Raw genomic sequence first — 56759 nt, 5'->3', positions numbered from 1 at the left:
GATCAGCACCAGCATCTGAGCCACCGCCACAATCATCAACAGACCTGCATCCATGGCAAGCGCAGACAGATTGGCAGCGCTCAACATGCGGATATTCAGGATCGAGATCGGGACGACCACGGCGGCCATCGCAGCGACTAGCCCGAGTTCCCGATGGCCGAATATGCGCTGAAGAAGACCTTTGCCCCTCGGCTTTGGCGCCACGCCGTGATGATGGGCCGGCGTCGCGACGATCTCGCCACCGACCTTTTTCACGATCGCGTCGGTCGCAGCGCCGATGACCTTCTCCTGCGTCGCCTCATCGCGGCTGAATTCGGCCATGACGTGGCCTTCCCGCAGGACGATCATCCGATCGGCCATTCCCAGAAGCTCCGGAAGTTCGGATGAGATCAGGATGATCGCCATGCCCTGGCTCGCGAGATCCGACATCATCGCGTGCACGTCAGCTTTGGTCTGTACGTCGATGCCCTGCGTCGGCTCGTCGAGGATGAGCACGCGCGGCTTCGTCGCCAGCCACTTTGCGAGGACCACCTTTTGCTGGTTTCCTCCCGAAAGCGAACTTACCGGTTGATCGTAGGAGCTGAAGCGCAGACGGAGTCGATCAAGAAAGCGTGCCGTCATGCCGATCTCTTTGGTCCGCGACATCAGACCGCTGCGCGTTGCCTCGTCCAAGACAGTCAGCGATGCGTTGTTCAGGATCGAAAAATCCATGACCAGGCTCTGGCCGATCCGGTCTTCTGAGACATAGGCAATGCCGCGATCCATCGCCTCCTGCGGCGACCCGAGGCTGACTGCAACGCCATCGAGCGTGATGTTGCCTGCAGTCGACCGGTCGATACCGAACAATACGCGGGCGATCTCCGTGCGCCCGCTGCCGACCAACCCACCGAAGCCGAGAATTTCACCCGCGCGCAGCTGAAAGGACACATTCTCGAATGAGCCCTCGCGGGAAAGCCCACTGACCTCGAGCACGACTTTCCCAGGCGTCGTCGCATGGCGCGGATATAGGCCGTCAAGCGGACGGCCTACCATCATTTGCACGGCGCGCTCTCGCGACAAGTCCGTAGCGCGTTCCGTTCCGACAAGCCGTCCGTCACGCAGGACCGCTATGCGGTCGGCTACATGATAGATCTCATCCATTCGGTGGCCGACGAACATCATCCCGACGCCGTGGCCCCGCAAATCGTCGACAACGGTAAAAAGCCGCTCGACTTCTCTTTGCGACAGCGCTGCCGTTGGCTCGTCCATGATGAGGACCCGGGCATCCAGCGAAAGTGCGCGGGCAACTTCGACCAGTTGCTGTTCCGATGTCCGCAATCTGGCCAGCGGCTGCGCAACGTCCACATCGAGGCCAACCAGCCTCAGCAAGCGCTCGGCCTCCGACCGCATATGGGTATAATCGATCTTCCAGCTGGCGCCGGTCTGGCCAATGAAGAGATTTTCCGCGATCGAAAGATCTGGGAAAAGGCCGGGATGCTGGTGCATGACAGCTACGCCTGCCCGCTGCGCCTCGAGCGGCGAAGAAAACCGCACGGGTTGGCCGCCGATTATGATCGCGCCTCCGTCCGGCCGGTGGACGCCTGCAATCAGCTTGACGCAGGTGCTTTTGCCAGCGCCGTTTTCACCAAGCAGCGCCAACACCTCACCGGCGCGTATATCTATGCTGACGTCGGCCACCGCGACTGTTCCACCGAATATTTTCGTAACGCCCTCAAGCGAGGCCACGATCTGTCCGGTCGGTGAAATAGATGCGGCAGTCGAGTGAGTGGAGGACACCTCAAGCATGACCGACACCAGGCGATGCGACGCTCTTCGAGCCAGCTATATATTCAACAAGTGCCATGCTTTCCTCGCCTCTATCACGCCGGCCTAGGTCGCCAACTCCTCTTGGCGCATTTATTAAAGCAATTTACTATAATCTATCTTGCAGTCCGTCAAGCCGGGTTTTATGATCGCTTTGACAAACGCGACGTCACGGCTAGAAGGCTTACATCGCAGGCTGTATGTCCTGTGGAGCAGCAGTCCAGCGTGACGAAGGCATCGGGGGATATCTTCGTCAACTGATCGAGGGATAAGGGCGCATGGCAGGAAAAGGCAGCAACTCCGTTCAACTGCGCCACTACAACGAGCGCGTGGTGCTCGACGCTGTCCGGCGCTTTGGAGAAGCGTCAAAGGCAGAGATCGCAAGATTTGCCCATCTGACGCCGCCGGCCGTTGCCGGGATCGTCGAAGCACTGGCTGAGGCCGGCTACCTCATCGAAAATGGAAAGCGTTTCGGCGGGAAGGGTCAGCCTTCCGCCATGTACGGCCTGGCCAAGGACGGCGCTTTCTCCATTGGCCTGCACATTGGCAGGCGGGCGATGGACGCTATCCTGATTGACTTTACGGGCGAAATGCGGGCATTCGAGACCCACGAGTATGACCATCCGGACCCTGACAATATCCGCCGCCTTGGAGACGAGGCCATTGGCCGGTTCAAGGCGCAGCTAGGCGCCCCTCACAAGACGCGCCTGATCGGCATCGGTATCTCGGCGCCGTACTTCATTGGCGGATGGGACGAAGAGCTGGGCTTCCCGAGCGACGTGCAACTGGCGTGGCGGAATTTTAATCTGCGCTCTTATTTTGCCGATACCCAGAACCTTGCCGTCATGATCGAGAACGACGCGTCTGCAGCGGCCGTCGCCGAGCTCGTCTATGGGCTTGGAAAGCAATATTCCGACTTCCTGCATATCTCGCTCAGCACCTTTGTGGGCGGCGGTCTCGTTCTTGACGGAACCCTACAGACCGGTCCGAACGGGAACACTGCGGCCTACGGTCCCTTCCCAGTCACCCATTCGACCCTCGCCTCCGTGCCAAAGCCTGAAGGGAAATTCGAAGTACTGCTTCACAGGGCATCGATCTATACGCTGGTTCATCATCTGAGAACCAACGGATTTCCGATCACGCGGGTCCGCGATCTCGACCCAATGCCCGCCCAAGCGCGCCATCTCGTGTCCGAGTGGCAGGACGATTGCGCCGACGCCTTGGCGCAAGCGATCATCGGCAGCATTGCGCTGGTGGATCTGGAGGCCGTGGTCATCGACGGCCTCCTCCCCCCTGCACTGCTTTCGGATACGGTCGATCGCGTGCGCAAATGCTTTACCGAGATGGTTCCGCCGGGGCTCATTCCGCCGGCGATCATTGCCGGCGCACTCGGCGCCCGTGCTTCGGCGCTCGGAGCAAGCATCCTGCCGATCTATTCGATGTTCGGGCCGGATACGGGCGTGTTGATGAAAAAGGGCAACGACAAGAAGCCGCTCATGATCGGCTCCGAACCCGACCGGAAGCGAGGGTTCTAGAGCCGTTGATCGTTTCAAGGAAACGCCTCACTGCTCTAGCTGTTTGTCTTGACGCAATTCCTAGGGGAAACCGCTTCGCACTTTTCCTGTTGGGGTCGTCTTGCACGGCATTTTGCAAGCATTTTTTTTAAAGATCAATCCGGCCGGCACTGTGGTCTGTGCTGGAGAAAGAACGATGTGGGTGCCAAGTATATGATTTCGCGGCGTCTAGTGAGGGTTTGCCGGAAGCAGGGTCGTCTTCGCGGTCGACACACGGTCGCCGCATGATGGGGCTTCGCAGGTCAAGTGGAATTGCTCTAAACCCCGCGTCGATTTCCCCAGAGCATGACATGAAGCTGCGGCAGAACGCGGGCTTCGAACCATTTCGTCTCGACGACTTTGTCGATCAGCCATTGCATCCGGTCCATCAGCCCGTCGATATCGACGAAATCATCCTCGACGCTGGGAGATGGTGGTGTGTGGTTGCCGGGCTGGAGATAGACCGGGAAATCGGGGTAGCGGGCCGCAGCCTCGCGCGCGTAGGCAAAATCCAGGTCGTCGAAGACGACGATCTTCAGCACGGTCTGCGGCTTGCCGGCCGCCCGCTCCAGACAGTCGTCGACACTTTGCCAATCGGTGTCCATGCCGCTCGACGGCGGCTTTGGGCTAAGCACCAGCACGTCAAGATCCGCGAACCAATCCTTGGCGATCGACCCCTGCGTCTCTAGTGCAAACCGATAGCCCTCCTCGTGCCCCCGCGCTATCAGAGCCCCCAATGGCTGGATCGCCGGATTGCCGCCGGAAAGCGAGACCATCAACGGCGTGTCGCCTGAGAGGGTCTTGACCTCGTGCCACACCTCCTCAGTCGACATCGTCTTCCACTCGTCGCGATATTGGCTGTCGACCGCGTGCAGGCTATCGCACCAGGAACACCGGAAGTCGCAACCGCCAGTCCTCACAAAGACGGTAGGCAGGCCGATGAGCACGCCCTCACCCTGGATCGTCGGTCCGAAGATCTCGCTGACGCGGATTTCGACAGGCTTCACGCGGGTCACGGCCGGTACTCCGCCCAGGTCTTCGCCGTTTCGCTCACGCGCACGGCCGAGGTCTCCGCAAGCCGCGCCTTGCACCAGTCGTAGAAGTGCTTCGCCAGGCACTCCGCCGTCACCTGGTCATGATCCAGCACTTCGTTCAGATGGCGGTGATCGAAGCTGGCGTCGATGTAGTCCTTCAACGGTGCAAGCTCATGGTAATCGCGCACGAAGCCATGTTCATTCAGCTCGGCCGATGAAAGCTCCACCTCGACGATATAGTTATGACCATGCAGCCGCGCGCATTGATGATCCGCCGGCAGGGCCTTCAACTGATGCGAGGCGGAAAAATGAAATTCCTTGGTAATCCGGTACATTACTTGATCTCCTCGGCGCAGAAGCTTCCTGTCACGGCCACCCAGAAATGCGGATCCTCGTAGTCGGTAGGGTCGTCGATGCCTGCCAGGTGAAAAGCCTCACGCCGCTCGACGCATGTGCCGCAGCGGCCACATTGGCGCGCGCCGCCCTTGTAGCAGGACCAGGTCTCGGCAAATGGCGTGTCGTGCTTTGCACCGTCGGCGACGATATCGGCCTTGGAGATGTTCACGTATGGGGCGTAGAGCGTGACATTCGCGTAGCCGTCCAGCGCCTGGTTCTGCATCGATTGGAATGCGTCGATGAATGCGGGACGGCAATCCGGATAGATGAAGTGATCTCCGCCGTGGACGGCAGTCGCCACCGCATCGGCCTTCTGGGCCGCCGCAAGACCAAAGGCGATGGCAAGCATGATCGCGTTGCGGTTCGGCACGACGGTGATTTTCATGCTCTCTTCGGCATAATGGCCGTCCGGCACGTCGATATCATCCGTCAGTGCCGAGCCGCCGAGGTGACGGCCGATCTCGCTGATGTCGATGATCTGATGCGGAACGTTGAGGCGAGCGGCGCAGGCAGCGGCGAAATCCAGTTCCTTGCGATGCCTCTGGCCATAGTCGAAGGAGAGAAGCCCGACGAGATCGTGCTCCGCTGCGACCTTGTGCGCAAGCGAAACGGAGTCCAATCCGCCGGAGCAGATGACGATGATTTTCATGATTGGTGTCCTGTTTTGACCGGGTAGGCTGCGACCGGAGTTTTACCTGCGCGCTCTTTAGGCCAAACGAGACGGTTTGGAAAGACGATGTGCGAAGCAAGGCCCGCCGAGACAAGAAGAGACCGCTCCCGGGATGCCGTGTTGCACACCAGTCAAAGGTCAGCTTGTCGGACCCGGTATTGACAGACCGATGGGGCCAATTGAGCGGGATCAAGGAAGAAGTCGAAAGTATCAACGCCTAGCGGTCAATAGTTTTTTTTGTAATGAAATTATATGCAATTGCTGACTTTTGATGCCGGCTCCGCTACAGGTGGCAACATCGGTGTAGCCGTGCCACAGCGGAATCATATGGCAGACCAGACGCTTGCAAAATACTTGAACGAGTTGCGCATCCTGACGATGCTTCGAATGCAGGGGCCTGCAAGCCGTGCCGACATCGCTCGCCGCCTGGCGCTGACGCCTGCGACGATCACCCGGTTGATTTCCAACCTCGCCCAAAAGGAACTGGTGAGCGAGGTTCGAGATGGCATTTCCAACCCCGCCGCGCGCGAGCCTGGAAGGCCGGGAGTGAGTGTCGCCATCAGCCCGAATGGCGCCTATTTTCTCGGAGCGGAGATCGGGGTCGGCGTTCTCAGATTTTCACTGATCGACCTCACCGCCACCGTTGTCCATTCTACCGAAATTCTGGTCGCCAAGACCATCTCCCCTGTCGAGGCGGTCAAAGCGATCGTCGACCATCTGACGATGCTTGAGCATGATATCCGGTTTTGCAAGCGCATCCGCGGCGCCGGCGTCACAGTGCCGGGGCTGGTGACCTCCGAGGGCTTCATCCTCAACCTGCCGATCCTCGGCTGGCGCGACGTCAATCTTCGCGAAATGCTTGGTTCGTCGCTCAGCCTGCCGTGTTTTGTCGAGAATAATGCCAATGCGGCCGCCTTCGGCTCCGTCTACACCCAGCCTTCGCTTCCGAGCATCTGCACCATATTTCTAAAGCTCGGGACAGGATGCGGCGGTGCTGCGATCGTCAACGGCCGGCTGTTGCGCGGTGCAAACGGGACCGCTGGAGAATTCGGCCATTTGCGCATGACCGAGCACGGACCCCACTGCAGCTGCGGCCAGGACGGCTGCCTCGAAAGCTGGGTCAATCTTGGGGCCTTGGCGCGCGCCTATCATGGCAGGGACGATCTCCAGGACCCGGAATACGCGGCCCTCCCGGCTGCCGTCGTTGCTGCTGCGGAAAACGGCGATGCGGCAGCTGGCGCCGCGATGGATCATATCGTCCATTACCTCGGTCTCGGCATCGTTTCGCTGGTCAACATCTTCAATCCAACGACCATCATGCTCGGCGGCGTCATGCGGCCAGTCCTTGAAAAACGCCTTGAGGCCATCCAATCGCGCGTCGCCGAAATGATCGTCCCTGGCACGACAGTTCCGGACGTTCGGCTCTCGTTGCTGGGTACCTTCGAATGCGCCACAGGCGCCGCCACGATCGCCCACCATCACGCTTTCGACATCTCGACGGTTGAGCTTTCGGAGCCGGTGCTCAGGCCCTAGGTGAGCCGAAAGGTCGCAGATCCTGGCTTGACGGTATTTTATTTCTTTACTAAAGATATTAACAAGGCGACCTCAAACACTTCGAGTCTACATAGGAAGATTTCATGTCTAACGAAGCACGTCGTCTGAAGGTCGGCATCCTCGGTTGTGGTCCGATATCGCAAGCCGCCCATTTCGAAAGTGCGGCGAAAGCGAGCAATGCCGAGCTATATGCAATCTGCGACGTCGCCGATGATTTGCGCGCTCGCATGGCGGCAACGCATGCGCCCGAGAAATCCTTTTCCGATTATGACGAGATGCTTGCCGATCCCATGGTCGACGCCGTGGTGATCGCGACCTCCGATGCCTTCCATGTGGCTGCGGCCATTGCCGCGCTGAAAGCCGGGAAACATGTGCTCTGCGAGAAGCCCGTCGGCGTCTCGGTGGAAGAGGTCGGGACCTTGAAACATGCGATCGAGACCAGCAGAAAGGTTTTTCAGGTCGGCCACATGAAGCGCTTCGACGCAGGCTTGCAAAGTGCGAAGGCCTTCATCGACACCGAGATGGGAGAGCTATTGGCGCTGAAAGCCTGGTACTGCGATTCCACACACCGTTACCAGGTGACCGACGCAGTCCAGCCGTTGATGGTCAGGAGCAGCAACGCCCGAAAGCCCGCCGGCGACCCGAAGGCCGATCTTGAGCGCTACTTCATGCTCGCACATGGCAGCCACCTGCTCGACACGGCGCGTTATTTTGCCGGCGAGATCGTCGAAGTCGAGGCACGCCTGCGCCACCGCTTCGGCGCCTATTGCTGGTTCGTCGATGTCGCCTTTGCAAGCGGCGCATTAGGTCATCTTGATTTGACCGTGGCAGTGCGCATGGACTGGCATGAGGGCTTCCAGATCTACGGCGAGAATGGCAGCGTCCTTGGCAAGACGTATAATCCCTGGCTCTACAAGACGAGCGAGGTCGATATCTTCCACGAAAAGTCGGGCGAAACGACACGGGTTCTGGGAGCGGACGGGCACTTCTATCGCCGGCAGCTGGAAGGTTTTGCCGACACGATCCTCAACGGAGCCAGAATGATCGGTGCCGATATCAACGACGGCCTGGCATCGGTCCGCGGCATGGTCGCGATCGCGCAGTCAGTGCGCTCGGGCAAGGCCGTCAGACTGGCCGACGTTTCCGGAGCGGTGTGATGAAGCTCGGGATATTTGCCAAGACATTTTCGGGCCCATCGCCGCTCGAAGTGCTGCAGGCTGCGGCCGCTAGCGGCTACGCATGCGTGCAATACAACATGGCGTGCTCCGGGATGAGCCCGCTTCCGCCGCATATCGAGCCCGCGGCCGCTGATTCCGTTAGGCATGCATCGCTCAAGACTGGAGTGGAAATCGCTGCGGTTTCGGCAACCTACAACATGATCCACCCGGACTTTGCGACGAGAAAGGCCGGGCGGCAAAGTTTCGAAGCGATAGCCTCCGCGGCCGGCCGCATCGGGACAAAGCTGCTGACGGTCTGCACGGGCAGTCTGGATGCCGAGGACCAGTGGCGCCACCATCCGGACAACCAGGGCGATGCTGCATGGCGCGAAATGATCAACGAGTTCCAGATCCTAGTCGAGATTGCCGAGAGGCATGACATTCTCATTGGAGTCGAGCCGGAACTGGCCAATGTCGTCAACTCCGCGCAGCGAGCACGAGACCTGATCGACACAATCGGCAGCGATCGCATTCGTATCGTCTTCGACCCGGCCAACCTCTTCGAGGAGGTCACACCTGGAGAGCGGCGTGCGATCATCTCGGAGGCGGCCACTCTGTTAGGCGACCGCATCGAGATCGCACATGCCAAGGACAGGAACGCCGACGGCAGCTTTGCAACGGCCGGCAAGGGGGTGATAGACTACCCGCATTATATCGTTGCGTTGCGCAGCGTCGGGTTCCGTGGCGAGCTTGTCGCCCATGGCCTCAGCGCCGAGGAAGCTCCGGGCGTCGCGGCATTCCTGAATGGGGTTATTGGAGCAGCCGCGCCGTGAACCTGACGCACTACTTTAGAGCAGGCCTGAACTTCTCTGTTCACGAAAGCGGAAGCGGCGAGCCGATGGTGTTCCAGCACGGCCTTTGCGGCGACGCGAAACAGCCCGCAGCGGTTTTCCCCGATGATATCGGCTGGCATTGCCTGACGCTTGAATGCCGTGGTCACGGCAGTTCGGATATTGGCCCGCACGGGAATTTGTCGATTGCAACATTTGCCGACGATCTGGCGGCCCTGATCGAAGAGCGGCAGATCACGCCTGTTATCGGCGGCATATCGATGGGCGCGGCAATCGCGCTTCGCCTGGCCGTAACCCGGCCGGAACTGGTGCAGGCCCTTGTGCTGGCAAGGCCTGCCTGGCTCGACACGCCAAACCCTAGCAACATGCAGCCGAATGCGATCGTCGGGCAGCTCCTTCATGATTTCTTGGCGGACGAGGCACGATTCCGCTTCGAAGCATCCGATGTCGCGAGGACGCTGGCGATGGAAGCCCCCGATAACCTTGCATCGCTCCGAGGGTTTTTTGGCCGCCGACCCCTATCCGATACTGCCGAGCTCCTTTGCAGGATCTCGAGCGATGGGCCCGGCGTTTCCATGGAGCAGATTAGATCGATTGGAGTGCCGACGCTTGTCATCGGCCATGCACGAGACTTCGTCCATCCGATTTCATATGCGAGGACCTTGGCGGAATGGATTTCCAACGCCAGGTTTGTCGAAATCACGCCGAAGGCCGACAGTCCTCAACAATACCAGAACGATTTCCGCGCAGCCCTTGCGACATTCCTGGAGGAACTTTGAAATGCACCCTGAGGCTCATTGGCTCAATGCTCTGCCGACCGACCGGCTGCTTGCCGAAATGTCGCTCTGGTCCGCGGAGCTCGGACATCTGGTCGATGAAATTGAGCGCGTCGATGCGCTGACCGATATCTATCACATCGATGTCGCCGATGGTCACTTCTCGCCGGCGCTACTCTTCTTCCCCGACCTCGTTGCAATCTGCCGAAAATCGACCAAGAAGCCGCTGCATGTGCATCTGATGGTGTCTGACGCCATTCTTCAGGACCAGATCAAGCAATTTGCCGATGCCGGCGCGGATCTGATCAGCATCCATGCTGAGAACAGTAAAATCGAGGAATGCCTTTCTCTGATCGAAGATCTTGGATTGATCTCAGGCATTGTATTGCAGTTGCATACCCCCGTCGCGGCGGTAGCGCCCTACCTTGATCGCATCAGCGTGCTTACTTTGCTTGGCACCCGGATCGGCATCAAGGGCCAGGGGCTGGACGAACAGGCCGGGCCTCGCCTGCGCGAGGCAAAGTCGCTGATCGCGGCTAAGGCGGCCAACAAGCGCATCCTCCTGGCCGCCGATGGCGGAATTCGCGAACATACCGTTCCGGGATTGCGGCGCGCCGGCGCGGAAACGATCGTGATGGGGTCGCTCGCATTCAACGCCGACCACTTCGAAAAGCGAATGGTATGGGTCAGGGCCCAACCCGAAGAGGCGTGATCCATGGGCGACCGGCTGTCTATCGGCTTCGATCTGGGTGGCACGCAGGTTCGCGCCGCACTCGTGGCGGGCGGTGGCGTTCGGAGGCGAGCGGCGGTCCTGACCGATGTTGCCGGCGGCCCCAACTCCGTCGTCGGGCAGTTCCGCGCGTTGGCCGCGAAGATATGTGAAGGCATCGACTTTGATCATATTGGAGCGATCGGCATTGCCGCACCCGGCCCGATGGATACGGAAACCGGCGTTGTCGACCACATCCCGACGCTTCCGGGATGGAATGAGTTTCCTCTCCGCCAACGGCTTGCCGAGGAGTTCCAGCGCCCAACGATCGTTGAAAATGATGGCATTGCAGCCGCCTACGGCGAATGGAAACATGGGGCCGGGAAAGGCCTTGATCACCTCGTCTATGTCACCGTCAGCACCGGCATCGGCGGCGGGGTGGTTGTTGACGGTCGGTTGATGCATGGGCGGCGCGGCATGGCCGGACATGTCGGACATTTCCAAATTGCTCCGGATGGCCCCGTCTGCTCCTGCGGCGCCGTCGGTTGCTTCGAGGCGTTTGCCGCTGGCACGGCGCTTGGCAAACGCGCCCACATGGCCGCTACCGGCGATCCATCGGGCTACCTCGGCTCAAAAGCGTCTTCCGAAAAAATCGTGTCACGCCACGTTGTCGACGGCGCACGACTTCATGATGCCGAATGTCTCGCTTTGTTGCGAGAGGAGGCGGAATATCTCGGCGTCGGCTTTACCGGGCTGATTCATCTGTTCAGTCCTCAGCGCCTGATCATGGGCGGTGGTGTTGCCAAGGCGTTCGACCTGATGAGCGACGATATTCATGCCGTCATCAGACGCAACGCGATGGCACCGTTCAAGGATATTCCGGTCGTGGTTGCGGCGTTGGGCGACGATTGCGGTCTCGTCGGGGCCGCCGCCTTGGCATTGGCCGCTGTCGAACCCACAGACCGATAGTGGCGGCGGCCGTCAGCTCCATCTCAGGGCTGCAGTGTGAACTGGCGCGTCCCAAAGCGCAATTTGCTCGTCATTGAGAAGAGCAAGAGTTATGGAAATGCCTTGCATGTCGAGCGAAGTGACGAAAGTTCCAACGAGCGATCGCGCAATCTTTATATCTGCTGCCTCGAACATGCGCCTTGCAAGGCCGTACATCAGGTAGAGCTCCGCCGGCGGCGTGCCACCCAGTCCATTGACGAGCAGCAAGCCTTGCGCTGTACGGTTGGGCCCGCAAGCAGCGAGGATCTCGTCGCACATTTCGCGCGCGGCGGCTGCTGCTCCGGAATAGACCTGCCGCGAGCGGCCCGGTTCTCCATGTATGCCCACGCCAACTTCCATCTCGTCGGGGCCGAGCGAAAAAATTGGCCGGCGCAATTCCGGCACGCTCGCCCCTCGAAGCGCGACGCCCATTGTGAATATGCGCTCCGGCAACTCCGACCCCAGGGAATGGAGAGCGGCAAGCGGCATGCCGCGTTCGGCCGCCGCTCCGATCAGCTTCTCGGTTACGACTGTGCCTGCAACGCCGCGTTTGCCGCTTCTGTTGGAGAGACTGCTGGCTATGTCGTCGCCGACGAACAGCATTTCGACACGATGTCGTTCTCTGGCAGCTTCCGCGGCCATCTCAAAGTTCATGATGTCGCCATCATAGTTCTTGACGATCAGCAGGCAGCCGCCGCCGGTGTCCGTCGTCTCGATGGCGGCAAGGATCTGGTCGGGCGTCGGCGACGTGAATATGTGGCCGGTGCAGGCCGCGTCCAGCATGCCGTGCCCAATGAAACCAACATGCAGCGGTTCGTGCCCCGCTCCGCCTCCCGATATTAGGGCCGGCTTTCCTGCCCTGAGAGAACGACGAGCAATGCATTTGCGTTGCGGGCAAAAGGTGAGAATATCTTCATGAGCCGCGACAAACCCTTCCAGGCTCTCGGCGACCATGGTGTCGGCCATGTTCATGAATTTCTTCATATCTCCTCCGACATCGATTCTAATCTCGCAAACTCATTCCAGTCTACTCTCCACCCTCTGAAAGCCGGGCAATCCTAAGGATAAACTCCTCCAGCGCCTCATCAAATATTCGATTTTTCTTATCACTGCCAAAATCGGGCACCGTCAACGATAGCTGCCGGGAGCCATCCCTTGCGGCCAAGTCCGGCAACCTTCCCGGATGGGCAAGTTGATAGGCCTTCAAAAAGTGCTCTTGCTCCGTCGGGCTAAAGTGGCAGACCTTGAAAATGGTCGGAAGATGTCGGGCCGGCAAAGGAGTGGAATAGGTCGGGCTTGTGATCTGCGTTACAAAGCTACGGTGCTTTCCCAGCGCATCGGCGAGCCGCTGCCGCGTTCCGGACGGGCGCATATCGATGATGCCGGCCAGGATAATCTTGTAATCGACAATCGTCGATTCAGCAGGGTCTCGCGCCATCTTAATTTGCCGTCCTTCGGGGATTTGCGGTCAGCGCTCTTATTGCTGATTTCACCGCCATCAGGCCCGACGGCGTGACGGAAAAATGGCGCAGCCCGCAGTCAAGCAGGGTTGGAAGGCATTGCGGATCGCTTGCCATGTCGCCGCAGATGCCCACGGGCAGGCCCGTCGAAACGATGCTCGCCACGCTGGCGGCAATCAGCCGAAATATCGCAGGGGTCGCCGCCGCATGCAGACCAGCCACGGCAGGATTGTCGCGCGCTGCTGCCGCGAGATATTGCCCGAGATCGTTGGTACCGAAGGAAAAGAATTCGACCTGCCGGAAGGTCTCGAGCATCAGTGCGGCAGCAGGCACCTCGACCATCATTCCCAACGGCGGCACGCGGTGATGCTTGCCGGCGGCCGAAAGAAGGTCAGCCTCTTCTTGAATGATTGTCGCAGTCTCTTCAACCTCGGCCGGTATCGTCACCATCGGCAACATCACCCGCAATTGTCCAAAGGGAGCTGCACGCAGCAGCGCCCGGGCCTGCACCCTTAAGATCTCGGGCTTGGACAACAGCAGGCGTATGCCTCGCAGGCCGAGAAAAGAACCGTGCTCACCGGCGATCGTCGGAAAGGCCTTGTCACCACCAAGGTCGAATAGTCTGATGGTAACTGCCCGCCCGTCCGCCCATTCCATGATGCGGCGGTAGGCTGCGAACTGTTCGTCCTCGTTGAAGATGTCGGATGGGCTCGACAGCAGAAACTCGGTCCGCAACAATCCGACGCCCGCAGTTGTCGCCGGGTCGATGTGGTCAAGTTCCGAAAGCGCGCTGATGTTGACCGAGACCTCGACGGAAATTCCATCAGCCGTTTCAACGCGACCGTTGTCCGGATACTGGCCTGGATCAGCCCCATGTTCGGCTCGTGGAAGGTGTGATACGTTCGCGGGAATGTCGGCGGATTGCGGATCGATGATCACGCTGCCGGTGCCGCCATCGACAAGAAGGATCGGCTCTGCTCCAAGCTCGATCGGGCCGGTTCCAGTTACCATCGGGACATTTCGGGCTCGGGCCAAGGCGGCGACGTGGCTGGCAGTACTGCCATTGAACAGCACAATGCCCCCGCCCTTGCTCCAATCATGGGCAAGGAACAGGCTCGGCTCGATATCGCGGCTGACATAGATCGATCCGACAGGAAACGTGCGCGTCGGCCTACCCATCATGATGTCGAGAACGTGGTTTTTCATGTCGATGACATCGACTGCGCGTGCGCCGAGCAATTCATCATCCGATCCCTGAAAATCGGCAATGAAGCTGTCCATCGTGCCAATCCAGGCGATGGCAGCATCTACTCCTTTCCGGATGCGCTCGGCCGCCATGTCAAACAGCGTCGGATCGCGCAGCATCTCGATCTGAAAATCAAGTATCGCAGCGTCCTTCGAAGGCGCTGCGTCAGCCAGCGACTGGATGGTGGAGATCGCCGCGCTGATTGCCCGTGCAAGCGCCTCGACGCCAAGGCCATCGGCCTGTCCTGCAACATCGTTCTCCTTGCGTAGCACGAGAACTGCCGGGCCGATGACTATCCCCGCTGAAGCGCCGAGACCAGAAATCCGATGCGATTCCGTCATGGCTGATCCTCATCGAAGTTACGCTCGATCAGATGCCGCAGAGCCGCCACCGCTTCGCCTCCCCGGTTTCCCTCCGCGCGTATCTTGAGTATCGAACCCTTGCGTATCTTTGCGCCGATGATCTTGACGATACTCTTGCCATTGAGCCAGGCGCCGCTGCCATTGACCTCGATTTCAATCGTACACGGAAAGGATTTTGCCAGACGCGTAAACATGACCGAAGGCCGTGCGTGAAGTCCGACGCTGTGGGTCACTTCTACCTCCGCCAACCATTGTGCGGAGAGGCTTTGCGTATCGGGGATATCTACTTTTTGCTGACCTACCATTAAGGAGACAATTCCTCCGCCGTCAGCACCACCCGGGCAAGTGAAGCCCCGCCCGATGCTTCGGTCGCGGCGATCACGGCACCCTCGACGAGCGGGGCGTTGCAGATGATCGCGCGCGCGGAGCGCGCCTCGCCGAGCATTTCGACGGCCATTTCACTGTTGGTTTCGGCGCCGCCAAGATCGACGAAGACGGCGACGCCAGCGTCGGACCATGCGGTTTCGATTGCGGACAGGATATCGGCGGTGTTGGTTCCAAGACCCCCTTCCGAATTGCCGCCGCACCAGGCGAGCGGCACGCAATCGCCAACCATCTGGCGCACCATGTCCGCCGTTCCCCTGGCAACGAGGGGTGAATGTGAAACGATGACGATGCCGACATTCTTCGCCTTGTCGCTCATTGGACCTCCTGCTCCATCAGCACGCCGCAGATCGCAACCGTCAGCAGGGCGCAGCTCGAAGCGCCCGGATCGATATGGCCGATCGAGCGCTCTCCCAGATATGAAGCCCGCCCGCGCAACGCCTTCATGTCGAAGGTTCGCCTTGCTGCATTTTGAGCCTCTTCCACAATAGCCTTGAGGCTTGCCCGCCCCGAAACTTCCGCCTGGACCGGGTACAACACGTCGAGCAGCGTCTTTTCCCCCACCTCGGAGCGTCCACGATGGGCAACGGCGTCAACTGCCTGCTTGAAGACCCCGGCAAAGTCGCGAGTTTCCTCGCTAATGTTCGACCGCCTTCCAAGCTCAAGAAGCAACGTCCCGTATAGCGGCCCAGAGGCCCCTCCGATGTTTTCGACCAACAACCTTCCTGCCCTCTCCAACGCTTCTGAAACCGGCAACAGGGCGAGTTCCTCTCGATGCGCGTAGAGCGCTTCACACCCCCGGCGCATATTCGTCCCGTGATCCCCGTCGCCGATATCGCTGTCAAGCTCGCAGAGATAGTCGACGTTGGCCGCGATCGCTGCACGGCACGCTTCGATCAGGCCGGAAATCACTCGTGGGTTTCGCGCCGACGCATCGATCATCCGCTTACGCCATCCTCGCCACCAGCTCGAAAACCTCGGCAACCGCGACCGATCCCGGATCGGCGCTTCCCTCAAGGTCTCGCTCGCTAACATAGACCGCCCTGCCCGCCTTGGCTTTCGTCATCGATTTGGTATGTTCGGCACCCTCTCTTGCGGCCCGCGCCGTCTTGATCAGATCGCCGGCAGCAAGAGCATTTAGTGCAGGTTCTAGTGCATCTATCATGGTGCGATCCCCCATTCTCGCCCCTCCGTAAAATGACATTCGATCAAGGCCGGCGAGCAATGCTTCGGCCAATCCTCCACCATCCTCAGTCTTTTTCGACGCGGCGGTGAAGAAGATAGAGAGCAGCACTCCACTGGATCCGCCCATGCTCGTGGCAAGCTTGCTGCCGATCGCCGCCAAAAGAGCAGCCATATCATCGAGCGGCATATCGTGGAGCGCCGACAGGAGGCTACGGGCGCCGGCTGCAACGGTCGACCCCGTGTCTCCGTCACCGGCGCGCGCATCGAGCCTATTCAGCTCCGCCTCCAGCGAGATGAGATGATTGCAGATCGCGGTCAGCAATGTCTCACGCTGAGCATTGCGGCTTGCCGGCGCTTCAGCCCGGGCAGTCGCCGAAGCCGACGCCTTGACAATTTCAATCGAATGTCGGCGAACCGGGGCAACCCAGCAATTCGGTTCAACGGGGGCGATGAGAGCTTTCTCTTTGGCTGCATCGAGCTTCAAGAGAGACAGCGAAAATCCGTTCATATTGAGCGCGGTCATCAGCGGTGCGGGTCCAAGCACCAATGTCACCCTGTCTGCGATGGCTGATTTTAGAACGGCATGTGCAATCAGGTTCATTTCGAGCGGTGGCACCGCACCGAGATTGTTGATCAACAGCGCGTGGTCCGCGTCGGGGGACAGGATCGGCATGAGGCGCTCGCCCATAAGCGCAACAATATGTTCTACCTCTTGCAGGGGAATACGCTCGGCCCCCGGTTCGCCATGGATTCCGAGGCCAAGTTCGCCTTCGCCTGCGCCGAGGCGCTCTTCATGCGCCCGACCGGGAATGGAGCAGGACGTCAAGGACACGCCGAGGGAAACAATATCCCTGGCTACAGCTGCCGCTGCCGCCGCGACCTTTTCCAAGGATTCGCCACGTCCGGCCAGATAGCCGGCGATCTTGTGAACGAATAAGGTGCCTGCGACGCCGCGAGGCTGGGCGATGTCCGGCAATGCGATGTCGTCGCCGACGATCACCATCTCAACCTGGAAGCCCTCGGCGCGAGCCTTTTCTGCTGCGAGACCGAAATTGAGGCGATCGCCGGTATAGTTCTTGACGATCAACAGGCAGCCGGGTGTCCCGGTAACGGCGCGAATACCGGTCAGAACGGCGTCGACGCTCGGAGAAGCGAAGATTTCTCCCGATACCGCAGCCGTCAGCATGCCCTCACCGACGAAGCCGGCATGGGACGGTTCATGTCCGGCGCCGCCGCCTGAAATGACCGCGACTTTGGCCTTGTCCCATCCGGCACGCAAAATCACCTTGATGTCGGGATAGGTGTCGAGGCGGGCAAGCCTGCCGAGAGGTGTGGTCTCCAGCAGACCATCGAGCGCTTCGGTGACGACATTTTCCCTGCGATTGATAAAATGTTTCATTGGCCGTTTCCACTTTGTGGGCCCGTGCCGTTCGCCGGCGCCCTTGTCTCTTAGCTGCCCTAACGGGCCTTATCGCAAGCGCTCGCCTGTTGCTCCAAAATAAAGCGGATCCCTGAGCGTCAATCTGATGCTGTCGCCTGGACGCACCGGCACATGAGGATCGGCCAGCGTCACCAGCTTGCGGTCACCGACGGCCAGATGCAGATGGTTCTGGTCGCCAAGGTGCTCGATCCAGTCCACCCGTGCGTTGGCCTCGCCCTGCCCGCCGATTTCCAGATGCTCGGTTCTGGCGCCAATGGTCCGGGTGCCCGATGGATCCCGGGAACCCGGCAACATGCCGGGCGGCAGCAGATTGATATGCGGTTGGCCGAGACGCGAGGCCACGTGAAGATTGGCCGGATTGCCATAGATTTCCCGTGGCGTGCCGATCTGCACCAGCCCACCTTCTGCCATGATGCCGATGCGATCTGCCATGGTCATGGCTTCGATCTGATCGTGGGTGACATAGAGCAAGGTCGAGCGAAGTTCCTTCTGGATGCGCTTAAGTTCCAGCCGCAACTCGGCGCGCAGCTTCGCATCGAGCGAGGAGAGCGGCTCGTCCATCAGATAGATCGACGGCCTGCGGATCAGCGCGCGGCCGATTGCGACCCGTTGCATCTCCCCGCCGGAAAGCTTGGTGGCCCGGCTTTCAAGCTTATGGGCGATCCGCACCATCTGGGCGACGTCGCGCACGCGCCGATCGATTTCCTCCTTTTCAGCGCGATGGATTGGAGAACGAAGAGGAAAGGCAAGATTGTCGTATACGCTCAGGTGCGGATAGAGCGAGTATTGCTGGAACACGAACGCCACGTTCCGCGCCGCCGGCGGCAAGTCGCCGGCAAGCTGGCCGCCAATGCGAACCTGACCGCTATCCGGTCTTTCCAATCCGGCAATAAGCCGGAGCGTCGTCGTCTTTCCAGCACCTGTCGGCCCGAGAAGCACCACGAACTCGCCATTGGCGATCGTCAAGTCGAGATTGCGCACAGCAGCGGTGTCGCCGAAATTCTTGTTGACCTGATCGAGAACAACCTCAGCCATTATGGGCCTCCGAATAAAGCGCCGAGCGGATGGCACGGCCCGACTTGCAATCGAAAAGCGACAGCTTGTCGTGATCAAGTTCGATGCCGACGTTCTCGCCGATCTTGAAATTCCGGTTGGCCGAGACGCGGGCCTTGACCATTCCCGACCCCGTTTCCACCGTGACGATCTGATTGGTGCCCAGATATTCGCTGCCATAGACAGACCCGCGCAGCGGCGCGTGATCGCTGAGGCGAATATGTTCGGGGCGGATGCCAAGAGCCAGTTCCGCTTCGGCCATGTCTTCGCGGATTTCCGGCGTGGTCACCTCGACACCGTCAATCCCGACGCTATGTTTGCCGCGGTGGAGTGACGAGGTGAACCGCAGGAAATTCATTGGCGGCGAGCCGATGAAATCGGCCACGTACATGCTGGCGGGACGATTATAGATTTCCTGCGGCGTTCCGAACTGCTCGATGATCCCATGGTTCATGACGGCAATCTTGTCGGCCATGGCCATCGCCTCCATCTGGTCGTGCGTGACATAGACGGTCGTCGCATGGATGCGATTGTGCAGTTCGCGCAATTCCCGGACCATCGTGTCGCGGAATTCGGCGTCTAGCGTGCCGAGCGGCTCGTCCATGAGAAAGCATTTTGGCCTGCGGACAATGGCGCGGCCCAGCGCTACCCGCTGGCGATCGCCGCCGGCCAATCTGGAGACCGAATGGTCGAGCAGGTGGTCGATCTGAAGCAGTCGCGCCGTCTCTTCGACGCGGCTGCGGATTTCTTTCCTCGGTACCCCCTGCGACAACAGCGGGAAGCCGACATTTCCCCGGACCGACATATGCGGATAGAGGGCAAAGAGCTGGAAGACGAAGGCGATATCGCGGGCGCTCGCCCGATTGAAGGTCACGTCCTCGCCGTCGAGCCGTATGGCGCCGCTCGAGGGAAGTTCAAGTCCGGCAATCATGCGAAGCGTCGTCGTCTTGCCGCAACCGGAGGGGCCGAGCAGAGCGAGGAATTCGCCGTCCTTGACCGTGAAATTGGAACCGCGGACAGCGACGAAGTCTTCGAATTGCTTGCGCAGGTTTTCTATTCTGATCTCAGCCATCGATCACTCCGGAAACTTCGACACGATGATGAACATCACCGTGCCGGCCAGCAGCGTGACCAACGAATAGGTATAGAGAATAAGGGCGAACGGCTGGAACAGCATCAGGAACCCAAGTCCGATCAGGGTGATGGCAATGTTCTCCATCGGCCCGCGCCGCAGGAGGAACAAGCGCTTCGGTCTTTGATGATTGTCGGCTGGTATCTTCATTTCCGGACCGCTCCGAAGGTGATGCCGCGCAACAGCTGCTTGCGCAGAAGGATGGTAAAAACCAGGATGGGCACCAGGAAGATGGTGGTGCCAGCCGCAACTGCCGGCCAATCCTGACCGCCCTCGCCGATGATGGTCGGGATAAAGGGCGGTGCGGTCTGAGCGGTGCCTGAGGTGAGCAGAGCCGCAAAGGCATATTCGTTCCAGGCAAAGATCAGGCAGAATATCGCGGTCGCCGCGATCCCGGTCGTTGCCTGCGGCAACACGACCTTCCAGAACGCCTGCAGCCGGGAATAGCCGTCGATCATCGCCGCTTCTTCATATTCGCGCGGGATCTCATCGATGAAACCCTTGAGCAGCCAGACGGCTAGCGACACGTTGACGGCCGTATAGAGCAGGATCATTCCGAAAGCTGTGTCCGAGAGCCCAAGTTGCCGATACATCAGATAGATCGGTATCGCGACGGCGATTGGCGGCATCATCCGCGTTGACAGGATGAAGAATAGCAGATCGTCTGCCAGCGGGACCTTGAAGCGCGAAAAGCCGTAGGCAGCGAGCGTGCCCAAAGCGACGGCGCAAAAGGTCGATCCGAAGGCGATGATCAGCGAGTTGACGAACCGTGGCAGGAAATTTGACGGCCCGGCGATGACCATGTTGCGCTTTCGGGTGACGTCGTCGCAGAAGGACGTCGCCGGCGGCAGGGCATTGATGTATTCCGGCGTCTGTCGGGTCCGCGTCGTGAATAGGTTGCAGTAGCCCTCGATGCTCGGCTGGAACACGATCTTGGGCGGATAGGCGATCGAATCCGGCGGCGTCTTGAAGCTGGTCGCAAAAATCCAGAGCAAGGGTGTAATCGAGATCAGGGCGTAAAGGACGACGATCGTCCCGGCGATGCGTTTGGACGCGCGTGTCGGCTCGACGACGGAATGGGCGGCGGTGCGGCTCATCGTTGCTTCACCCGATTGAGTGCTTTGACATAGATATTTGCGAGGCCGAAAACAGCCACGAACAGGACAATGGCGAAGGCCGAGCTATAGCCGGTGCGCCAGCTTTCGAACGCCTGTCGCTTCAAGGTGATCGAGGCAACCTCGGTGGTCGAGCCGGGGCCGCCGCCGGTCAAGAGGTTGACCATGTCGAACATCTTGAAGTTCTCGATACCGCGAAAAAGTACCGCCAGCATGATGAACGGTAACACCATCGGCAGCGTGATCGACCAGAATTGCCTCAGCGGCGATGCGCGGTCGACCTCAGCGGCCTCATAGATATAGTCCGGGATCGAGCGCAGCCCCGCAAGGCAGATCAGCATCACATAGGGCGTCCACATCCAGGTATCGACAATGACGATAGCCCACGGCGCCAGCGAGACGTTGCCCAGCATTTCGATGTTGGCAGTGGGAATGCCGGTCACAAACGAGACAACGTAGGCAAAGAGCCCGATCTGCGGTTGGTAGAGAAATCGCCAGAAATTGCCGACGACCGCGGGAGACAGCATCATCGGAATAAGAATGATCGTCGTCCAGAATGCATGGCCGCGGAATTTGCGATCGATCAGGTAGGCAAGCGAAAACCCGATCAGCATTTGCAGTAGAATTGTCCAGAAGACGAAGTGCGCCGTCGTCTGCATCGCCTGCCAGATGTCTGGGTCCGTCAGCACCCGTTCGTAGTTCCTTAGCCCGACGCTTTCGGCGATGGCACTGGGTCGGTTGGCTCGATAATTCGTGAACGACAGATAGATCGCCCAGAGAAGCGGAAAGATATTGATTGCGAGAAGCAGCACGATCGTCGGAGTGATGAAGGCCCATGCAATGGCTCGGTCGGACAATCCCCGCATGCGCAGCAGAACCGGCTGGGGAGTGGCCTTTGCCGCTGCTGCCGCGGTCCTTTCGACTAAGGATAGCTTGCTGTCAGTCAATGTCGTCACCTTGAGTGGCAATGCTGCGATGGCTGGGGCAATCCGGACCAGCAGATGGGTCCGGATTGCTCTTTTGCGGTATTCACGGTGAGATATGTTTCCTTCCGTCAGCGAAGCGCCGGCGGATGGAACTGTCAAAGCTTGCCGTCATCCTGGAAAATCTCGGTCCAGTCCTTGACCAGAGCGTCGAGCGCCTCTTGTGGCGTTCCCTTGCCGGCAACCACATAATCATGCACACGCTTCTGCATGGCCTGCAACAGCTGGGCATAGCTCGGCTCGGCCCAGAAATCCTTGACGATCGCCATCGATTCCAGGAAGGCGCCGGCATAGGGCTGGCTTGAGACAAAATCAGGCGCGTTCACGACTGCATTGAGGCAGGAGTAGCCGCCAAGTTTCCACCACTTGGCCTGAACATCGGGTTGCGCGAACCATTTGATATATTTGAGTGCGGCGTCGCGCTTGTCCGAATAGGACACGACCGAAATTCCCTGTCCGCCGAGCTGTGCGAAATGCGCCTTTTGTGCCGGATTGGGGAAGAAGCCGATCTTGTCGCCGCCGACCTTCTCGTCCTTGTAAAGGCCCGGCCATGTGAAGGCGAAGTTCATTTGCATCGCCACCTGTCCGGATTTGAAGGCGTCGGCCGACTCCGTCATGTAGACATTCGAGCTTCCGGGGGGCGTGCAGCAATCGTAAAGGGACTTGTAGAATTCAAGGCCCTTGGCTGCCTCGGGCGAATTGACGAAACCCTTCATGTCGTAGGGCTTTTTGGGGTTTTCATATTCGAAGCCCCAATCATAAAGGACATTGGTGACACCCATTGTGATGCCTTCGGAACCGCGCTCGGTGTAGATCGAAGCGCCATAGACCGTATGCCCGTCGACTTCGCGTTTCTGAAAGAATTGGGCGATCTGCTTCAAGTCTTCATAGGTCTTCGGCGGTCCGAGATCCTTGCCGTACTTGGCCTTGAATTCCTTTTGCAGCTCCGGCTTTTCGAACCAGTCCTTGCGGTATGTCCAGCCGACGACGTCACCCATCGCAGGCAGGGCCCAATAGTTTGCAGTATTCTTCGGCCATTCGGAATAACCGACGACTGTCGCCGGCACAAAATCGTCCATCTTAATGCCTTCCTTGTCAAAGAAGTCATTCAGCTTGACGTAGTGCCCGTTCTCGGCGGCGCCGCCGATCCACTGGCTGTCACCAATAATCAGATCGCAAAGCTTGCCATGCGAATTCAGTTCATTGAGAAAACGGTCGGCATAGCTCGTCCACGGGACGAATTCAAACTTCATGTCGATGCCGGATTTGGCGGTGAAATCCTTCGAAAGCTCGACCAGCGCGTTCGCCGGATCCCACGCCGCCCAGCACAACGTCAATTGCTCCGCCTTGGCGAAACTCGGAGCCGAAAACGAGATCATCAATCCCGAGGCCAGGCCCAGCAATGTCTTCAGAATCTTCTGCATGTATTCCTCCCAACTACAGAAGCCGGCCACAGGCCGTCCTCGGAATTTCCCAATTCCCATTTGCCGAACACGTCCTCGTTCCCATCGTGTTGAGCAATATGTTTAGTAATAGCCAAGTTACTAAACATTTCAAGTGAGATTCGATGCTGCATCGCCGTTGTACAACGACGGCAATGCAGCATGGTGGATAGGCCTGATTTTGAAAGCGTTAAGGGCGAAGGCGCAGCCAGCTCTGAGGCAGCCCAACTAGACGAGGCGACCGAGGTCTAGTGGGAGCATTTTCTTGTAGAGTGCCAGGGCTCTTTCACCTTCGGCCTCGTCGAGCGAAATCGCGTAGCGAACGGCAGCGGCGAGCAATTGCATGACCAGCCGTGCGAGCGGCAGGAGATCCAAGGTCGTTTGATCGGGCCGTATGCTCTCGAGCACTGCGAGAAGCGCCCTGGCATGAAATTCCATATCCTCCGCATCGATTTCCCGCAGTAGCCGATCGGCCTGCGTCGCATGCCATAGGTCCCGCATGACAGGCTCACGGCGAAAGAAGTCATAATACTGATCGGCGATGTTGCGAAGCGCCAGATGCACCGAGGCGTCATCATTGGCCAAGGCCAGTTCTGCTTCGACGCACCGCCTGCCCTCTTCATTGAAGCGCTCGGCAAGCGTGCGGATAATCGAGCTCTTATCCGGAAAATATTGATAGAGAGCGCCAAAGGATAGCCCCGCCCTTTCAACGACTTCGCTCATCTTGAATGCATCGCTGCCTTTTTCCTCAATCAGCTGCGTCGCAACGGTGAGGATCTTTTCAAAACGCTCCCGTCCACGTTGCTGGCTCGGCACGCGACGCGGCTGGCCCGTATGCGCCGGCTGCCGACGCCGACTGGCTACGTCCCCTCCATCCATTTCCAAACTCCGTACCGGTTGACAAATAAAATAAGAGAGTTTATCTCATTTTGCAAATGAGAGAGTTTCTCTTGTTTTGCGACAGGGATTGTCAGCAGTCCAGCAGCGTCGGTCACTTTGGCAACGCCGGAGATACCACTGCAACCGCATTAATGGAGGAAGTGATCATGGCTGCCATCCTACCCGCTGCGCTCGTCTTTGCCGCTATCGGCTGCGGCCTCATCGCCGGCGTTTTCTTTGCCTTTTCGACATTTATTATGACCGCCTTCGCGCACATCCCGCCGGAACAAGGCATCGCTGCGATGAATTCGATCAACGTGACGATCGTGCGTTCGCCGTTCATGATCCTCTTCCTTGTAACGCCGGTCCTTTGCGTCGTGATCGCAGTGCTTGCATTCACGTCGTGGCGCGAGGGGGCAAGCGTCTGGATGCTTGCGGGGGCGGCTGTCTATCTCCTTGCGTCCTTCCTGTCGACCATTGCCTTCAATGTGCCGATGAACGATGGGCTTGCCACAATGAGCAGCAGCGGAGCGGATGCGCTTTCGCTGTGGACGTCCTACCTGAAGGATTGGACCTGGTGGAACCACGTGCGGACGATCGCGTCTCTGCTTGCCTCGATCGCCTTCGTCCGTGCGATGATGATTTTGTCTGCCTAGCTCAAGGGACCAGCTCCGGGAAATTGAGGCGCCTGCCAAGTCTACGTTGTGCGCGAAGCAATAGCCGACATAAAAGTTTTACAATCACAGATCAATTTGGCCGTCCACGATCAGCTCTGCCTCAGGCTGTTGCCCTATCGATCCGAAATTATTTATCTCATTGAGGCAGCCGCATGGCAGACCAACGGATATCACCTGCAGCCGTCGGCCGCGGAGTTCTGCCCAACATCTGGGATGTGGTGGCGTTGTTTCTGGTGATCGGGGCGCTGGTGCTGATGGCGTTCGGTGCTCGCCAGACGGTGTTGCCGCTTTCCACCCTTGACGCGCAACCTCTCTCGCTCGATCCGATCTATCTGCCGTATTACGCGCTCAGAACCATGCTTCGAATGCTGGCGGCCATGGCGTTTTCCGTCATCTTCACATTCGGATATGCAGCGCTCGCGGCCAAAAGCCGGCGGGCGGAAATGATCCTGGTGCCGGTTCTCGATATCCTGCAGTCGGTGCCGATCCTCGGCTTCCTCACCTTCACGGTGATATTTTTCATGAACCTGTTTCCAGGCCAAATTCTCGGTGCTGAACTGGCTGCAGTCTTTGCAATCTTCACCAGCCAGGCCTGGAACATGACGTTCAGCATGTATCAGTCGCTGCGAAACGTGCCGAAGGATCTGGAGGAAGCAACCCAGAGCTTTCATTTAAGCGGATGGCAGCGTTTCTGGCGTCTCGACGTTCCTTTCGCCATGCCCGGTCTGGTCTGGAACGCCATGATGTCGATGTCCGGCGGGTGGTTTTTCGTCGTTGCTTCCGAAGCCATCACGGTCGGCGATACGACGGTGACCCTGCCCGGCGTCGGTTCCTATGTAGCACTTGCGATCAAGGACCAGGACATGCCGGCGATTGCCTATGCCATCGTCACGATGCTCGCGGTTATCATTCTATACGACCAGTTCATGTTCCGACCCTTGGTCGCCTGGGCGGACAAGTTCAGGTTCGAGCAGACATCCTCCGGAACCACGCCGACGTCCTGGATGCTCGATCTCTTTCGCCGAACCAGGCTTCTGCGTCTTCTGACGTCATCCATCGGGCAGATCGTCGCGGCGATCCTGGCGCTGGCGCCAAGGCCGATCGCCCGGCGTTCGTTGTCGAAACAGAGCAAACAAAACTCAAGAGCAATCGACATGGCCTGGCTCGCTATCGTCGTTGCCGGGTCGGTCTTCATGGCGTGGGAGGTGATCTTCTATCTCAAGGCGACTTTGACGCTATCCGATGTTGGAACAGCGGTCATCGACGGCTTGCTCACCCTTGCTCGCGTGATCGTCCTGATGATCCTTGCCACACTGATATGGGTACCCATCGGCGTCTGGATCGGGTTGCGACCGACATTGGCCGAGCGCGTCCAGCCGCTCGCACAGTTTCTGGCTGCCTTTCCGGCCAATATTGCGTTCCCGATCTTCGTCGTCCTGATCGTCCGTTTTGGCCTCAATGCCGAGATCTGGCTGAGCCCGCTGATGATCCTCGGCACCCAATGGTACATCCTCTTCAACGTCATCGCCGGGGCCAGCGCTTTCCCGAGCGACCTCAAGGAGGCCGCACGCAGCCTGCATCTTGGCGGCTGGCGATGGTGGTTCAAGGTCATCCTGCCGGGCATATTTCCCTACTACGTCACCGGCGCGATAACGGCATCCGGCGGCTCATGGAATGCAAGCATCGTGGCCGAGGTAGCCAGCTGGGGGGGCACGCAACTCACCGCCACCGGCCTCGGTTCCTATATCGCAAACGCCACGGTAGCCGGCGATTTCCCCCGTGTGGTTCTCGGCATCGCCGTCATGTGCACGTTCGTCACGCTTTTCAATCGTCTTGTCTGGAGGCCGCTCTATGCCTTCGGCGAGCGTCGCCTTCGCCTCGGCTGATCAGGAAACGCCCATGTCCGATAATCTCGCCACAAATACGCTCATCGATATCAACCAGGTCTGCCGTTCCTTTCCAAAGGCAAGCGGCAGCGATGTCATGGTCCTTGAGAAGGTCGACCTCAAAATTCGCGAGCGCGAGATCGTCGGCCTTCTCGGACGCTCGGGCTCTGGAAAATCAACCTTGCTGCGCATCATCGCCGGGCTGATTGTACCTTCTTCGGGGACGGCTGCCTGCCAGGGTCAACCGATCGACGGGCCCCCATCCGGGATATCGATGGTATTTCAATCCTTCGCTCTGTTTCCCTGGCTGACCGTTCTTCAAAACGTTGAACTCGGGTTGGAAGCAAAGGGCATCAACCGCGCCGAGCGGCGGTCGCGATCGCTGGCAGCGATCGACTTGATCGGCCTGGACGGTTTCGAAAATGCCTATCCGAAAGAGCTGTCGGGCGGGATGCGTCAACGCGTCGGTTTTGCCCGGGCTCTCGTGGTTCATCCCGATCTGATGCTGATGGACGAACCGTTTTCCGCCCTAGATGTCCTGACGGCCGAGACGCTCCGCACCGATATGATCGACCTATGGATCGAAGGTCGTTTGCCGATCAAATCGGTTCTGATCGTCACGCATAACATCGAAGAAGCGGTGTTGATGTGCGACCGCATCCTGGTCTTCACCTCAAATCCGGGGCGGGTCGGCTCGGAAATCAAGGTCGATCTGCCGCATCCGCGCAATCGCCTCGACCCGACCTTCCGGCAGCTCGTCGACAGCATCTACGCGCGAATGACACAACGTGCGGAGCCTCGCGCGCCTTCGTTGGAGGGCATCCAGGGAACCGGCGTCGGAATGGTGCTGGACCACGTCTCGACCAACATTCTTTCCGGTCTCATCGAGGCGCTGGCCGCCGAGCCATACCACGGCAAGGCCGACCTTCCCATTCTGGCACAGACGCTGCAACTGGAAGCCGACGAACTGTTCCACATCGGCGAGGCGCTTCAGCTCCTGCGCTTCGCGCAATTGAGCGAAGGCGATCTGATGTTGACCGACACCGGAAAACGCTTCGCAAACCTTGGAACCGACGCACGCAAGAAGCTGTTTGCCGACGCCCTTATCTCCTATGTGCCGTTGATCGGACTGATCAATCGCGTCCTCGACGAGCGCCCGTCTCACACGGCGCCCGCCACCCGGTTTCACACCGAGCTTGAAGACTACATGTCGGAAGACTACGCGGACGAGACGTTGAAAACCGTGATTTCCTGGGCTCGTTATGCCGAGCTATTTGCCTATGACGAACACTCGGAAACCTTCAGTCGCGAAAACCCGACCTGAGCGAAAACCGCTCATCTTTATTCAAAATTCAAAGCAAGCCCAAAGCCGTCACGGACAGTTGTCCGCGCTATCAAAGATAGGCGGTTCCAGCGACGACCGTTCCGACGATGCCGAGCATAAGTGAAGTATACCAGGGCCACCGTCTGCCGCCGGTGATAATCGCGATCGTCGCAATGGCGATGGCGATATGGAGAAATGTCGCGGCAATCGTCAGACGGTGGTGCCGCTTTTCATGCGTGCCTGCCTGTTGAAGGGCTTCGTCCGATTTCCCTTCGAAGTCCTTGGCGACCCTCTGGATGTCCTGGCTTTCGGTTTCATTGCGCTGCGCCTGAGCTTGCCATTCGCCTGCCGTCGCTCCGCCTTGCGCCGCGGCGATATCGTACATGTTCTTCTTCAGGCTTTTGGCTTCAAAGAAGTTCCAATTGTCGGTTGCCTTGTTCTGAAGGAAGACCGCCTCGGTTCTTGCCGCGGTCGCCGCGCCGCTTTCCATCGTTTCAAGGCTGCCGGCGCCGGCTGCGAGAACGGCCAGAACTGCGATGCTGACCGCGACGCGCGATAGGAACGCGTTGCCGCTATGCGCCGCATGCTCGGCATGCTCAGTGTGCTCGAATGCTTCAGTGGTGTCGTTTTCCATCAGGCGTCCCTCAAAAGGCGGCAACCGCGTTACGAGCGGCGGCCGCATTCAAAGGCGGTCACCGCGGCGGATTTGTGTTCAGCCATTTCGACAGGGGACACAAAGTAAGCGCGCTTGCTCAGGTTATCCGTCGCAACTATCATCGCAACGCGATGGAAGGCCATCTGCATGCGAAATTAAACACTTATCGAGTTCTGATATGCAGTCGCCAGATGTCCCGTCCCAGCAGAAGCACCGTGTACTCCATACACATGCGTTTGATTTCTGGCTAGCTCGCGCAGCCGTCATCATCGTCGTCGCGCTTCAGTTCCTGTTGGTCAACGATTTCTCGCTTGGGCCGCGCTGGTTGGCTCCAGCCGTCGAGTTGCTATTGCTGGCGCCTTTGTCGGTCGCAACGGCCTGGGTGCAAAACAAAGCCAGGCAAGCCTCCACTGAGGCTCACTTTTATTTAATTGCGCGAAGCAGACGTCTTGTGCGACGCGCAGCACTGGGGTTGACCATGCTGGTCACGGTGATGAACTTCATCGCTCTTTATTTTTTGATCAGGGCATTGCTCGGCGGGCATGCCGGGCCGGCGCAGTCGTTGTTGATCGACGCGGTCAATATCTGGTGCACCAACGTCATCGCCTTCGCACTGTGGTTCTGGGGAATTGATAGAGGCGGTCCTGCCAGCCGTGGATTGTCGGCTCAGACGAACGCTGATTTTCTGTTTCCCCAGATGTCTCTCCCAGATCAGCGCTTTCAAGACTGGTCTCCCGGCCTTGTCGATTATCTCTTTCTGTCCTTCACGAACGCGACGGCTTTTTCTCCGACCGACACGATGCCGCTGTCGCCGCGAGCAAAGCTCCTCATGATGGCGGAAGCGGCAATCTCGCTGTTGACAATCGCGCTTGTCGCCGCCCGCGCGGTCAATATCCTCGCCTGATCTGCGGCCGTACACATCTCGCCAAAAGCGACGCCTGAGCATTTGATCGCGCCGCGCTCGGCGCTGGCGGCTATTTGTCTGCATCGCGGAGAATCCGCAATGCTGCCAATTGTTCGCCGAAATCGCACCACGAACTTATGCTGATCTCGCTAATGAGACGCATCAGGGATGGAGCTATCGTGATGAGACGTATCTGGGCGTGCGCCGCCATTTTCCTGGCGCTGGGTTATTTTGCTATCGCCGATGCAACTGCCGCTTTCGCCGCGCCAGAAAAAAGGATCGCTCTGGTCATCGGCAATTCCGCTTATCAGGCCGGCGGGCTGCCGACTGCGGCAAACGACGCGGGTCTGATTGCGCAGACATTGCAGGCCGCAGGCTTTGACGTTGTCGGCGCGCGCGATCTCGATCAGGACTCGCTTCGACATGCGTTCCGGGATTTTCTGGACAAGGCCAGCGCTTCGGGACCTGATACCGTCGCGTTCGTCTATCTTGCCGGCTACGGATTGCAGTACGAGGGCGACAATTATTACGTGCCCGTTGATGCAAAGATCGCCAACGCGACGGATGTCCCGGTCGAAGCTGTCAGGATTTCCGATTTCACCAAATCACTTGCCGCCCTGCAGAACAGGGGCGCCATCGTCGTGCTTGACGCAGCCAGGGCTAGTCCATTCGCCCAATCCAGCCAACCGCTTGCTGGCGGCCTGGCATTGGTCGAGCCTGACCCCAACCAGTTGATTGCATTCAACGCCGCGCCAGGCACGATCGCGCCGCAGGAACAAGGACCATACGGGGCCTACGCCCATGCGCTGGCCGAGATGATGCGCGTTGGAGGCATACCACTTGCCGACGTCTTCGATCGCACCCGCCTTAGGGTCGGCGATTTGACCAAGGGAACGGAGCTGCCGTGGAATTCCTCCAAATTCCGCGCGCAATTTGCGTTCTTCGATCGCGGCAACGATGCGCCAGCCGACCAGGTTTCCTACGACAACAATACCCGGATGCGCGCCAAGGCAATTCGCGATTTCGACGCCCGCGATGCCTACTTCGCCGCACTCGATCGCGATACTCTGCAAGGATATGAAGATTTTCTGGCTGTCTACCCGGCTGACCCCATGGCAAGGCGCGTCCGCGCCATTGTTGCGGCACGTCGGGAGGCAATCACCTGGCGCCAGACCTGGATCGCAGATACGCCCGAGGCCTACTGGTCCTATCTCAGACGCTATCCTCGCGGGCCGCATAATTGGGACGCCCGCCGTCGCCTCGGCCATTTCGAGGCAGCTCTCGAGCCGCCAGCGTCCTTCGCGATGATAGAATATGACATACCGCCACCGCCGGAAGCTGAAATCATCTATGTCGAGCGGCCGGTCCTTTATCTTGACGACGCCGATTTCGGTTTCGCGCCGCCGCCGCCTGCGATTTTCCTACCGCCGCCGCCCTCGGATTTCGTCATCCTGCCACCACCGCCGCCACCGCTGGATGTCTACGTCCTGCCGACGCCGGAATTCGTTCCGGTGCCTGAGTGGGTGCGCGCGCCGCGCGATGTGGCGCCGCCGGAAAACAACGTCATCTTCAACAATATCCACAACACAACTATCAACAACGTCACGACGATCAATCAGGGTGCTACTCCCGCAACGCCAGGTCTGACAACGGGGCAGAAATTGACCGGGGCGGCCGTTGCTGCAGGTGCGGCCGCTGTAGCGCTGCATGTGGCCTTGCCACCGTTCGTGCAGAAAAAAGCCGCGCTCATTCAGAAGCAAGCGCCCACACCTGCCCCCAAAGCTGCGACGCCCGGCCAAACGCCGGCAGCTCAACCGCAGGCTCCGCAACCCGCCGCACACGCTCTGCCAGGAGCCAATGGCCAGCCCTTACCGCTTGTGGGTGGCAAACCCGCAGTACCGACTCCAACTCAAACAAAAGCCCAACAGGCGCCAATCATTCCGAACGCAGCGCTAAAAGGTGCTCCCCAGCCTGCCACCCCTCAGGCTGGTCACGCCCTACCTAGCGGCCAGAATTTGCCGCAGGCAGGCGGGAAACCACCGGCAACCGCCGGCGCGCCTGCCAAGCCGATCGTTGGCCAGGCGCCTTCCAATGCTTTGGCAAAGCCAGCAATTCCCGGCGGCAACACAGGGCCGGCGGCAAAAGGCGGGATATTGCCAAAGGCCGCTGCATCGGCAGCGAAACAAAGGGCCGTTGCACCGCCACCACCTCGGCAACTATCCAGCGCTCCCGCCAAGCCTGCACCAAACAGGTCTTTCGCCGCACCCCCGACGAACAAGCCCGCCGCTGTAGCGAAGCCGGTGCCGCAAGTCGCGCACCAATCAAATCCGGCACCACATATTGCAGCCCCCGCCAAAGCGCCGCCGCCCAAGCCTCAAGCCCAGCCTAAGCCTCAAGCCCAGCCCAGGCCTCAAGCCCAACCCAAGCCTGCACCACCGCCGAAACGGCCGCCACCAGCGCCCGAAAAGCCCGATCTGAAGAAGAAATGCGGCCTACCCGGCCTACCAGCCTGCCCGAAGTAACCGACGCCGGATGGAAGCCGATGACCCCAGTACCCGCCCATCGGCGCGATAGGATCGCCGTGCCGACGACAGTTCGCGGTTATCTCTTCCGGAACTAAATTATTGTATTCCGGGACAGAGCTGCCGTCGATATCCGGCGTTGCGAGCGAATCAAGGTGGAGAGCGGGATATGGGATTGTTCGATTGGTTAAGCGGAAAGAAGCGGCCAGCAGCGGGAACAAGGCGCCAGCCCGCCGCAAAGCTGCGGGAGCAGCTTCTTGCGATCAACCGCGATACTGCACCTTTCGTCATTCGCGACGGAGGGCCTGAAGGGGTCGATCTGGTCGCCGAATGGAGGATTGTCGACGCGCGGTGGTACGAAATCTTCGCCAAGGCCGGCATGAAGAAGGCCTTCAAGGTATTGATGAAAATTGACGAGGCAAACGGCGAACTTCGTGCCGTCGATCAGGAGTGGTCGGTCGAATGGCGAGCAGGCATTCCGACGCTGGCGTTGAATGCAGAAGCCTTTCGAGGGCAGAAATGGGAGATGAGCTTCGAAAGCGTCACCGCCTTCCGCGAAGATCTGACCTATGGCAAGGTCTACGAATATGTCTTCAAGAGCAGTGAGATCAAGAAGCCCTTGCAGGCAGTGACATTGGAAGCCGGCTGGATCTGGAAGGGTGTGGCTTTCGCAAGATTGTGAGAGACCGCCCTTGAGGGGCCCAGACCCATCACTGTTCGCCAGGGACGGCACTAATGCGAGACCCCAATAGGGATCTCGCCTTGCTATAATGGCCGCGCGGCTCGCAGTATATCTAAGCGATGCGTTGTTGGCTTTGCGGGTCGAAATAGACCGCCTTGTCGAGGTTGAAGGCCAAGCGTGCATTCTGACCGGGGACGATGCGAACGTCGGCGCGCAAACGTGCCACGACTTCCTTGCCACCGAGCTTTGTCACGGCAAACGTATCGGAGCCGGCTGGTTCGACAACTTCGATAAGGCAATCGCCTTCGACGAGCGAACGGGCATTGCGGTCTGCACCGTCAGGATCGGTCAAAGCTTCGGGGCGTATGCCGAAGATCACTTGTTTGCCGGCATAGGCAGCAAGATTGTGTACCTGGGCGACCGGCAACCGCAGCGGTTCGGCCTCGGGCCGGGCCAATGAGACATGGAGATCATTGCCTGCACCTTCGATCGTCGCCGTCAGAAGGTTCATGGCTGGTGAGCCCATGAAGTCAGCGACAAACAAATTGCTAGGATTGTTATAGATCTCGGCAGGCGTTCCAAATTGCTGCACTTCCCCGTCGCGCATCACGGCAATCTTGGTGGCAAGCGTCATCGCCTCGATCTGGTCGTGGGTGACATAGACAATCGACGTCCCAGTCGCCTGATGCAGGCGCTTGATTTCGATGCGCATGTCGACGCGAAGTTTCGCATCTAGGTTCGACAGAGGTTCGTCGAAGAGAAAGAGCTTCGGGTCGCGAACGAGTGCACGGCCCATGGCAACGCGCTGTCGCTGGCCGCCAGAGAGCTGGCTTGGCTTACGGTCGAGCAGATGGGTGATCTGCAGGACTTTGGCTACCTTGTCGATCGCCTTTTTGCGCTCGGCAGCAGCCACCCCGCGCATTTCCATGCCGAACGAGATATTGCCGACAACCGTCATGTTGGGATAGAGCGCGTAGCTCTGAAACACCATCGCGATGTCGCGTTTCGAGGGATGCAGATCGCCGATTGCGCGTCCGTCGACACGGATATCGCCTTCGGTAATCGTTTCCAGCCCGGCGATCGTATTGAGCAAAGTCGACTTGCCGCAACCCGACGGACCGACAAGCACCAGAAAGCCGCCCTTCTCAAGCTCAAGGTCGATACCTTTGAGAATTTCCAACGAGCCGAAGCGCTTTCTGAGACCAGATATTTCGAGGAAAGCCATTGATTATCCTTTGACGGCACCCGCCATCAGCCCGCGCACGAAGTAGCGGCCAGCGACGATATAAACCAAGAGAGTGGGCATGGCTGCGATCATCGCCGCGGCCATGTTGACGTTGTATTCGACCACGCCGGTCGACGTATTGACGACGTTGTTGAGCGCCACCGTCATTGGCATCGATTCACCGGTTCCGGCATAGGCGGAAGCAAACAGGAAGTCATTCCAGATGTTCGTGAACTGGTAGATCACGGTCACGACGATGATCGGCAGGGAATTCGGAAGCATGATCCGCCGGAAGATCTGGAAAAAGCCGGCGCCGTCGACCTGGGCGGCCTTGACGAGTTCAGTAGGAAACGCCTCGTAGAAATTCCGGAAGAACAGTGTGGTGAAGCCGAGACCGTAGACGACGTGGACGAACACCAGATTGACGGTCGGATTGCCGAAACCGAACGAGAAGCCCGTGGCGTCCTCGAGTGTTATTCCGAAGCGTCCGAGGCTGCCGAGGATTGTCGCCATTGGCAGAAGCACCGACTGGAACGGAATGAAGCAGGCAAACAGCATCAGGCCAAAAATCAGCGTATGGCCGGGGAAACGCCACTTGGTCAGCACATAACCGTTGAGGGCACCGAACAACGTCGAGATCAGCACCGCGGGAACCACCATCTTGATGGAATTCCAGAAGTAGCCCTTGATGCCGGCGCAGGTCAAACCAACGCAGGTCTCGCCCCAGGCTTTGATCCAGGCGTCAAAGGTGGGAGCGGCCGGAAGCGAAAGCATATTGCCGTTCTGGATCTCGTCCATCGTCTTGAACGAAGTCACCACCATGACGAAGAGCGGCATCAGGTAGACAATGGCGAACAATATCAGCAAGCCATAGATCACGACGCGATTGAGAACTTTCATGCCGTTGGTGCTGCGCGCGCTGGCGCTCGGCGAAATGGCTACACTCATCGTGATTTCTCCCGGAGCTCTGAATAGAGATATGGCACGATGATCGCAGTGATCGTCATCAGCATGATGATAGCGCTGGCAGAGCCGACGGCCATTTCATTGCGCTTGAATGTGTACTCATACATAAAGTTGGAGGGGAGCCAGGCGGAGCCGCCGGGGCCACCGCTGGTCAGCGCCACGACCAGGTCGTAAGATTTGATTGCCATATGCGCGAGCACGATGAAGGCGGACAGGAATACCGGCCTCAACAGCGGAATAACGATGCGCCTGTAGAGCTGGATCGTCGTTGCACCGTCAATCTGGGCAGCCTTCATGATCTCGCCGTCGATCCCGCGCAAACCTGCCAGGAACATGGCCATCACGAAGCCGGAAGCCTGCCACACGCCGGCGATCACCACCGTATAGATCACGAAGTCCTTGTTCTTGATCCAGTCGAAATGAAAGCTCGTCCAACCCCATTGATGCAGCGTCTGTTCAAGCCCCAGACCCGGATCGAGAAACCACTTCCAGGCAACGCCGGTGACAATGAAGGATAGCGCCATCGGGTAAAGATAAATCGGGCGCAGGATACCTTCGCCGCGTATCTTCTGGTCGAGCAGGATGGCGAGGAAGAGGCCCAGAGCCAGGCAAATCCCGACGTAGAGAACGCCGAAAATGCCCATATTGGTCACCGAGGTGTACCAGCTTGAGGGCGGGTCGCTCTCGAACGTCCAACCCCAGAGCCGCTGATAGGCGCGCGCACCCGTCAGCGTATAGGATGGGAAAGTCTTGGAATTGGTGAAGGACAGGTATCCTGTCCAGACGATAAAGCCGTAGACGAAGACCAGCGTCACCACGAAGCTCGGCGCCAAGACGATCTTGGGTAAGGCGTCCTGCAGGCGCGAGCGTACGGAATTTCGTTCAGCGCGCTCGGGCGTCAAGCGGATTTCGGGGGTCGCAACGGTGCTCATGAAATCTGCCCCCTCCCTGGGGCCGGTTCTCTGGCATGCAACCTCCCCCGCCTCTAGCGGGGGAGGTGCTAGCTTTCAGGAGATGCTTACTTGGCGTCGTCAATAGCCTTGACGAGCTCGGTCACAGCCTGATCGGATGTCTTGATCTGGCCGTGGACGAATTTCGACACCACATCCTTATAGGCGTTGGCGACTGCCGGAGGCGCACCATATCCCTGGGCGAGCGAACCGAACAGAGTGCCGCCTGCGTTGGCAGCCTTCAGGTCGGCAATGCCCTTCTTGCCGCAGGCATCAAAGGCCGTATCCGGAACGTCGGTTCTGGCAGGAACCGAGCCCTTGACGACGTTGAACGCCGACTGGAAGCTCTTCGACAACGTTGCCGTTGCCAGAGCGACCTGAGCAGCCTTGCGGTCCGCCGGGACATTGAACATGCCGAACATATCCGAATTGTAGATCACGCTGCCATCGGTTCCAGGGAAACGGTAGCAGAGGAAATCCTTGTTCGGAGTCTTTTTGGCAGCGACGAATTCGCCCTTTGCCCAATCGCCCATCACCTGAACCAAGGCATCGCCCTTGATGACCATGGCGGTTGCAAGGTTCCAGTCACGGCCCGAGAAGTTCGGGTCGACATATTTGATGATCTTGGCGAGGTTGTCGAACGACTTCTTCATCGTATCGGACTTCAGCGATGCCTCATCGAGGTCGTTGAAGGCCTTCTTGTAGAATTCGGGGCCGCCGGTCGACAGAACGATCGAATCGAACATCGTGGCTTCCTGCCAGTTCTGGCCTCCGAGTGCGAGCGGAACGACGCCAGCAGCCTTGGCCTTCTCAAGCAGGGCGATCAGGTCGTCGAAGGTCTTCGGCTCCTTGCCGCCGATCTTGTCCATGACTGCCTTGTTGATCCACAGCCAGTTGACCGAGTGGACATTGACCGGAGCTGCTACCCACTTGCCGTTATAGACCGAGAACTTCTGCAGCGCTGCCGGCACCGACTTGTCCCAACCTTCCTTTTTGGCGGTTTCGGTCAGATCGCCCATCACGCCGGCCTGGGCGTAATCGAGGACGGTGTAACCGAGCATCTGGGATGCAGTCGGATAGGTTCCTGCTGCCACCATTGCCTTCAGTGCCGTCATGGCAGCATCGCCGCCGCCGCCTGCCACTGGTACGTCCTTCCAGGCATAGCCTTCCTTGGCAAGGTCGCCCTTGAGCACGTTGAGTGCCGCAGCCTCGCCGCCCGATGTCCACCAATGAAGCATCTGTACTTCTTTAACGTCAGCGGCATGGGCTGCACCGCAGCCTGCTACCATCAATGCTGCCACTGCCGTCGTCATCATAAACTTGCGCATCGTTCCCTCCCGGTTGCAAGTCGTTCAGGCGGAAGCTCCTCCTCCGCCATCAAATGCCATCCCGCTTGATGCGGGAAGCAATTCTTCGTGCGGCCTATTGACCGCGCGCCTATTTAAAACGTTATAAGTTACACGAAGTCAAGCGGCCAAAAACGTCTTCACGCACTTTATTCCTCTCGACCAAGCTTCTGTTTTTGCTACTATTACTTCGTCTAGCAGACCTCATCCCATCGAATGAGGACCATGTTAAACTGCGAATAAACGTTTTCACAAATACGTTGCTTAGACTCACCTGACCGAGTAGAAACTGCAACCAACATCACGGGATCGGGCATTCAATTGAAAGACACCGGCAAGACCTCGACATCCCGCACGACGCCGAAATCCGGCAAACCGACGCTTCGAACGATTTCCGAGCTGACCGGCTTTGCAGTCACCACCGTGTCGCGCGCGCTCGGAAATGCCCCGCAGATATCGCTTGAAACCCGCAAGCACATTCACGAGGTTGCCGCCGAGATAGGCTACTTGCCGGATCGCGCCGCGCAGCGCCTCAAGACCGGCAGAACCAACGTCATTAGTGTTCTCCTCGACCCGCATGAGGAAATCCTCGGCTACGGGATCTCGCTTATGCATGGTCTGGCCAAAGCCCTGAGGGATACGCCCTACCATCTCATCGTGACGCCGAATTTCATCAATGGCAGTAACATCGACGCGGTTCGCTACATTGTCCGCAACGGCATGGCGGACGGTCTGATATTCTCCCGCACCGAACCGTTTGACCCACGCGTGCGTCTGCTTCTGGAAAACGGCTTCCCCTTCGTCACCCACGGAAGAACCGAGTTTACGACCGAACATCCCTATGTCGACTACGACAATTTCAGCTTCGCCTACGAAGCGACGAAGTGGCTGATCCTTCGCGGCCGGCGCAAGCCAATGATCATCCTCCCGCCAAAGCGCCTCACTTTCTCCCAGCACCTGCTGCATGGCTTCATGACTGCCGTGCGAGAGGCGGGCGTTGCCCATGAGATCCCCGACGAGATCGACCTGGACTGTCCGGTCGACCAGATCCGCGACCATATAAGCCGGCGCGCAGGACTGCCTGACGCGCCCGACGGATTTGCTTGCGGCGGCGAGGTCTCGGCGCTCGCGACGATTACCGGCATGAGCGACCACGGCCTCACTCTGGGCAAGGAATACGACGTCGTTGCCAAACGAACGTCCAAGCTTTTGAGCCAGATCCAGCCAAAGGTCGAAACGATCTACGAAGACCTGACAGACACGGGAGAACGGATGGGACGCGTTCTGCTTGCCCGGATCGCCGGCGACGAGATGGCCGATATGCAGATCTTGCTGAAGCCTCAATTTAACTTCTCCATGTTGGAAAATGCGGATTAGAGGGTTGTCGCTTTGGCCGCGCCTTCCAGACAACACCCCTCATGCCACGCCGTAGAGTTCCGTCAGCACCTTCATTCGGCGGACGGCAAGCTCCGGCTTGTCGAGGACATTCGCCTGGTCCGCCAGACGAAAGACATCCGCATAATGAAGGAGGCCGCGCGCCGATTGCAGTCCGGCCGGCATCGAGAAGTGCGATTGGTGGCCATTCAACCAGGCAATGAAGACGACGCCCGCCTTGTAATATTGCGTAGGCGCCTCGAATATCTTCCGCGACAGCGGGACCGTAGGTTCGATGACGGATCGGAATGCGGCAACGTCGCCCACAGCTAGCGCGGCGAGAGCTTTGGAGGCGGAGGGCGCGACCGCATCGAAGATACCGAGGAGCGCGTGGCTGTAACGCGTGCCATCCCCCGCGATAAGCTCGGCGTAATTGAAGTCGTCGCCGGTGAAGCAGGCGACGCCTTCCGGCAGGCGGTTGCGGAGCTGCACTTCCTTGGCATTGTCGAGCAAGGAAATCTTGATGCCTTCAACTTTGCCCGCGTTCTCGCCGATGATCGAAAGAACACTGTCGAGCGCACCTTCGAACCCCTCCCCGCCCCAATAACCGGCCAGCTGCGGATCGAACATATCGCCCAGCCAATGGAGAACGACCTTGTCCTTCGCCTGCGAAAGGATGCGGCCATAAACCTTCGCATAGTCGCCAGGCGAACGGGCGAGCCGCGCCAAAGCACGACTTGCCATCACGATTGCGCGACCACCGTGTTTCTCCACGAATTCGATTTGGGTCTCATATGCCTTGATAACGTCATCGAGCGACGTTGCGTCTATCGCAGCCAGATGGTCGGTGCCTGCGCCGCAGGCGAGATCCGCGCCCGGCGTACTGCGCGCTGCCCCGAGCGAGCGACGGATGAGCTCCTGGGCGCCCGCCCAATCCAGCCCCATGCCGCGCTGCGCCGTGTCCATGGCTTCCGCGATCTTGAACCCCAGGCTCCACGGGTGATGACGAAAGGCGATGGTTGCGTCCCAATCGATTGCGGGCCGGCCCCAGGGGTCCAGGTCCCTCAGCGGATCGGAGACGACGTGGGCGGCTGCGTAAGCAATGCGGTTGAATGTCGGGGGACTGGCGGGCCGCTCGATCGACTGACCGGACAGCCGGTATTGCTCAACGATACGGTCGGCTTTCGGCAGTTGTAGCGCGATCATCATGTCTCCCTCCAACGAATGGATATTGCCAATAATTTAGATCGTTCCAAATATCAAGCCAAAAATTTACCGCAACATGACTCCTGGAGATTGTCTCCGTCTTGCAGGTCATCAACAGCATATTTAAAAATAGAATATGATAAATATGACGAAATGCCTAACCTCGCTGCATCAGAATTGTTCGTCGTCGCCACTGATGGCAAAATTCAGCCTGGGCTTGCTTGACAGATTTAGATCGTTCCAATTAAATGCACTACACCGGGCCGACGAAAAGGGAGAAACGCAATGACGAAGAAACGAATTACAGTCGTCGAAATCGCCCGCGCAGCCGGCGTATCGAAATCGACGGTATCGCTCGTGCTTCAGGGTTCGTCGTTGGTCAATCAAGTGACGCGGGCCAAGGTGACCGCCGTCATTCGCGAGCTCGGTTATGTCTATAACCGTGGCGCTGCCAATCTCCGTCAGTCGAACTCGAAATCGAAGATCGTCGGCATCGTCGTCAACGATCTGACGAACAGCTTCTTTGCCGAACTTGCCGTTGGCGTCGATGATGTCATGCAATCTGCAGGATATGTGCAATTTCTTTCCAACACGGCCGAGAACGCTGACCGGCAGCGCGAAGTCATCGCCTCGATGCGCGAGCATGGTATTTCCGGCCTGATCGTCTCGCCGGCAAGGGGTACCGATGCCGCAGACCTGAAACCTTTGGTGGCAAGCGGGATCCCCGTCGTGGTCGTCGTGCGCAATGTTCATGGGGTCAAGGTTTCTTCGCTGATGTCGGACAATCACGCAGGGGCCCTGGCTGCCGTCGAGCATCTGGTTGAGCTTGGCCATCGGCGTATCGCATTCCTTGGTGGGTTTGCGGATACAGCCGTGTTTACAGAACGCCTCGGCGGCTATCGCAATGCCCTTAAGTCCGCGGGTATAGGTTTCGACGGCGGGCTGGCAATAAGCTCTGCGCCTTCAAGGGCCGGCGGTGTCGATGCCATCGGCCGCGCGATTAAGCTCACCGAGCGCCCAACGGCGGCTTTATGCTTCAACGATGCGGTGGCCTTCGGCGTCTGTGACGGACTTCGCGCGAACAAGCTGGAGCCGGGAGATGATTTCGCAGTCGTCGGCTTCGACGACGTCATCGAGGCAAAGACGGCGGTTCCGGCTTTGACGACCGTGTCGGTTGACCCGCAGGGAATGGGCCGCCGCGCGGCACAGCTGCTGTTGAAACAGATCAATTCCGGCAATGCGGACGCCGAGGCGATCGTCAGTTCCGTGCGCCTCGTGGTGCGCGAAAGCAGCGGCACGGCCTTGACTGACAAAGGAAGGAGGACCGCATGATGGCCGTTCGGTGGGGACTGGTGGGAGCAAGCACGATCGCCAAGGAGTGGGTGATAGATGCGATCAGGGCATCCGGCGGGGAAATCGCCTCGGTGATGAGCACGAGCGCTGCGCGAGGAGCTGCCTATGCGGCCGAAAATGGCATTCCGAAATCGGTGACGGCGCTTGACGAACTGATCGGGGATCCGTCGATCGACGCGGTCTACATTTCGACCACCAACGAGCTTCACCGCGACCAGGCGATTGCTGCTGCCCGTGCCGGCAAGCATATATTGTGCGAGAAGCCGCTGGCGATATCGCTTGCCGATGGCCACACGATGATAAAGGCGGCAAAGGATGCCGGCGTCGTCATCGCCACCAACCATCATCTTCGCAACGCTGCCAGCCACCGCGCGATGCGCGAGGCTATCGCTTCGGGCAAGATCGGCAGGCCGCTGTCTGCTCGGGTGTTCCACGCTGTCTATCTGCCGCCCCATTTGCAGGGCTGGCGTCTGGACAAGCCGGGAGCCGGCGGTGGCGTCATTCTCGACATTACGGTCCACGACGCCGACACGCTACGCTTTGTCCTGAATGACGATCCGACGCAGGTCGTCGCCTTCAGCCAGTCGGGTGGAATGGGCAAGGAAGGCCTGGAGGATGCGGTCATGGGCGTTATGCGCTTCAAATCCGGTGTCATCGCCCAGTTCCACGACGGCTTCACCACGAAGTTTGCCGAAACCGGTTTCGAGGTTCACGGTACCGAGGGATCGCTGATCGGCCGGAATGTCATGACGCAGCGAGCGATAGGGTCCGTCACATTGCGCACGGCAGACGGCGAGCAACACCTGCCTTTAGACGATCGCAATCTTTACGAGACCGCCTTGCACGCCTTTCACTCGGCAATCTCGCGAAAAGGACAGCCATCGGCAACCGGCGAGGATGGCATCTGGTCGTTGGCCACAGGCCTTGCCGTGGTTGAGGCAGCCAGAACCGGCCACGCGGTCACCGTCAAATCCGGACTTTGAGAGATTATGAGCAAGCAAATCACCCCTGAAGCAGCAGCAGCCCTGATCCCGGATGGCGCGGTCGTATCTGTGTCGTCTTCCAGCGGCCTCGGCTGCCCGGATCTGATGCTGAAGGCAATCGGCGAACGCTTCGAGGCGACAGGCCACCCGCGCGCGATCACAACGCTTCATCCGATCGCCGCCGGCGACATGAGCGGCATTAAGGGCGTCGATCACATCGCCCGCAAGGGGCTTCTCGCAAGGATCATCGGCGGCTCCTATCCGTCCGGGCCTTCGACTGCGGAGCCTCCCCTCATCTGGCAAATGATCGGCGCGAACGATATCCCGGCCTACAATATCCCGTCAGGTGTTCTATTCGACATGCACCGCGAGGCAGCCGCCAAGCGTCCGGGCGTCATCACCAAGGTGGGCCTTGGGACCTTCGTTGACCCTGAATTCCAAGGCTGCGCCATGAATGCGGCAGCGGCTGGCGTTCCGGTCGTCAAGAAAATCGCCTTCGAGGGCGAGGAGTGGCTGTTCTTCCCATCGATCCCCCCCAACGTCGCGATCATCCGGGCGACGACTGCCGACGAGCGCGGCAACCTTACCTATGAACACGAGGGCGCCTATCTCGGCGGTCTCGATCAGGCTCTTGCAGCCCGCAACAATGGAGGCATTGTCATCGCGCAGGTCAAGCGTGTCACCAAGGAAGGCACATTGAAGCCGCACGACGTTCGCGTGCCCGGAATGCTCGTCGATTACATCGTCGTCGACCCCGACCAGAAGCAGACGACACAGACCCTCTACGATCCGGCGATTTCCGGCGAGATATTCCACCCCCTCGACAGCTTCGGCGTCCCGGATTTCAACGTCCAGAAGGTCATCGCTCGGCGCGTCGCGCAGGAACTGGAGGGCGGCAGCTGCGTCAATCTCGGCTTCGGTATTTCGGCCAATGTGCCGCGGATCCTGATCGAGGAAGGTCTGCATGGCGCGATTACGTGGGTTATCGAGCAAGGGGCGGTTGGCGGCGTTCCCCTCCTCGATTTCGCCTTCGGCTGCGCCTCGAATGCCGACGCATACATGCCGTCTCCCTACCAGTTTACCTATTTCCAGGGTGGAGGCTTCGACGCTTCGCTGCTTTCCTTCCTCGAAATCGGCCAGGATGGTTCGGTCAATGTCTCGAAGCTCTCGTTCCGCCCGCACGTTACGGCGGGTGCCGGCGGCTTCGTCGATATTACCGGGCGGGCAAAGAAGATCGTCTTCTCCGGCATGTTCAACGCCGGGGCGAAGCTTTCCATCGAAGCAGGCAAGCTCGTCATCGAGAAGGAAGGCAAGCTGAAGAAGCTGGTCAACGAGGTGGAGCACATCACCTTCTCGGGCAAGCGCGCCGTCGCCCAGGGACAGGACATCACCTATGTGACCGAACGCTGCGTGCTCAGGCTGACGCCTGATGGCATCATGCTGACCGAAATCGCGCCAGGCGTTGATCTGGCGAGCCATATCCTTGCGCAATCGGAATTTCCACTGATCGTCTCGCCGAGCCTGAAGGTCATGGACGCCGCGCTCTTCACCGAAAGTGCCATCGGTCTGTCCCTTCCGACAAAGCCGCCACGCTTGCTCGAGGGAGCCTGAGACATGTCGCAATCCCGCATCAGGATCGATACCGACGGGCCGATCGCGACGATTACGATCTCGCGGCCTGATAAGCTGAACGCGCTCGACATCGACATGCTGAAGGAATTGTCGGCAGCCTGTGACCAGGTTGAAGAGAACGGTGCCATCCGTGTGGCGATCCTGACCGGCGCCGGCAAGGCATTCTCGGCGGGCGGCGACATCAAGGCCTGGGGCGGCATGCAGGCCAACGAATTCGGCCATGCCTGGGTGCGCTTCGGTCACCGTGTTTTCGATCGTTTGGCAACACTGCGCATGCCGCTGATTGCCGCCGTTAACGGCCATGCGCTCGGCGGCGGGCTCGAATTGGCGGCGGCCGCCGATATCCGCATCGCGGAACGGCATGTGAAGATCGGCCTGCCGGAGACCTCGCTCGGCATGGTGCCAGGATGGTCGGGTACGCAACGGCTGGTCAAGCGCTTCGGAGCGCAGATCGTGCGCCGCATGGTGCTTGGCGGCGAGATGTTTATGGCCGAAGAGGCCCAGGCCCACGGACTGGTCGACCACGTGGTCGAAACCGGCGGGGCCTTGAACGGAGCCAGGGAATATGCAGCCCGGATCGCGATGCGCGGACCGGCTGCATTGGAGATTTCAAAACTCATGCTCGCCGTTGCCAACGGTGAGGACAACGGCGCTGCCGTCGAGACGCTCGGCTCCATTCTGGTCGCCAAGACCGGCGACCTCAAGGAAGGCGTCGCTGCGTTCTCGGGCAAACGTCCGGCAGAATTCAAGGGAGAATGGTAATGACAATTCTGGTGGCTCCAAAGACGCTCGCCAATCTCAAGGTTCGCGAATTCAAGATGCTGATCGACGGCGAATGGATCACTGGCGCGGAAGGCCGCACACTGGAGCGCGTTGCCCCAAGCCACGGCGTGGTCGTCAGCCGCTATCAGGCGGCAACGAAGGTCGATGTCGAACGCGCGATCGGGGCGGCGCGCAAGGCATTCGACAGCGGCATCTGGTCGGGCCAGACCGGCGCGCAACGTTCGAGTGTGCTATTGAAGGCTGCCGATCTGATCTCCGAGCGCGCCGAGGAACTTGCCTATCTGGACGCCATCGAGGCCGGCAAGCCGATCTCCCAGGTTCGCGCCGAAATCGCCGGTTCCGTGGATATCTGGCGGTATGCCGCTGCACTTGCGCGCGACCTGCACGGCGAAAGCTATAACACGCTTGGTGACGGCACATTGGGCGTGGTGTTGCGCGAAGCAATCGGCGTCGTTTCGATCATCACGCCGTGGAATTTCCCCTTCCTCATCGTCGGCCAGAAACTCCCATTCGCGCTGGCTGCAGGCTGCACCTGCGTCGTCAAGCCATCGGAACTGACATCGGGCTCGACACTGGTTCTCGGCGAAATCCTGATCGATGCGGGCGTCCCGGCCGGCGTCGTGAATATTCTGGTGGGCACGGGGCCGGACGTCGGCGCCACGATGACAACGCATCCAGACGTCGACATGGTGTCCTTCACCGGATCCACCGGCGTCGGCAAGCTGACCATGGCCAATGCTGCGCAAACCTTGAAGAAAGTCTCACTGGAACTCGGCGGCAAGAACCCGCAGATCGTGTTCCCCGATGCCGACCTCGACGCCTTTATCGACGCTGCCGTGTTCGGCGCCTACTTCAACGCCGGCGAATGCTGCAACGCCGGCTCGCGATTGATCCTCCACAAGAGCATTGCCGACGACGTCATCGCGCGCATCGCCTCGCTGTCGAAAAAGGTCAAGGTCGGCGATCCGCTGGATCCGGCAACGCAGGTCGGCGCCATCATCACGCCGCAGCACCTCGAAAAGATATCGAACTATGTCAGCGGGGCGAAAGCCGCAGGCGCCAGGGTTGCTTATGGGGGCGAGACGGTCGATCTCGGGATGGGGCAGTTCATGGAGCCGACCATTCTTTCGAATGTGACCCCCGACATGGCCGTGGCACGCGAGGAGGTCTTCGGGCCGGTGCTTTCGGTTCTCACCTTCGAGACGCTCGATGAGGCGATCTCGATTGCCAACGCCATCGACTACGGTCTTTCCGCCGGCGTGTGGAGCCGTGATTTCGACACATGCCTGACCGTCGGCCGCAAGGTGCGAGCCGGAACGATCTGGATGAACACCTTCATGGATGGCGCATCGGAGCTACCCTTTGGCGGCTACAAGCAGTCCGGCCAGGGGCGCGAGCTCGGTCGCCACGCGGTGGAAGATTATACCGAAACAAAGACGCTCAACATGCACATCGGTGCGCGCACCGGCTGGTGGATGCCGCGCTGATCGATCGCAGCCGAGCAAGGGGGGAAGCTATCATTATGGGGGATGCATCAAGGCCTGTCGCCGTCATCACCGGCGGCCGTCGCGGCATTGGTCTGTCGAGCGCCACGGCGCTTGCCAAATCCGGTTTCGACGTCGCCCTCACCGGGATCGATGACCTGAAGCCGCATGACAGCGTCGTCGATGACCTGAAAGAGTATGGCGGACAGGCGATCTACATAAAGTCTGACCTGTCCGACGTCTCGGCACATCGGCAGACCGTCGAAACGATACTATCCTGTTTTGGCAAGGTGAATTGCCTCGTCAACAACGCCGGCATGGCCTCCGTTGTCCGCTGCGATTTCCTCGATCTCAGCCCTGAGAATTTCGATGCGATTATTACCACCAACCTGCGCGGCACGGTCTTCTTCACCCAAGCGGTGGTAAAGGCGATGCTCGACAGTGCCGGTTCGGAAAAGGCCCGATCGGTGATCAATATCACCTCGGTCTCCGCGTCTTTGAGTTCGCCCGAAAGGCTCGATTACTGCATCAGCAAATCAGGGCTATCGACCTTTTCAAAGGGCCTCGCCCTACGGTTGGCGGAAAGCGGCATCGGCGTCTTCGAAGTCCGCCCGGGCATCATCCGCACCGACATGACGGCGAAGGTCTCCGAAAAGTACGATGCTCTCATCGCCGATGGACTGGTGCCAATGAAACGATGGGGAGAACCTGCAGACGTGGGCTCCATCGTGGCTGCGTTGGCAACCGGCGACTTCGGTTTTGCGACAGGTTCGGTGATCGATGCCGATGGCGGCTTGTCGATCGCGCGATTGTAGGAACAGACCATGGCATTCGATTACATCATCACCGGCGCGGGTCCCGCAGGCTGCGTACTCGCCAACAGACTTTCGGAAGACCCGATAGTAAAGGTCCTCTTGCTTGAAGCGGGCGGCAGCGATTGGAACCCGCTTTTCCACATGCCGGCCGGCTTTGCCAAGATGACCAAGGGGGTGGCAAGCTGGGGCTGGCAGACGGTTCCGCAGAAACACATGAAGGGTCGCGTCCTGCGTTACACCCAGGCAAAAGTCATCGGCGGCGGCTCGTCGATCAACGCCCAGCTTTATACGCGCGGCAATGCTGCCGACTACGACAGCTGGGAGCGGGAAGAGGGCTGCGAGGGCTGGAGCTACCGGGAGGTGCTTCCCTATTTCAAGCGCGCCGAGGACAACCAACGCTTCGCCGACGATTACCACAGCTATGGCGGACCTCTCGGCGTGTCGATGCCGGTTTCGGCCTTGCCAATCTGCGACGCCTATATCCGTGCCGGCCAAGAACTCGGCATACCATACAACCACGACTTCAACGGCAAGCAGCAGGCCGGCGTCGGATTCTACCAGCTGACACAGCGCAATCGCCGACGCTCGTCGGCGTCGCTTGCCTATCTCAATCCCATTCGCAACCGCAAGAATCTTACGGTGAAGCTTGGCGCGCGCGCTACCCGTATTGTCCTTGAAGGCAGTCGCGCAATCGGCGTCGAGATCGCAACCACGTCTGGCATCGAGACGATTCTGGCCGACCGGGAGGTGCTTGTAACCTCCGGCGCGATCGGTTCGCCGAAATTGCTGCTTCAGTCCGGGATCGGTCCGGCCGACCACCTGTCATCGGTCGGCGTGAAAGTGCTGCACGACCTGCCGGGCGTCGGCTCCAACATGCAGGATCATCTCGATCTGTTCGTGATCGCGGAATGCACCGGCGACCACACCTATGACGGCGTCGCCAAGCTTCACCGCACGCTCTGGGCGGGCCTCGAATATGTCCTGTTCCGCACAGGCCCGGTCGCCTCGTCGCTGTTTGAGACCGGCGGGTTCTGGTATGCCGACCCGGAGGCGCGCTCTCCCGATATCCAGTTCCACCTCGGCCTTGGCTCGGGCATCGAGGCGGGCGTGGAGAAATTGAAGAATGCCGGCGTCACCTTGAATTCCGCCTATCTCCATCCGCGTTCGCGTGGAACCGTCAGGCTCGCATCCTCCGATCCGGCAGGCGCTCCTTTGATCGATCCGAACTACTGGTCGGACCCCCATGACAGGGCAATGTCGCTAGAAGGCCTGAAGATCGCCCGCGAGATCTTCCAACAGGCGGCCCTTAAGCCGTTCATCATGGCCGAGCGACTTCCAGGCCCCAAGGTGACGACAGACGAAGAGCTGTTCGATTATGGCTGCGCCAACGCGAAAACGGACCATCATCCTGTCGGAACCTGCAAGATGGGCAACGGCCCGGAGGCGGTCGTAGGCCTCGATCTGAAGGTCCATGGAGTAGGGGGGCTTCGCGTCTGCGACAGCTCGGTCATGCCGCGCGTTCCCTCCTGTAATACCAACGCGCCGACGATCATGGTTGGCGAAAAGGGTGCCGATATTATCCGCGGTCTCCCTGCGCTTCCCGCGGCGATTTTCGAGCACGAGCGCAACGATCAGCGCCCGCGCGCGCGCAGCAGGGTCGAATAGACCGCCACTGTCTGATTAACTGCGCCTTCCGTTTCCCCGTGCACAATTCATGCTATGGAGACACGTCCAAGGGTCAAGGGAGTGATGGCCGGCAATGCGCAAGGGTGACTGGATAGCCGGCATCTCGGTAGCAGGGCTGATGCTGCCCGAAGCGGTAGCATACGCGGGTATAGCTGGCCTTGCGCCCCAGCGGGCGATCTTCGCGGCGATTGCCGGGTGCCTCGCCTATTGCGCCATCGGGCAAAGCCGTTTCGCGATCGTCACACCCACCTCTTCCTCGGCAGCAATCCTTGCTGCTACCTTTGCGGCAATGCCCGGCCCAGCCGGCGACAAGGCCTTCCTTGTCACCGTCATGGTGGCGTTAGTGGGGGTCCTGTTTCTGGCGGCATCGGCCCTGCGGCTTGGAAACCTTGCCGGCTTCGTTTCGCGACCGGTTCTGCGCGGATTTGCATTCGGGCTGGCGATCACCATCATTTTGCGACAGTTACCGACCCTGACCGGGATATCCGTGCCGGCGAAAGACATCTTTCACCTGACGCTTTGGCTTCTGTCAGCCTTTCCGCAGTGGCATTTGCCGAGCGTTCTGGTCGGCACTTCTGCACTTCTGGCTCTACTTGTCCTGCGTCGCGCGCCTTTTCTGCCGGGTGCCTTTCTCGTCCTTGTCGCCGGAATTGCAGTGTCGGGGCTGCTTCATCTTTCCGATCACGGCGTGGCGCTGGTGGGACCGATCCCGATCCTGCCGCAGTGGCCGTCCTTCTCATCTGGCCAATGGCGGGACCTCGTGGCTCTGCTGCCCTATTCGCTGCCGCTTGTTCTCATCCTGTTTGCCGAATCCTGGGGCACGATCCGCTCGCTGTCGCTGCGCCAGGGCGATAGCGTGACGGCAAATCGGGAACTGGGAGCGCTGGGAGTGGCCAATCTTGCAAGTGCGCTTGTTCAAGGCATGCCGGTCGGAGCCGGGTTTTCGGCGGGCTCTGCCAGCGAGGCTGCCGGAGCGCGGACGCGGGCGACGGCGGTCGTCGCAGCCCTTGGCCTTGTCGGGCTCATTGTCTTTGCCGCCGATCTGGTGGCCAGGCTCCCTCAACCGGTGCTGGCAGCGGTGGTCATCGCAGCCCTGACCCATGCTCTCGATCCCCTGCCCTTGCTGCGTCTTTGGCAGCTGAAACGGGATTTCTATATCGCATTGGCTGCCGCGGTTGGCGTCATGACGCTCGGTGTCCTCAACGGAGTTGTCTTTGCGATCGCGCTGTCGCTGGCAGCGCTGCTCCGGCGCCTGGCCTCGCCCTATGTAGCCCGTCTTGGCCGGCTCGGCCAAGGACACGACTTCGTCGATATTGCCCGCCACCCGGACGCGACACCGATCGCGCATATTTCCATCTGGCGGCCAGGGCAGCCGCTGTTCTTTGCCAATGCCGATGCAATGCTGAGCTCGATCGCTGCAAGCGTTCGTGAAGAGCTCGATATACGCGCTGTCATCGTCAGCCTCGAAGAAAGCTTCGACCTCGACAGTACCGCGCTCGATGCACTGCTGGAATTCGACGCCAGCCTCAAAATAGCGGGCAAACACGTTCAATATGCCCGCGTCCACGACCGTGCCCGCGATCTGATCGATGCGGCCGCCCCGGAGCTTGTGGCGCGTTGCGACGTCAGCGTCGACGATGCGGTGTCGGCGGTAGGTTTCGTCCTCTCGCGATCCGCCAAGGCGCAGCCGGCCGTTCAAGAAAAACCGAAATCCGCGCCGTCAGGTGAAATGGGCCCGGAACAAATGCCCTCCGCCGATGATTGAACGAGCAGGCAAGGAGGAAAGGTAATGTTTTGCAAGCTCATCAGCATATCCCTTCTGTCCATAGGCTTGGCCTCCGCAACGCTGGTTCAGAGCAACACCAGCCCGAGCGGCGACCCGAGTGGAAACAGCAAGGGCACGGCGTCGGACGCGAACCCCGTCGGAGAACCGGTTGGCAAGGAGCCGGCAATGATCGACCCGCGCTCGCCGGGCAGCAAACATCTCGACGCAAGAGCCACGATCGACTGCGCCGCTTCCGCGAAAGCGAAGGGTAAGACGGCGACGAAAATCGACAGACCCAACAATCCCCAGGCAAAGGCCGCGTGCAAATGACAAAGGCAGAAGCGGGAGAACGAAATGATCCGTAGCGACGTCTTCATCGTGGGCGCCGGGCCGACCGGTCTTGTTCTTGCACTGTGGCTTACCAAGCTGGGCATCAACATCAGGATCATTGACAGGACCGCAAGTCCCGGGACCACATCGCGGGCGCTGGCCGTGCATGCGCGAACGCTGGAGCTCTATAGCCAGCTTGATCTTGCAAAGACCATCATCCAACGCGGCCACAGGGTTCCGGCTGCAAATCTCTGGGTCAGCGGACGACGCGAGGCACGTATCTCGTTTGAGGACGCCGGCGCCGATCTTACCCCCTACCCGTTCCTCCACATCTTTCCTCAGGACGAGCATGAACAGTTGCTTGTCGAGACGCTCCAGACGATGGGCATTTCCGTCGAGCGGCAGACGGAACTGCTAGGCTACGAAGAAGAGAGCGATCACGTCCGGTTGCGCGTGCGACAACCCGATGGCACGGAGGAAGTTTGCAAGGCAAGCTATGTCGCCGGTTGCGATGGTGCCCGCTCCCTGGTTCGACAGGTCATGGATACCGGCTTTCCCGGTGGCACCTACCAGCAGATGTTCTATGTCGCCGATATCGAAGCCGCAGGACCGCCGATAGACGGCGAGCTGCATGTCGACCTGGACGAGGCCGATTTTTTGGCCGTCTTCCCGCTCGCCGGCGATGGTCGGGCCCGATTGATCGGAACGGTTCGCGAGGGTGAATCGAACCCGGGCCGGGCCCTGAAATTCGAAGACATCAACGATCGTGCGATGAACCACCTCAAAGTCGAGGTGAAGGCCGTGAACTGGTTCTCGACCTATCATGTCCATCACCGGGTGACGGACAGCTTTCGCAAAGGCCGCGCCTTCCTGGCTGGAGATGCGGCTCATATCCATAGCCCGGCCGGCGGCCAGGGCATGAATACCGGCATCGGCGATGCGATCAATCTTGCCTGGAAGCTGAAGGCGGTGATCGACGGCCGGGCGCCGAGTGCCCTCCTCGATAGCTATGAGGCGGAAAGAATCGGGTTTGCACGCAAGCTCGTCAAAACCACGGATCGAGCCTTCACACTTGCAACCGCAGAAGGGGGCGTTGCCGATTTCATCCGGACCCGGATCGTCCCGCTCGTCGTGCCGGTGATTGCAGGTTTCGACAGCTGGCGCGAATGGGCTTTTCGCACCGTGTCGCAGCTGACGCTCAATTACCGGGATAGCCCTCTCAGCAGCGGCAAGGCCGGCAAGGTTCATGGCGGCGATCGATTGCCCTGGGTAAAGACCAGCGACGGCGACAATCAGCACTCCCTCAAAGCGATGACGTGGCAGGTCCACGTCTACGGCACCCCGATGCCCGATATCGCTGCCTGGTGCCAGGCCCATGAAATGCCGCTGCATGTGTTTGCTTGGCAGGAGCACTTTGAGGCGATTGGCTTGGCGCGGGACGCCGTCTATCTACTGCGGCCCGACAGCTATGTTGCCTATGCCGACGAGACGGCGCGCGCTGAGGGTCTGAAGCACTATTTCGACGCCCGGGAGATACGGATTTGACGTAAGCCGCAACCACTGAACGACCTATCCCAAGGCGCGACGTATTCCCTTCGAAATGCGCAACAGGAAGGCGGGTCTCGACGAAGCGACGAGCTTCCATGACAAGACCGATTTCGCCAGGCGAAGGGGAAGGACACCGACGGAAAGAAACCAGGCTGCCAGCATCGCACGGCGCCGCAGCGACGTATTCATCTCCATGCTGGCACAGGCGCCGGCGGCAGCTAGGGCAAGCCGGCTATCGTCGGCGACAGGGTGCTGGGACTGGTCGATGCAAAGCGATGCCAGGCGTTCCTCCAGATGGACAGGATCGCGGAGGCCGATGTCCGGCGCTACCTCCAGACCAATCTCGGCTGCCTGATCCGACAGGGCTTCCAGGCGGCGAAAATCATGCTGGACCCGCCAGCGCGCCCGTTGGCCGAGTTTCTCTGCAAAGGCAGAATGATTGTCGCCATGCATGCGATAGGCGCCAAGGCAGGTATCGATCGAGGTCACCATGCCATGGAGGGGCGCAACGGTCGCCAGATAACCGTCAGCTCCTTGTCGGAAATCCGTCTCCGGAACAGGCATGACAGCATCCAAGGTAGAGCGCGGAAACGCCAGACCGCTTGTAACGCTGGTCTGATAACGGCCTTTTTGCAGCAGATGCGGGGTAACATCGCCTGAATCGAACCGCAGCTCACGTGGCGGAAAGACGTCTTTCACCTGTTGCTGCTCGTCAACGATGTGCAATCGGAATTGCACTTGGGCCGTATCGTCCTCCCAAGCGTCGATGATTTCAGATACGGCGTTCGGATAAAGATAATCGTCCGCATCGAGAAAAAGCACGATCCTGCCGCTGCTGGATGCAAATCCGGTGTTGAAGGCAGCCGCATGGCCGCCGTTGACTTCCCTCAGGCATGTCTTGATCTGGGACCCGTACGAGGCGACGACGTCGGCGGTCTCGTCGGTCGAGGCGTCGTCGACGACAATGACTTCGGCATTGTCGTGACTCTGCTCCAACGCACTGTCGATGCTGCGCCTCAGGAAGCGGCCGTAGTTGTAATTCGGAATGATAATAGAAACTGGAACATTGTCCGGGATGGAATACATCGCATTAAACCTCGCAAATCTGCTTTGGTCGCGGCGAACCTTCTCATTCAGGTCCTTGGGGGGTGAAACCCGTTGCGGCAAACACAGCGTCCTGGAGGGGACGCTGCTGTCACAGACATGCTCAACGGGTGGTGAGATCTCATTCTCGACGTGTCTGTATCGCCATGACACTCCTCAGCTTTACGGCTTTTGAATGGCGGCTATCGTGATAGGCTTAGGCATGGCACCTAAGAGGGGCCAGCTGAAAGTGCAGCGGCAATTGAGAAGTACGTTGCTCCTCGGTGGCGTCAAAACTCTGCCTCCAGCTCGACGAGCTGCGCGGGCTCAGCCATCTCTGCTTCCGTTCATTTGTTTATCAATGGCCTGGAAAGCGCCATACGAACCTTAGCTTCAGACGAAACTGGGGCGGGCGACATTTGGCATGTTGTCTTAGGCGCTAAGGATGTCTTGCAGCGGTCTCATGGCTTCGTCCTGCTGTTCATAGACGATCTTCAGCTGGGTGCTTGCAGACGCGAATTTGGCGCAATTGCAACTATGGATTTCATAGAGAGGGAACAATATCGGGGCGCCGCCGTTCTAGGACCTGACGGCGTGTTCGTGCCGTATCCTGAGCAGACAAGGAGCTCCAATGAAAACCCTCGTTGCAATCGCCGCGATCTCCTCGATCGCCTTCGCGTCGGCCGTCAGCGCCGCCCCCGTGCATCACAAGACACAACATCCGGCACCCGCCGCCACCGGTCAGAAGGAACGCCTGGGAACATTGTCTTGTGAAGTCGCCGGCGGCATCGGGCTCCTGCTCGGCTCCAGCAAAAACGTCAGCTGCCAGTTCGTCAAGAGAACCGGTGCCATCGAGAAATATACCGGCAGCATCGGCAAGCTCGGCATCGATATCGGCGTGACGAACAAATCCTACCTGAAATGGGTGGTCTATACGCTGAACGCCAGCAAGTCCGGCGACCATGCGCTTGCGGGCACCTATGTCGGCGTCTCGGCTTCGGGCACCGTCGGCGTGGGCCTCGGTGCAAACGCGTTGGTCGGGGGTACCTCCAAGAATTTCGGCCTGCAGCCTCTCAGTGCAGAAGCAAATACAGGGCTGAATGTCGCCGCCGGCGTCAGCCGTCTGGAACTGATCGCCGCGAAATAGGCAAAATTCAACCGCCCAATACAAGCCAGATCGATAAAGCCGGCCAACCGCCGGCTTTATTCTTGCGGCAGCGGCGTCGCTGCGGCAGGAACATGTCCCTCGTCAGAATTCTATCATGTCGATTTTGGTCAGCGTGACCTTGCTGGAAACGCCTGGAGCCTGCGTTAGGTGCCAGGCGACATATTGTTCAGCGTAAAGATCCGTCGATGACATTCCGTCGACCGGCACGATGACATTCATTCCTTTTCTGAGGCCGCGTCCGTCGGCGTGTCAAGTACGGCCCCCTCCGACGCCGTGCCGGTGATGATAACGGTCTTTATTCCCTTGTCGTCGAGCAGCTTATCGAGGTCCGTCCCGACAAATGATGGTCTGCGCCGAAACCGACGGGATGCCAATCGAACAAAACACAGCGATAGATGCGGCAATCCCCACAAAGGCATTGTTGCTCGATCTGCCACTGGTTTTCATGAGATCATCCTCCTGCGAACCATAGGGCTCTCATACGTCAAATGCCCGCAGCCGGTAACGAAACTCTTCGTGATAAAGGCGCAAGGCGTATGAGACATGCACAGCTTTGAAGACATTCGTCTGCTCTGCCGGCGCAGCGATTCCATTTCCGGTCTTTCGACTCATGACCGTGATGCCAATTTTCCGGCGAAAGCATCGCAATGTGTTGTCTGAAGCACTATATGGGTCGCGGCCGTGCGCTTCTGGAGACGGTGGTTTTGCCTGTTCCTGGGATTTTTTTGAAGTCGCTGCAGACAAAATCGAGATTTTTGCGTTTTTCTATGGGAAAATCGTACCGATGTGATAGGACGCGTGCCAGCAAGACAATTGCGCTCGGATATGCAGCGTTAAATCGGCCGGGAAGCTCTCCAGAATTGGCGTGCGCCCTGGCTTAAATCCGTCTAGCTGCCGAGACAACAAACACCGATTTGAATGCTAGGTGGTCGCCGCGCGACCGCGGATCACGACAAAAAAGGATACATCTTTGCAAGTTCTAGTGCGAGACAACAATATCGACCAGGCGCTTCGCGTCCTCAAGAAGCGCATGCAGCGCGAAGGTCTTTTCCGTGAAATCAAGGCCCGTATGGCCTATGAGAAGCCGTCTGAAAAGCGCGCACGGGAAAAGGCTGAAGGCATTGCCCGTCACCGAAAGCTCGCTCGCAAGCAGCTTCAGCGTGAGGGCCTGCTGCCCGGCCCGAAGAAGAAGGTCCTTCCGGCGCGCGAATCCCGCGCATAGGCCCTTCGGGTCTCGGATAGACTGACTTAAGTGTTCAGATATGAGGATCGTTGCCGCAAGCAGCGATCCTTTACGCATGTCTGGTAGTTGGCCTTCGGAAGTTCATTGCCCGCGAGTGGGTACTCGGTCCATCTTTCGCTGAAAAGCGCGCACTCAAAGACATGCCAACACACCCAAGTCGTGAGCCTGATATTCCCCAATCAGAGACGACTGCTGAAATAGCTGCCATCGGCACGTAGTGCAGACCGACAATAGCGGCGGCCTCCCTTCATAAGGGAGACCGCCGTTACGCTTTATGCCTGCAGGTTGTCAGCCGACATCTTGCCGGACTTACGGTCCTTCACCAGTTCATAGGTGATCTTCTGACCGTCGTTCAGTCCACGCATGCCGGCGCGTTCTACTGCGGAGACGTGGACGAAAACGTCCGTGCTGCCGTCGTCAGGCTGAATGAAGCCGAAGCCCTTCGTCGAGTTGAACCATTTTACAGTACCAGTCGCCATATCGGCTTCTCCAAATTTTCGATCGCCAGACCCTTCTGGCGAACCGACGTTGTATCCGTTGTAGGTGAGCCGCGTAAATAGCGGTCTTTCGGCTGATGGCAAGTCTTGGCGTTTAAACTGCCTTTTGTCTCGCTTCGAAGCACCCGTTGTGGATATTAACGATCTGTAGCCGGTGTTTCCGATCACCCGAGACGGCGCACCGAGCGACTGCCAATAAGGCATGCCGTCTGATGCGTGCCCTCGTGCAGGCGGCAAAAAGGGCCCGGCGAATATCTTCGGATATGAGCCGGGCCCCAACGGTGTCGGCATGGGTGAGCCGAGATGGCGGTTTTCTTGCTGCCTCGTCGAGGCTCATGACGACATGTCCATCACGATGATGGCGCGGGGCTCGCTAAACCCCCTGCTTGCAAGAGCATGGCGAGCCCCAAGCATTGGCGCGATGTGCATTGTTACTTGGCCTTTGGTCCCTGACATGAAAAACAAGTAGAACAAGCAGCCAGTTCCTTCGGGTGCCTGCC

Annotated in this window: 55 protein-coding genes (1 of these 55 running past the window's edge); 27 read left to right on the top strand and 28 right to left on the bottom strand. The window is 59.3% G+C overall.

What is annotated here, in order from left to right:
- Positions 1 to 1785, bottom strand: the 5' portion of a protein-coding gene (locus AB4Z52_RS19675) for an ATP-binding cassette domain-containing protein (RefSeq protein ID WP_442219603.1). The gene continues 795 nt to the left of window position 1, outside the view; only the first 1785 of its 2580 coding nucleotides appear in the window; it begins with the start codon at positions 1783 to 1785; its stop codon lies off the left edge, out of view.
- 296 nt (positions 1786 to 2081) lie between these two features.
- Here AB4Z52_RS19675 and AB4Z52_RS19670 point away from each other — a divergent pair, with 296 nt between their 5' ends.
- The gene (locus AB4Z52_RS19670; protein ID WP_442219602.1) at positions 2082 to 3338 is read left to right on the top strand and encodes an ROK family protein; all 1257 of its coding nucleotides are present in this window, start codon (positions 2082 to 2084) and stop codon (positions 3336 to 3338) included.
- Positions 3339 to 3634: 296 nt separating this feature from the next.
- Here AB4Z52_RS19670 and queE read toward each other — a convergent pair whose 3' ends face one another.
- From queE to queC, 3 genes are read right to left on the bottom strand one after another with little or no spacing between them, the layout of a single operon-like run.
- The gene (queE, locus tag AB4Z52_RS19665; RefSeq protein WP_442219601.1) at positions 3635 to 4372 is read right to left on the bottom strand and encodes a 7-carboxy-7-deazaguanine synthase QueE; all 738 of its coding nucleotides are present in this window, start codon (positions 4370 to 4372) and stop codon (positions 3635 to 3637) included.
- A complete protein-coding gene (gene queD / locus AB4Z52_RS19660; RefSeq protein ID WP_442219600.1) occupies positions 4369 to 4725 on the bottom strand; it encodes a 6-carboxytetrahydropterin synthase QueD in 357 nt (118 codons plus the stop codon). The genes queE and queD overlap by 4 nt, the downstream gene beginning before the upstream one ends.
- Positions 4725 to 5435, bottom strand: coding sequence for a 7-cyano-7-deazaguanine synthase QueC (queC, locus tag AB4Z52_RS19655; protein ID WP_442219599.1), 711 nt, complete (start codon positions 5433 to 5435; stop codon positions 4725 to 4727). The genes queD and queC overlap by 1 nt, the downstream gene beginning before the upstream one ends.
- A gap of 273 nt (positions 5436 to 5708) precedes the next feature.
- On the opposite strand from queC, the gene AB4Z52_RS19650 reads away from it, so the two are divergent.
- From AB4Z52_RS19650 to AB4Z52_RS19625, 6 genes are all read left to right on the top strand, one after another.
- Positions 5709 to 6989: an ROK family transcriptional regulator gene (locus AB4Z52_RS19650; RefSeq protein ID WP_442219598.1), complete on the top strand. Its 1281-nt coding sequence runs from the start codon at positions 5709 to 5711 to the stop codon at positions 6987 to 6989.
- A gap of 104 nt (positions 6990 to 7093) precedes the next feature.
- Positions 7094 to 8167 (top strand): Gfo/Idh/MocA family protein, encoded by a 1074-nt coding sequence (locus AB4Z52_RS19645; RefSeq protein ID WP_442219597.1) that lies wholly within the window; start codon positions 7094 to 7096, stop codon positions 8165 to 8167.
- Positions 8167 to 9000: a sugar phosphate isomerase/epimerase family protein gene (locus AB4Z52_RS19640; RefSeq protein ID WP_442219596.1), complete on the top strand. Its 834-nt coding sequence runs from the start codon at positions 8167 to 8169 to the stop codon at positions 8998 to 9000. Before AB4Z52_RS19645 ends, AB4Z52_RS19640 begins: the two co-directional genes overlap by 1 nt.
- On the top strand, positions 8997 to 9797 hold the full coding sequence (locus AB4Z52_RS19635) for an alpha/beta fold hydrolase (RefSeq protein ID WP_442219595.1): 801 nt from the start codon (positions 8997 to 8999) through the stop codon (positions 9795 to 9797). The genes AB4Z52_RS19640 and AB4Z52_RS19635 overlap by 4 nt, the downstream gene beginning before the upstream one ends.
- Position 9798: 1 nt before the next feature.
- Positions 9799 to 10506: a ribulose-phosphate 3-epimerase gene (locus AB4Z52_RS19630; protein WP_442219594.1), complete on the top strand. Its 708-nt coding sequence runs from the start codon at positions 9799 to 9801 to the stop codon at positions 10504 to 10506.
- A 3-nt stretch (positions 10507 to 10509) separates the two neighbouring features.
- Positions 10510 to 11472, top strand: coding sequence for an ROK family protein (locus AB4Z52_RS19625; protein WP_442219593.1), 963 nt, complete (start codon positions 10510 to 10512; stop codon positions 11470 to 11472).
- A gap of 12 nt (positions 11473 to 11484) precedes the next feature.
- On the opposite strand, the gene AB4Z52_RS19620 is transcribed toward AB4Z52_RS19625, so the two are convergent.
- From AB4Z52_RS19620 to AB4Z52_RS19555, 14 genes are all read right to left on the bottom strand, one after another.
- Complete coding sequence (locus AB4Z52_RS19620; RefSeq protein WP_442219592.1) at positions 11485 to 12474, bottom strand: dihydroxyacetone kinase subunit DhaK; 990 nt, start codon at positions 12472 to 12474, stop codon at positions 11485 to 11487.
- Between the two features lie 43 nt (positions 12475 to 12517).
- On the bottom strand, positions 12518 to 12928 hold the full coding sequence (locus tag AB4Z52_RS19615; RefSeq protein WP_442219591.1) for a hypothetical protein: 411 nt from the start codon (positions 12926 to 12928) through the stop codon (positions 12518 to 12520).
- Position 12929: 1 nt separating this feature from the next.
- Entirely contained in the window at positions 12930 to 14537 is a 1608-nt protein-coding gene (locus tag AB4Z52_RS19610) for a putative PEP-binding protein (RefSeq protein ID WP_442219590.1), read from the bottom strand.
- The gene (locus AB4Z52_RS19605; protein WP_442219589.1) at positions 14534 to 14863 is read right to left on the bottom strand and encodes an HPr family phosphocarrier protein; all 330 of its coding nucleotides are present in this window, start codon (positions 14861 to 14863) and stop codon (positions 14534 to 14536) included. Before AB4Z52_RS19605 ends, AB4Z52_RS19610 begins: the two co-directional genes overlap by 4 nt.
- A complete protein-coding gene (gene dhaM / locus AB4Z52_RS19600; RefSeq protein WP_442219588.1) occupies positions 14863 to 15261 on the bottom strand; it encodes a dihydroxyacetone kinase phosphoryl donor subunit DhaM in 399 nt (132 codons plus the stop codon). The genes AB4Z52_RS19605 and dhaM overlap by 1 nt, the downstream gene beginning before the upstream one ends.
- Positions 15258 to 15884, bottom strand: coding sequence for a dihydroxyacetone kinase subunit DhaL (dhaL, locus tag AB4Z52_RS19595; protein WP_442219587.1), 627 nt, complete (start codon positions 15882 to 15884; stop codon positions 15258 to 15260). Before dhaL ends, dhaM begins: the two co-directional genes overlap by 4 nt.
- Positions 15885 to 15888: 4 nt before the next feature.
- On the bottom strand, positions 15889 to 17526 hold the full coding sequence (locus tag AB4Z52_RS19590) for a dihydroxyacetone kinase subunit DhaK (RefSeq protein ID WP_442219586.1): 1638 nt from the start codon (positions 17524 to 17526) through the stop codon (positions 15889 to 15891).
- 69 nt (positions 17527 to 17595) lie between these two features.
- The gene (locus AB4Z52_RS19585) at positions 17596 to 18603 is read right to left on the bottom strand and encodes an ABC transporter ATP-binding protein (RefSeq protein ID WP_442219585.1); all 1008 of its coding nucleotides are present in this window, start codon (positions 18601 to 18603) and stop codon (positions 17596 to 17598) included.
- A complete protein-coding gene (locus AB4Z52_RS19580; protein ID WP_442219584.1) occupies positions 18596 to 19693 on the bottom strand; it encodes an ABC transporter ATP-binding protein in 1098 nt (365 codons plus the stop codon). The genes AB4Z52_RS19585 and AB4Z52_RS19580 overlap by 8 nt, the downstream gene beginning before the upstream one ends.
- Positions 19694 to 19696: 3 nt before the next feature.
- A complete protein-coding gene (locus tag AB4Z52_RS19575; RefSeq protein WP_442219583.1) occupies positions 19697 to 19903 on the bottom strand; it encodes a hypothetical protein in 207 nt (68 codons plus the stop codon).
- Positions 19900 to 20850 (bottom strand): carbohydrate ABC transporter permease, encoded by a 951-nt coding sequence (locus AB4Z52_RS19570; RefSeq protein ID WP_442219582.1) that lies wholly within the window; start codon positions 20848 to 20850, stop codon positions 19900 to 19902. The genes AB4Z52_RS19575 and AB4Z52_RS19570 overlap by 4 nt, the downstream gene beginning before the upstream one ends.
- Positions 20847 to 21815, bottom strand: coding sequence for a carbohydrate ABC transporter permease (locus tag AB4Z52_RS19565; RefSeq protein WP_442219581.1), 969 nt, complete (start codon positions 21813 to 21815; stop codon positions 20847 to 20849). Before AB4Z52_RS19565 ends, AB4Z52_RS19570 begins: the two co-directional genes overlap by 4 nt.
- Before the next feature lie 134 nt (positions 21816 to 21949).
- Positions 21950 to 23275, bottom strand: a complete 1326-nt coding sequence (locus tag AB4Z52_RS19560) for an ABC transporter substrate-binding protein (protein WP_442219580.1) — start codon at positions 23273 to 23275, stop codon at positions 21950 to 21952.
- Between the two features lie 246 nt (positions 23276 to 23521).
- Entirely contained in the window at positions 23522 to 24172 is a 651-nt protein-coding gene (locus AB4Z52_RS19555; protein WP_442219579.1) for a TetR family transcriptional regulator, read from the bottom strand.
- A gap of 152 nt (positions 24173 to 24324) precedes the next feature.
- On the opposite strand from AB4Z52_RS19555, the gene AB4Z52_RS19550 reads away from it, so the two are divergent.
- The 3 genes from AB4Z52_RS19550 to AB4Z52_RS19540 all read left to right on the top strand — a co-directional run bounded on the left by AB4Z52_RS19550 (position 24325) and on the right by AB4Z52_RS19540 (position 28059).
- Positions 24325 to 24828 carry an anthrone oxygenase family protein gene (locus AB4Z52_RS19550; RefSeq protein ID WP_442219578.1) on the top strand — a complete coding sequence of 168 codons (504 nt, stop codon included), beginning with the start codon at positions 24325 to 24327 and terminating at the stop codon, positions 24826 to 24828.
- Between the two features lie 173 nt (positions 24829 to 25001).
- Complete coding sequence (locus AB4Z52_RS19545; protein WP_442219577.1) at positions 25002 to 26735, top strand: ABC transporter permease; 1734 nt, start codon at positions 25002 to 25004, stop codon at positions 26733 to 26735.
- Between the two features lie 13 nt (positions 26736 to 26748).
- Positions 26749 to 28059, top strand: a complete 1311-nt coding sequence (locus tag AB4Z52_RS19540) for an ABC transporter ATP-binding protein (RefSeq protein ID WP_442219576.1) — start codon at positions 26749 to 26751, stop codon at positions 28057 to 28059.
- 70 nt (positions 28060 to 28129) lie between these two features.
- Here the strand turns inward: AB4Z52_RS19540 and AB4Z52_RS19535 are convergent, their stop codons facing one another.
- On the bottom strand, positions 28130 to 28693 hold the full coding sequence (locus AB4Z52_RS19535) for a DUF4337 family protein (RefSeq protein WP_442219575.1): 564 nt from the start codon (positions 28691 to 28693) through the stop codon (positions 28130 to 28132).
- Here AB4Z52_RS19535 and AB4Z52_RS19530 point away from each other — a divergent pair.
- The 3 genes from AB4Z52_RS19530 to AB4Z52_RS19520 all read left to right on the top strand — a co-directional run bounded on the left by AB4Z52_RS19530 (position 28680) and on the right by AB4Z52_RS19520 (position 32822).
- On the top strand, positions 28680 to 29618 hold the full coding sequence (locus AB4Z52_RS19530) for a hypothetical protein (protein WP_442219574.1): 939 nt from the start codon (positions 28680 to 28682) through the stop codon (positions 29616 to 29618). The genes AB4Z52_RS19535 and AB4Z52_RS19530 overlap by 14 nt on opposite strands.
- A gap of 182 nt (positions 29619 to 29800) precedes the next feature.
- On the top strand, positions 29801 to 32140 hold the full coding sequence (locus AB4Z52_RS19525; RefSeq protein WP_442219573.1) for a caspase family protein: 2340 nt from the start codon (positions 29801 to 29803) through the stop codon (positions 32138 to 32140).
- A gap of 169 nt (positions 32141 to 32309) precedes the next feature.
- Positions 32310 to 32822, top strand: coding sequence for a hypothetical protein (locus AB4Z52_RS19520; protein WP_442219572.1), 513 nt, complete (start codon positions 32310 to 32312; stop codon positions 32820 to 32822).
- Positions 32823 to 32934: 112 nt separating this feature from the next.
- Here AB4Z52_RS19520 and AB4Z52_RS19515 read toward each other — a convergent pair whose 3' ends face one another.
- From AB4Z52_RS19515 to AB4Z52_RS19500, 4 genes are all read right to left on the bottom strand, one after another.
- Positions 32935 to 34047 (bottom strand): ABC transporter ATP-binding protein, encoded by a 1113-nt coding sequence (locus AB4Z52_RS19515; protein WP_442219571.1) that lies wholly within the window; start codon positions 34045 to 34047, stop codon positions 32935 to 32937.
- A gap of 3 nt (positions 34048 to 34050) precedes the next feature.
- Positions 34051 to 34995 carry a carbohydrate ABC transporter permease gene (locus AB4Z52_RS19510; RefSeq protein WP_442219570.1) on the bottom strand — a complete coding sequence of 315 codons (945 nt, stop codon included), beginning with the start codon at positions 34993 to 34995 and terminating at the stop codon, positions 34051 to 34053.
- A complete protein-coding gene (locus tag AB4Z52_RS19505; RefSeq protein ID WP_442219569.1) occupies positions 34992 to 35945 on the bottom strand; it encodes a carbohydrate ABC transporter permease in 954 nt (317 codons plus the stop codon). Before AB4Z52_RS19505 ends, AB4Z52_RS19510 begins: the two co-directional genes overlap by 4 nt.
- 86 nt (positions 35946 to 36031) lie before the next feature.
- Positions 36032 to 37291 carry an ABC transporter substrate-binding protein gene (locus tag AB4Z52_RS19500; protein WP_442219568.1) on the bottom strand — a complete coding sequence of 420 codons (1260 nt, stop codon included), beginning with the start codon at positions 37289 to 37291 and terminating at the stop codon, positions 36032 to 36034.
- Positions 37292 to 37630: 339 nt separating this feature from the next.
- Here AB4Z52_RS19500 and AB4Z52_RS19495 point away from each other — a divergent pair, with 339 nt between their 5' ends.
- Positions 37631 to 38686 (top strand): LacI family transcriptional regulator, encoded by a 1056-nt coding sequence (locus tag AB4Z52_RS19495; protein ID WP_442219567.1) that lies wholly within the window; start codon positions 37631 to 37633, stop codon positions 38684 to 38686.
- A 39-nt stretch (positions 38687 to 38725) separates the two neighbouring features.
- Here AB4Z52_RS19495 and AB4Z52_RS19490 read toward each other — a convergent pair whose 3' ends face one another.
- Entirely contained in the window at positions 38726 to 39892 is a 1167-nt protein-coding gene (locus AB4Z52_RS19490; protein ID WP_442219566.1) for a dihydrodipicolinate synthase family protein, read from the bottom strand.
- Between the two features lie 282 nt (positions 39893 to 40174).
- On the opposite strand from AB4Z52_RS19490, the gene AB4Z52_RS19485 reads away from it, so the two are divergent.
- The 10 genes from AB4Z52_RS19485 to AB4Z52_RS19440 all read left to right on the top strand — a co-directional run bounded on the left by AB4Z52_RS19485 (position 40175) and on the right by AB4Z52_RS19440 (position 52265).
- Positions 40175 to 41221, top strand: coding sequence for a LacI family DNA-binding transcriptional regulator (locus AB4Z52_RS19485; RefSeq protein ID WP_442219565.1), 1047 nt, complete (start codon positions 40175 to 40177; stop codon positions 41219 to 41221).
- Positions 41221 to 42225: a Gfo/Idh/MocA family protein gene (locus AB4Z52_RS19480; protein WP_442219616.1), complete on the top strand. Its 1005-nt coding sequence runs from the start codon at positions 41221 to 41223 to the stop codon at positions 42223 to 42225. The genes AB4Z52_RS19485 and AB4Z52_RS19480 overlap by 1 nt, the downstream gene beginning before the upstream one ends.
- 6 nt (positions 42226 to 42231) lie before the next feature.
- A complete protein-coding gene (locus AB4Z52_RS19475) occupies positions 42232 to 43836 on the top strand; it encodes an acyl CoA:acetate/3-ketoacid CoA transferase (protein WP_442219564.1) in 1605 nt (534 codons plus the stop codon).
- Positions 43837 to 43839: 3 nt separating this feature from the next.
- Positions 43840 to 44619: an enoyl-CoA hydratase/isomerase family protein gene (locus AB4Z52_RS19470; RefSeq protein ID WP_442219563.1), complete on the top strand. Its 780-nt coding sequence runs from the start codon at positions 43840 to 43842 to the stop codon at positions 44617 to 44619.
- Entirely contained in the window at positions 44619 to 46127 is a 1509-nt protein-coding gene (locus tag AB4Z52_RS19465; RefSeq protein ID WP_442219562.1) for an aldehyde dehydrogenase family protein, read from the top strand. The genes AB4Z52_RS19470 and AB4Z52_RS19465 overlap by 1 nt, the downstream gene beginning before the upstream one ends.
- A gap of 35 nt (positions 46128 to 46162) precedes the next feature.
- Positions 46163 to 46939, top strand: a complete 777-nt coding sequence (locus AB4Z52_RS19460; RefSeq protein ID WP_442219561.1) for a 3-ketoacyl-ACP reductase — start codon at positions 46163 to 46165, stop codon at positions 46937 to 46939.
- A gap of 9 nt (positions 46940 to 46948) precedes the next feature.
- On the top strand, positions 46949 to 48604 hold the full coding sequence (locus AB4Z52_RS19455) for a GMC family oxidoreductase (RefSeq protein WP_442219560.1): 1656 nt from the start codon (positions 46949 to 46951) through the stop codon (positions 48602 to 48604).
- 94 nt (positions 48605 to 48698) lie between these two features.
- Positions 48699 to 50390, top strand: a complete 1692-nt coding sequence (locus AB4Z52_RS19450) for a SulP family inorganic anion transporter (protein ID WP_442219559.1) — start codon at positions 48699 to 48701, stop codon at positions 50388 to 50390.
- A gap of 24 nt (positions 50391 to 50414) precedes the next feature.
- Positions 50415 to 50720 (top strand): hypothetical protein, encoded by a 306-nt coding sequence (locus AB4Z52_RS19445; RefSeq protein ID WP_442219558.1) that lies wholly within the window; start codon positions 50415 to 50417, stop codon positions 50718 to 50720.
- Positions 50721 to 50744: 24 nt separating this feature from the next.
- The gene (locus AB4Z52_RS19440) at positions 50745 to 52265 is read left to right on the top strand and encodes an FAD-dependent monooxygenase (protein ID WP_442219557.1); all 1521 of its coding nucleotides are present in this window, start codon (positions 50745 to 50747) and stop codon (positions 52263 to 52265) included.
- Between the two features lie 24 nt (positions 52266 to 52289).
- Here the strand turns inward: AB4Z52_RS19440 and AB4Z52_RS19435 are convergent, their stop codons facing one another.
- Positions 52290 to 53354, bottom strand: coding sequence for a glycosyltransferase family 2 protein (locus AB4Z52_RS19435; protein WP_442219556.1), 1065 nt, complete (start codon positions 53352 to 53354; stop codon positions 52290 to 52292).
- 628 nt (positions 53355 to 53982) lie between these two features.
- Here AB4Z52_RS19435 and AB4Z52_RS19430 point away from each other — a divergent pair.
- Positions 53983 to 54498 (top strand): DUF992 domain-containing protein, encoded by a 516-nt coding sequence (locus AB4Z52_RS19430; RefSeq protein WP_442219555.1) that lies wholly within the window; start codon positions 53983 to 53985, stop codon positions 54496 to 54498.
- Between the two features lie 102 nt (positions 54499 to 54600).
- Here AB4Z52_RS19430 and AB4Z52_RS19425 read toward each other — a convergent pair whose 3' ends face one another.
- Together AB4Z52_RS19425 and AB4Z52_RS19420 are read right to left on the bottom strand one after the other, a co-directional pair.
- On the bottom strand, positions 54601 to 54738 hold the full coding sequence (locus AB4Z52_RS19425; RefSeq protein ID WP_442219554.1) for a hypothetical protein: 138 nt from the start codon (positions 54736 to 54738) through the stop codon (positions 54601 to 54603).
- Entirely contained in the window at positions 54735 to 54938 is a 204-nt protein-coding gene (locus AB4Z52_RS19420) for an isochorismatase family protein (protein ID WP_442219615.1), read from the bottom strand. Before AB4Z52_RS19420 ends, AB4Z52_RS19425 begins: the two co-directional genes overlap by 4 nt.
- Positions 54939 to 55072: 134 nt before the next feature.
- On the opposite strand from AB4Z52_RS19420, the gene AB4Z52_RS19415 reads away from it, so the two are divergent.
- Positions 55073 to 55309 (top strand): hypothetical protein, encoded by a 237-nt coding sequence (locus AB4Z52_RS19415; RefSeq protein WP_442219553.1) that lies wholly within the window; start codon positions 55073 to 55075, stop codon positions 55307 to 55309.
- A gap of 180 nt (positions 55310 to 55489) precedes the next feature.
- Positions 55490 to 55741 carry a 30S ribosomal protein S21 gene (gene rpsU / locus AB4Z52_RS19410; RefSeq protein WP_111158916.1) on the top strand — a complete coding sequence of 84 codons (252 nt, stop codon included), beginning with the start codon at positions 55490 to 55492 and terminating at the stop codon, positions 55739 to 55741.
- Between the two features lie 293 nt (positions 55742 to 56034).
- Here the strand turns inward: rpsU and AB4Z52_RS19405 are convergent, their stop codons facing one another.
- Positions 56035 to 56241, bottom strand: a complete 207-nt coding sequence (locus AB4Z52_RS19405) for a cold-shock protein (protein WP_111158873.1) — start codon at positions 56239 to 56241, stop codon at positions 56035 to 56037.
- Between the last annotated feature and the right edge of the window lie 518 nt (positions 56242 to 56759).

Origin of the sequence: Rhizobium sp. 2YAF20 (genome assembly GCF_052114685.1) — a bacterium.
GTDB lineage: Bacteria > Pseudomonadota > Alphaproteobacteria > Rhizobiales > Rhizobiaceae > Rhizobium.
The sequence above is the reverse complement of the archived record's forward strand: the minus strand, read 5'-3'. Positions and strand labels throughout refer to the sequence as shown.

Bases quoted from the DNA above. Each gene is read 5' to 3' on its own strand.
- AB4Z52_RS19590 (WP_442219586.1), bottom strand. From the start codon at position 17,526: ATGAAACATTTTATCAATCGCAGGGAAAATGTCGTCACCGAAGCGCTC.
- AB4Z52_RS19420 (WP_442219615.1), bottom strand. From the start codon at position 54,938: ATGCCTTTGTGGGGATTGCCGCATCTATCGCTGTGTTTTGTTCGATTG.
- AB4Z52_RS19490 (WP_442219566.1), bottom strand. From the start codon at position 39,892: ATGATGATCGCGCTACAACTGCCGAAAGCCGACCGTATCGTTGAGCAA.
- AB4Z52_RS19515 (WP_442219571.1), bottom strand. From the start codon at position 34,047: ATGGCTTTCCTCGAAATATCTGGTCTCAGAAAGCGCTTCGGCTCGTTG.
- queC (WP_442219599.1), bottom strand. From the start codon at position 5,435: ATGAAAATCATCGTCATCTGCTCCGGCGGATTGGACTCCGTTTCGCTT.
- AB4Z52_RS19405 (WP_111158873.1), bottom strand. From the start codon at position 56,241: ATGGCGACTGGTACTGTAAAATGGTTCAACTCGACGAAGGGCTTCGGC.
- AB4Z52_RS19580 (WP_442219584.1), bottom strand. From the start codon at position 19,693: ATGGCTGAGATCAGAATAGAAAACCTGCGCAAGCAATTCGAAGACTTC.
- AB4Z52_RS19550 (WP_442219578.1), top strand. From the start codon at position 24,325: ATGGAGGAAGTGATCATGGCTGCCATCCTACCCGCTGCGCTCGTCTTT.
- AB4Z52_RS19670 (WP_442219602.1), top strand. From the start codon at position 2,082: ATGGCAGGAAAAGGCAGCAACTCCGTTCAACTGCGCCACTACAACGAG.
- AB4Z52_RS19425 (WP_442219554.1), bottom strand. From the start codon at position 54,738: ATGAATGTCATCGTGCCGGTCGACGGAATGTCATCGACGGATCTTTAC.
- AB4Z52_RS19505 (WP_442219569.1), bottom strand. From the start codon at position 35,945: ATGAGCACCGTTGCGACCCCCGAAATCCGCTTGACGCCCGAGCGCGCT.
- AB4Z52_RS19445 (WP_442219558.1), top strand. From the start codon at position 50,415: ATGTTTTGCAAGCTCATCAGCATATCCCTTCTGTCCATAGGCTTGGCC.
- AB4Z52_RS19485 (WP_442219565.1), top strand. From the start codon at position 40,175: ATGACGAAGAAACGAATTACAGTCGTCGAAATCGCCCGCGCAGCCGGC.
- AB4Z52_RS19625 (WP_442219593.1), top strand. From the start codon at position 10,510: ATGGGCGACCGGCTGTCTATCGGCTTCGATCTGGGTGGCACGCAGGTT.
- AB4Z52_RS19535 (WP_442219575.1), bottom strand. From the start codon at position 28,693: ATGGAAAACGACACCACTGAAGCATTCGAGCACACTGAGCATGCCGAG.
- AB4Z52_RS19620 (WP_442219592.1), bottom strand. From the start codon at position 12,474: ATGAAGAAATTCATGAACATGGCCGACACCATGGTCGCCGAGAGCCTG.
- dhaM (WP_442219588.1), bottom strand. From the start codon at position 15,261: ATGAGCGACAAGGCGAAGAATGTCGGCATCGTCATCGTTTCACATTCA.
- AB4Z52_RS19640 (WP_442219596.1), top strand. From the start codon at position 8,167: ATGAAGCTCGGGATATTTGCCAAGACATTTTCGGGCCCATCGCCGCTC.
- AB4Z52_RS19435 (WP_442219556.1), bottom strand. From the start codon at position 53,354: ATGTATTCCATCCCGGACAATGTTCCAGTTTCTATTATCATTCCGAAT.
- AB4Z52_RS19455 (WP_442219560.1), top strand. From the start codon at position 46,949: ATGGCATTCGATTACATCATCACCGGCGCGGGTCCCGCAGGCTGCGTA.
- AB4Z52_RS19545 (WP_442219577.1), top strand. From the start codon at position 25,002: ATGGCAGACCAACGGATATCACCTGCAGCCGTCGGCCGCGGAGTTCTG.
- AB4Z52_RS19470 (WP_442219563.1), top strand. From the start codon at position 43,840: ATGTCGCAATCCCGCATCAGGATCGATACCGACGGGCCGATCGCGACG.
- AB4Z52_RS19525 (WP_442219573.1), top strand. From the start codon at position 29,801: ATGAGACGTATCTGGGCGTGCGCCGCCATTTTCCTGGCGCTGGGTTAT.
- AB4Z52_RS19560 (WP_442219580.1), bottom strand. From the start codon at position 23,275: ATGCAGAAGATTCTGAAGACATTGCTGGGCCTGGCCTCGGGATTGATG.
- AB4Z52_RS19465 (WP_442219562.1), top strand. From the start codon at position 44,619: ATGACAATTCTGGTGGCTCCAAAGACGCTCGCCAATCTCAAGGTTCGC.
- AB4Z52_RS19440 (WP_442219557.1), top strand. From the start codon at position 50,745: ATGATCCGTAGCGACGTCTTCATCGTGGGCGCCGGGCCGACCGGTCTT.
- AB4Z52_RS19650 (WP_442219598.1), top strand. From the start codon at position 5,709: ATGCAATTGCTGACTTTTGATGCCGGCTCCGCTACAGGTGGCAACATC.
- AB4Z52_RS19475 (WP_442219564.1), top strand. From the start codon at position 42,232: ATGAGCAAGCAAATCACCCCTGAAGCAGCAGCAGCCCTGATCCCGGAT.
- AB4Z52_RS19480 (WP_442219616.1), top strand. From the start codon at position 41,221: ATGGCCGTTCGGTGGGGACTGGTGGGAGCAAGCACGATCGCCAAGGAG.
- AB4Z52_RS19570 (WP_442219582.1), bottom strand. From the start codon at position 20,850: ATGAGCCGCACCGCCGCCCATTCCGTCGTCGAGCCGACACGCGCGTCC.
- AB4Z52_RS19610 (WP_442219590.1), bottom strand. From the start codon at position 14,537: ATGACGGAATCGCATCGGATTTCTGGTCTCGGCGCTTCAGCGGGGATA.
- AB4Z52_RS19520 (WP_442219572.1), top strand. From the start codon at position 32,310: ATGGGATTGTTCGATTGGTTAAGCGGAAAGAAGCGGCCAGCAGCGGGA.
- AB4Z52_RS19430 (WP_442219555.1), top strand. From the start codon at position 53,983: ATGAAAACCCTCGTTGCAATCGCCGCGATCTCCTCGATCGCCTTCGCG.
- dhaL (WP_442219587.1), bottom strand. From the start codon at position 15,884: ATGATCGATGCGTCGGCGCGAAACCCACGAGTGATTTCCGGCCTGATC.
- AB4Z52_RS19510 (WP_442219570.1), bottom strand. From the start codon at position 34,995: ATGAGTGTAGCCATTTCGCCGAGCGCCAGCGCGCGCAGCACCAACGGC.
- AB4Z52_RS19645 (WP_442219597.1), top strand. From the start codon at position 7,094: ATGTCTAACGAAGCACGTCGTCTGAAGGTCGGCATCCTCGGTTGTGGT.
- AB4Z52_RS19630 (WP_442219594.1), top strand. From the start codon at position 9,799: ATGCACCCTGAGGCTCATTGGCTCAATGCTCTGCCGACCGACCGGCTG.
- AB4Z52_RS19615 (WP_442219591.1), bottom strand. From the start codon at position 12,928: ATGGCGCGAGACCCTGCTGAATCGACGATTGTCGATTACAAGATTATC.
- AB4Z52_RS19605 (WP_442219589.1), bottom strand. From the start codon at position 14,863: ATGGTAGGTCAGCAAAAAGTAGATATCCCCGATACGCAAAGCCTCTCC.
- queD (WP_442219600.1), bottom strand. From the start codon at position 4,725: ATGTACCGGATTACCAAGGAATTTCATTTTTCCGCCTCGCATCAGTTG.
- AB4Z52_RS19460 (WP_442219561.1), top strand. From the start codon at position 46,163: ATGGGGGATGCATCAAGGCCTGTCGCCGTCATCACCGGCGGCCGTCGC.
- AB4Z52_RS19585 (WP_442219585.1), bottom strand. From the start codon at position 18,603: ATGGCTGAGGTTGTTCTCGATCAGGTCAACAAGAATTTCGGCGACACC.
- AB4Z52_RS19575 (WP_442219583.1), bottom strand. From the start codon at position 19,903: ATGAAGATACCAGCCGACAATCATCAAAGACCGAAGCGCTTGTTCCTC.
- AB4Z52_RS19450 (WP_442219559.1), top strand. From the start codon at position 48,699: ATGCGCAAGGGTGACTGGATAGCCGGCATCTCGGTAGCAGGGCTGATG.
- AB4Z52_RS19540 (WP_442219576.1), top strand. From the start codon at position 26,749: ATGTCCGATAATCTCGCCACAAATACGCTCATCGATATCAACCAGGTC.
- AB4Z52_RS19500 (WP_442219568.1), bottom strand. From the start codon at position 37,291: ATGCGCAAGTTTATGATGACGACGGCAGTGGCAGCATTGATGGTAGCA.
- AB4Z52_RS19555 (WP_442219579.1), bottom strand. From the start codon at position 24,172: ATGGATGGAGGGGACGTAGCCAGTCGGCGTCGGCAGCCGGCGCATACG.